The following is a 57,671-nucleotide window of genomic DNA, read 5'->3' as shown; positions in this document are numbered from 1 at the left end:
CGAGACGCTGAAGGGACATCCGCTGTTTGCGCACATGACCCTGACCCGTTCGGAGCGCAGCGCGATTGCGGCGCTCGTCACCGAAATGCTGGAGGGCAACGAGGTTCTGTAGTTCTTGAGGAGTGAGATGGTCGCCGTGGCGGCGAATCATTCGCTCCTCAGCTCAAACAATGAGGAGAAGGGATGGACCCCGGATAAAGCGCCCGGGGTCCATCCCTTCTCCTCATAACTCGACACCCCGCGAATAATCCGCAGCCGCGGCGCTGTGCCCCCCACCTCAGGGAGGGGAGGGGCAAGCGGCGGTTGCGCGGGCGGAAACGGTGCCGTCCGGGCGCAGCCGTAGTTTGCTCGTGTTGGCGGCGCGCTACTTCTTCTGCGGGGGACGCGTCATCGAGAGCACGTCGAGAGCGCTGTCCAGCTGCTCGAGCGTGAGGTCGCCGCGCTCGACGTGGCCGAGGGCGATGACCGACTCGCGCACGGTGAGGCCGTCGGCGACGGCCTTCTTGGCGACCTTGGCGGCGGCTTCGTAGCCGATGACCCGGTTGAGGGGCGTGACGATCGACGGGGACTTCTCGGCGAGGGCACGCGCGTGCTCGACGTTGGCGACGAGGCCGTCGACGGTCTTGTCGGCGAGCACGCGGGTGGCGTTGCTGAGCAGGCGGATCGACTCGAGCAGTGCGGTGCCCATCACCGGGATGGCGACGTTGAGCTCGAACGAGCCCGAGGCGCCCGACCAGGCGATGGTGGCGTCGTTGCCGATGACTCGCGAGCAGACCATGAGCACGGCCTCGGGGATGACCGGGTTGACCTTGCCGGGCATGATCGAGGAGCCCGGCTGCAGGTCGGGGATGTTGATCTCGCCGAAGCCCGTGTTCGGGCCGGAGCCCATCCAGCGCAGGTCGTTGCAGATCTTGGTGAGGCTCACGGCGATGGTGCGCAGGGCACCGGATGCGTCGACGAGGCCGTCGCGGTTGGCCTGCGCCTCGAAGTGGTCGCGGGCTTCGGTGATCGGCAGTTCGGTCTCGGTGACGAGCAGTTCGATGACGAGCTGCGGGAAACCGGCGGGCGTGTTGATGCCGGTGCCGACCGCGGTGCCGCCGAGGGGAACCTCGGAGATGCGGGGGAGCGCGGTGCGGATGCGCTCGATGCCGAGGCGCACCTGGCGGGCGTAGCCGCCGAACTCCTGGCCCAGGGTGACCGGGGTTGCGTCCATCAGGTGGGTGCGGCCGGCCTTGACGGCCTCTTTCCACAGTTCGGCCTTGGTCTCGAGGGCGACGGCGAGGTGGTCGAGCGAGGGGATGAGCTCGTCGATGAGCGCGCTCGTGACGGCGATGTGCACCGACGTGGGGAACACGTCGTTGGAGGACTGGCTCGCGTTGACGTGGTCGTTGGGGTGCACGGCGCTGCCGAGCGACCGGGTCGCGAGGGTCGCGATGACCTCGTTCATGTTCATGTTCGAGGAGGTTCCGCTGCCCGTCTGGTAGACGTCGATCGGGAACTCGGAGTCGTACTTGCCGGTGATGACCTCGTCGGCGGCCGCGGCGATCGCCTGGGCAATCGCGTTGTCGAGAACGCCGAGCTGGGCGTTGGCGAGGGCCGCGGACTTCTTGATGCGGGCGAGGGCTGCGATCTGTGCGGATTCCAGCGTGGAGCCGGAGATCGGGAAGTTTTCGACGGCGCGCTGCGTCTGGGCCCCGTAGAGGGCGGCACTCGGAACCCGCACCTCTCCCATCGTGTCGTGTTCGATCCGGTAACCGGCGTTTTCAGAGTTGTCCACCACTGTGTGCATTCCCTTTCGGTGCTGTATGAAGTCATACCTAATGAAGTCGTGCTCTATCTGCAGCGCGGAAGAATAGCCCGAAGGCCTAGATCACTCCCACGACGATGTTGGGGTCGGCCTGGCCTTGGGCCAGCCGGTAATTCGCGCCGACGATAGCCAATGTACCGTCTGCGATGGCGTCGCTGATGATCTCCGACCGCTCGAGCAGTTCGGCGACCGTGTCTCGCAGGTGTTCGCGGCCGACGGATGCCGCATCCACGGTCTCAGGAACGACGAACGCGGCATCCGCCACGCCGCTGACCCGGCGCACGGCCGGGATGATCTTGGAGATGATGTGGCCGATGTGCGGCGGCAGGGGCGTGGCATCCTCGGCCTGGGAGTCGATGGCGGCCCGCACGGCGCCGCACTCGTCGTGACCGAGCACCAGGATGAGCGGCACGTGCAGCACCGCCACGGCGTATTCGAGCGAGCCGAGCACCGAGGTGGAGATGATCTGGCCGGCGTTCCGAATCACGAAGAGGTCACCGAGGCCCTGGTCGAAGATGATCTCGGCCGCGAGCCGCGAGTCGCTGCACCCGAAGAGTGCGGCGTGGGGCGTCTGCTTGTGGGTGAGTTCGGCGCGGCGGTCGACGTCGGCCCGGTGCCGGGGCGCACCGGTCACGAAGCGGTGGTTGCCGTCGACCAGGTCCTGCCAAGCTTCGGCCGGCGTGGGCAGGTCAGCGCCCGTGGGCCCGGCGGATGCGAGGGGGGTCACGAGGCGTCGTTCGCCAGGATCGTGGGGGACGAGAGCCGGGCGAGTTCGGCGAATTCGGCGGGGTCGGCGGTGCCGAGCAGCAGGTAGGTGCTGTCACCGGCCGCGGTGACGAGGGCGTACTCGAAGTTGCCCTGGTCGCTCGTGGCGGGGTTCACGTAGACGTCCCACTGCACGCCCTCGATCATCAGGGTCTGGGAGACGGGGGTGTCGCCGACCTGCTGGGAGAGCCAGGTGGGGTTCGCGTCGAAGCCCTGGGTGAGGCCGATGAACTGGTTTTCGGGGGTCAGCAGCCCGATGTACCAGGCGGAGACGCCGTCGGTACCGCCGGAGCGGTACTCCGCCGCGTTGGCCCGCCACTCAGAGGGCAGCTCGGGACTGAGCAGCGGTTCGTCGACGGCTGTCTGCAGTTGCGCCGCCGTCGCCTGGTAGTCCACGTCGAGCAAGATCGGGTTGTCGTTGCGCGGCACGAGCAGCACGATCACCAGGACCAGCCCGAGGGTCGCCAGCAGTGAGAGCACGAGGTTGTTCAGGGTCTTGCGCGACCGATAGTTGCGCGAGCCCGTGGCGAGGCGTTCCGCCGTCTCCTCACGGGTTTCGGGTCGGCCGAGTTCGGCCACGATGCGGGGCTCGCGCTTGGAACGGCTCATTCGGCGGCGGCCTGCTGGCGGGCGCGAGCCGCGTCGAGGCGGGCCTTCGCTCCGATCAGCCATTCTTCGCAGCGTCCGGCGAGGGCTTCGCCGCGTTCCCACAATGCCAGGGAGTGCTCGAGGGTGTTGGATCCCTGCTCCAGCTCGCTGACCACGCGCACGAGTTCGTCGCGGGCCTGCTCGTAGCTGAGTGTGCTCAGGTCGGTGGCGTTCGAGGAATCGGAGGCGGAAGTCGTCATGGCATCCATTCTATTTTGAAACGGCAGGCACGACGCCCGCCGCCACGGTGATGCGCAGCTCGGTGCCCGCCGGGGCGTCCGGTGCGGTGCGCAGCACGGCGCCGCCGGGCAGCTGCACGATCGCGTAGCCTCGGTCGAGGGTGCCCTGGGGGGACAGCGCCCGCAGCTGGGAGCGAAGGTCGTCGACCACGGTGCCCGCGCGCTCCACGATGCGCTCGACGAGTTCGCTGCCGCGCGCGACATAACGCGTGAGGTCCTCGGAGCGGGAGTCGATGATCCAGGTCGGGGTGCTCAGAACCGGACGGCTGCGCAGCTGGGTCAGTCGGTCGACTTCGGTCGACAGCACGCCGGTGAGGCGGTTGCTGAGCCGGGCGCGGGCCTGCTGCACCCGGTTGAGTTCGTCGGTGACGTCGGGGACGACGCGTTTGGCGGCATCCGTCGGCGTGGACGCCCGCAGGTCGGCGACGTCGTCGAGCAGCGGGCGGTCGTTCTCGTGGCCGATCGCGCTGACCAGCGGGGTGGTGCAGGCCGCAGCGGCCCGCAGCAGGCTCTCGTCGCTGAACGCGAGCAGGTTTTGAAAGTCGCCGCCGCCGCGGGCGACGATGATGACGTCGACCTCGGGGTCGGCATCGAGGCGCTGGATGCCCGCGGTCACCTCGGCGACGGCACGGTCACCCTGCACCGCAGCGTAGGCGAGGCGAAACTCCACGGCGGGCCAGCGCAGCTGCGCGTTGCGGATCACGTCTTTCTCGGCGTCGGAGTCCTTGCCGGTGACCAGGCCGATGCAGGCCGGAAGGAACGGGAGCGCGATCTTGCGGGACCGATCGAAGAGCCCTTCCCTGGCGAGCTGGGCGCGCAGGCGTTCGAGGCGTTCGAGCAGGTCGCCGATTCCTACGTGCCGCAGGTCGAAAACCTGCATGGTGAGGGTGCCGCCCTTGACCCACCAATTGGGTTTGACGAGGGCGATGACCCGGTCGCCCTGCTTGAAATCAGCGGTGAGGCGGGACTTGACCGAGGACCAGATCGTGAAGCTGACGGTGGCGTCTTCACCTAAGTCTTTGAGCTTGCCGTAGACGTTGCCGCCGCTGCCGCCCCACTGGGTGACCTCTCCTTCAACCCAGACGGTGCCGAGTCGTTCGATGTAACCGCGGATCTTGTTCGACAACAACGCGACCGGCCACGGTGTTTCGAGTGTGGCGGGTGCATCCGTCATCTGGGTTCCTCTCGGGTCGTGCTACTCACAGGGCGTTCAGCGTTGCTCGCCTAGACTGGATCGGTGACCCTGAGTGCAGAATCATCCCGCCCCACGCCCACCACGATGCCTGCCGCCCCGACAGCCATCGGCCTCGGCATGCCTCGGATCCCGAGCGTGCGCAACAGGCTCAAGGATACCCCGGTCATCGGACACAAACGGGTGCTGCTCGCCGCCCCGCGTGGCTACTGCGCCGGCGTCGACCGAGCCGTGATCGCCGTGGAAAAGGCCCTCGACCTGTACGGGGCGCCGGTCTACGTGCGCAAGCAGATCGTGCACAACACCCACGTGGTCAGTGAGCTCGAGAAACTGGGCGCCATCTTCGTCGACGAGGTCGACGAGGTTCCCACCGGGTCGCACATCGTCTTCAGCGCGCACGGCGTCTCGCCGGCGGTGGTCAACGCCGCCGCGGCCCGTGGCCTGCAGGCCATCGATGCCACCTGCCCGCTCGTCACCAAGGTGCACCGTGAAGCCGTGCGTTTCGCCCGCGACGACTTCCAGATTTTGCTGATCGGCCACGAAGGCCACGAAGAGGTCGAGGGCACCGCCGGGGAAGCCCCCGAGCACACGACCCTCGTCGGCAGCCCCGACGAGGCCGACACCATCGAGGTGCGCGACCCCACCAAGGTCGTCTGGTTGTCGCAGACCACGCTCAGCGTCGACGAGACCATGGAGACCGTGCGCCGCCTGCGGGCCCGGTTCCCGCTGCTGCAGGACCCGCCGAGCGACGACATCTGCTACGCCACCCAGAACCGCCAAGTGGCGATCAAGAAGGTCGCCGAAGACGCCGAACTGGTCATCGTCGTCGGATCGGCGAACTCGTCCAACTCCGTGCGCCTGGTCGAGGTCGCCCTCGAATACGGCGCTACGGCCGCCTACCGGGTCGACTATGCGAGCGAGGTCAAGCAGGAGTGGCTCGACGGCGTGACGACCGTCGGCGTGACGAGTGGGGCATCCGTTCCGGAAGAACTCGTCGACGAACTGCTGCGCGATCTCGCCGACGCCGGCTTCGGCGACGTGACGCAGGTCAAGACCGCCGAGGAAGACCTGCTCTTCTCGCTCCCCAAGGAGCTGCGCAAGGACCTCGCCGGCAAGACGGATGCCCGCGCCCTCGGCGGCCGCATCGCCTCCAACGACTAGGGCTGGCCCGAGACCGACTAGGGCTGGCTGTAGAAGGACAGCACGTTGGTATCGGTCACGAGAACGACGATCATGAAGACGAAGAGCACGACACCGGCGATGACGGCGCCGATGATCGGCAGGTAGAAGGAGCGTTTGCCGCGCACCATCAGCGACACCGACAGGGCTGCGGTCGCCGCCCAGATCAGCCCCTCGAGAATGCTGCCAACGAGAAGTGTTGCCGAGACGGATGCCGCGGGCACGTACGTGCCGAGGCCCTGACCCGTGTACAGCTGTTGCATGACCGTCGGAACAGCGCTGAACGATGAGACAGCAGAGAACGTGGCAAACAGTCCGATGAACAGCAACGTGATCGTCACATAGCGGTCCCAGGCCGGCACGGCGCGCAGCAGGGTGTTGGTCGGCTGGGCCCCCGCCGGGGCCGGCTTCGCCTCGATGGGCTTGAAGGTCGCGGTCTTCGCGGCCGTCTCCGGTTTGGCGGCTTTGGTGGGTTTGTCGGCCTTGGTAAACCTGCCGGGCTTGTCGGCTTTACCGGGTGCTGCCACGTCGGTCGCCGGGCTTGCTGTCGTGCTCGCAGCCGTGGTCGCAGCGTGGGCATCCGCCCTCGGTTCCCAGACCCAGCCCTCGGGCGCGAGCTCGCCGTACTGGGGCCGAGGCCTGCGGTCGACCGGCGGGGTGCCGGAGGGCGTGGGTGCGGCGGTGTCAGACATTATTTCTGTAGCTCCTGGTTCAAAACGCAGCATGGGTCGAAGTGCGGGCTGGATACACCCGCGTCTTCGACCCATTCTGCCCGATCTGCCTGAATCCGGCCGGTCTAGCTGTTCGAGTGCCCGGCGGAACCGAGCTGGCGGGTCGCGTCGACGACGCGGGCGGCCATGGCCGACTCGGCGATCTTGCCCCAGGCGCGCGGGTCGTAGACCTTCTTGTTGCCGACTTCGCCGTCCACCTTGATGACCTTGTCGTAGTTCTTCAGCATGTAGTCCGCGATCGAACGGGTGAACGCGTACTGGGTGTCGGTGTCGATGTTCATCTTCACGACACCGTTGCGCACGGCCTCGGCGATTTCGGCGTCCGTGGAGCCGGAGCCACCGTGGAAGACGAGGTCGAGGGGTAGGTCAGCGGTGCCGAACTTCGCGGCGAGGCCGGTCTGGATGTCCTTGAGCAGTTCGGGGCGGAGCTTCACGTTGCCGGGCTTGTAGACGCCGTGCACGTTGCCGAACGTGAGGGCGGCCATGTAGCGGCCCTGCTCGCCCAGGCCGATGGCCTCGACCATCTTGACGGCATCGTCCAGGGTTGTGTACAGGTTTTCGTTCACGTCGGCCTGCACACCGTCCTCTTCTCCGCCGACAGCGCCGATCTCCACTTCGAGAATCGCGTTGATCGCGCGGGTGCGCTTGAGGACATCCGTCGCCACCGTCAGGTTCTCGCCCAGCGGGATGGCGGAGCCGTCCCACATGTGGCTCTGGAAGATGGGGTTGCGTCCGGCCTTGACCTCGTCCTCCGAGGCCGCGATGAGGGGCATCACGAAGTCGCCGAGGGCGCCCTGCGGGCAGTGGTCGGTGTGCAGGGCGACGGTGATCGGATAGTTGTCGGCGACGGCGTGCACGAAGGCCGCGAAGGCGAGGGCTCCCGAGGCGCGGTTCTTCACGGTGTGGCCGGCGAAATAGTCAGCGCCGCCGGTGGTGACCTGGATGATGCCGTCGGAGCCGGCTTCCGTGAGGCCCTGCAATACCGCGTTGATGCTCTGCGACGACGACACGTTGAACGCCGGGTAGGCGAATCCTCCGGTCTTGGCCTTGTTCAGCATTTCGGCGTACTGGTCGGGGGTGGCGATGGGCATAGCGTCTCCTGAAAGGTAAGCGGCTTAGTCGCCTCCACCCTACCGACTGTGCGGCCCGATCAGGCCGGGGCGTGCCGCACGGGAGGCGCGGGGCGGTCAAACGGAGCTACGGGCGCGCTAGGCTCCTGTGGGCGGGAGAATTCGCGCGATTCCGGCGCATCCGTCGCCACCGATGTCGAATCTACGTCCGGGAGGACCTACTGTGAACAGCCCCGAATCCGCCATCCTCTACTCCCACCCCGATCGCAACCTCGCGATGGAACTCGTGCGTGCCACCGAGGCCGCCGCGATTCGTGCCGTGCCGTTCATCGGCCGCGGCGACAAGAACGCCGCCGACAAGGCCGCCGTCGACGCCATGCGCGCGTTCCTCGGCACCGTCAATTTCGATGGCCTCATCGTCATCGGCGAGGGCGAAAAAGACGAAGCCCCGATGCTCTTCAACGGCGAGCGTGTCGGCAACGGCCGCGGCCCGGCCTGCGACATCGCCGTCGACCCGATCGACGGAACGAGCCTCACCGCCGCCGGCCGTCAGAACGCCCTCTCGGTGATCGCCGTCTCGTCCCGCGGCACCATGCTCGACGCCTCGTCGGTGTTCTACATGGACAAGATCGTCACCGGCGCCGCCGGCCGCGGCGTGGTCAGCCTCGACCAGTCCATCGGCGACAACATTCGCGCCTACTCGCAGGCGACCGGCAAGCCCGTCGACGAGATGGTGCTCGCGGTCCTCGATCGCCCGCGCCACGAGCAGCTCATCGACGAAATCCGCAGCGCCGGCGCCGGAACGCGCCTGATGCTCGACGGTGACGTCGCCGGCGGCATCAACGCCGCCCGCTACGAGACCCGCATCGACATGTGCGTCGGCATCGGCGGCAGCCCCGAGGGCATCACCACCGCGTGCGCGATCAAGGCACTCGGCGGATACATGCAGGGCCGCCTCGCCCCGGCCGAGAACGAAAAAGAGAAGGCCATCGCTGCGGGCCTCGACCTGAACAAGCTCCTCGAAGTCGAAGACATGGTCAGCGGCGATAACACCTTCTTCGTCGCCACCGGCGTGACGGATGGCGGACTCGTCGACGGTGTGCGTCGCAAGGGCCCGATGATCCGCACCGAGAGCATCGTGCTGCGCTCCCGTTCGGGCACGGCTCGCCGTGTCATCGCGGAGCACCAGGCCGCGAAGTGGCTCTAACCCCGGCCCAGCCGGTCTTGTAACACCCTGCACGTCCCGCGAGAGCGGGTGACTTCGACGGATCCTTGGATCGAGCATGTCGAGATCACCCGCTCTCGCGGCGTTAACGCATCGGTCAGCGCGACTGCTCGAGTTCGGCGACGAACTCATAAGCCGCGAGCTCCCGGGTGGGCTCGTCGATGCCAGCGAGCGGGGCGAGAACGATCGACTCGTCGAGGGCGTTGAGCTTGCGGGCCGTCGGCAGCACCTGGCGTTCCATCGAACCGACGAAGCCGTTGTAGTCCTTCACCGTGCGCTCGATCGACCGCCCCAGCTTCTCGATGTGCGTCGCCGTGACCGACAGCCGGGTGTACAACTCCCGGCTGAGGTCGAAGAGCACCTTGGCGTCGTGCGTGAGCACGTCCTGCTGCCAGCTGAACGCGACGGTCTTCAGCACCGACCACAGGGTGACCGGGGAGGCGAGCGCGACCCGCTTGCTGAACGCGAACTCCATGATCGACGGGTCTGCTTCGAGCGCCGACGACACGAGCGACTCGCTCGGGATGAACGCGATCACGATCTCGGGGGAGGCCTCGAGCCCCTGCCAGTAGGCCTTGCCGCCAAGCGCGATGATGTGGTCTCGCACGGCCTTTACGTGGGCTTTCATGAGCGTGGCCCGACGGTCACCCTCGGCTCCCGTGGCCGTCGCCGGAATCTGGCTGGCCTCGAGGAACGCGGTGAAGGGCACCTTCGCGTCGACGGCGATGTTCTTGCCGCCCGGCAGGTGCACGACCATGTCGGGCCGGCCCGCGCCGGCATCGGAGCTGATGCTCGCCTGCACGTCGAAGTCGACCCGTTCGAGCAACCCCGCGGCTTCGACTACGCTGCGCAGCTGGGTCTCACCCCAGACCCCACGGGTGCTGTTCGCCCGAAGAGCGGATGCGAGCGACTCGGCGGTGCGACTGAGTCGTTCTTCGGACTCGGTCGCGAACCGCAACTGTTCGCTGATCTCGCCGTGCTGCCGGGTGCGCTGCGCTTCGAGCTCGGACACCTTCTTCTGCATGTCCTGCAGGCTCTCTTTCACCGGCGCGAGCGCCTGCAACACCTTGCTCTCCTGCTGGTCATGTTCGGCGCGTGCCGCCTGGTCGCTGTGCCGGCGTTCGTCGAGCTCGCGGTACTGCTGCCGCACATCCACGATCTGGCCGCGCAGGCCGTCGACCGTTGCGAGGGCCGCCGACAGCTCGGCCTGCAAGGCGCCGCGAACGGATGCCTCACCCGCCCGGATCTCGGCCACTGCGACCTGGTGCCGTGCCTCGATCATCGCCGGGTCGACCGTGAGCGGTCGCCCGCCCGAGCGCCGAGCCAGCACGACGTAGGCGAGCAGCGCACCGAGCAGCGCACCGATGATGAGGCCGAGGATCAGGCTGAGAGTGTCCATGCGAATAAGTGTGACAGCAGCCTCTGACACTCCCCGCGAGGCGTGCCGTTACGAGACGGATTACGCTACTGCAGGGCCATCGGCCCATGGTTCGCGGCGTGCTCCTGTGTGGCCACCGGCCCGATGACGCCGATCTTGACGCGCAGAAAGCGGGCGAGTCCGCCGAGAGTTTTCGAGTCGTGCACCTGCGCGGCGTGGATGATGATGGCGGCGCAGGCCTCGGCATCCGCCAATGCGTTGTGGTGCGAGAACCCCTCGAAGCCCGCGGCCAGGGCGGCGCTCGGCAGCCGATACGAGTCGAGGTGGTAGGTGCGGCGGGCCACCTGCAGGCTGCAGACGTACTCAAAATCGGGCACGACCTGGCCTGTGACCGTGGATGCGGTCTTGATGACCCCGAGGTCGAAGCCGGCGTTGTGCGCCACGAGCGGGTCGCCGTCGGCGAAGGCGACCAGCTTCGGCAGCTGCTCGGCCCAGGTGTCGGCGCCCACGACATCCGCTGCCCGCAGGCCGTGGATCTTCGTGTTCCATTCCAGGAAGGTGTCGTGCCCGGGCGGGGGTTGAATCAGCCAGTACACCTTGTCGACGACCTTGCCGTCGTGCACCTTCACCAGCCCGACCGAGCAGGCTGAGGCGCCCGATGAGTTGGCGGTTTCGAAATCGATAGCGGTGAAATTCAGCACCCGTCATGGTCTCACGAGCCACCGACACGCCCGCCGACAGCGCCCCCTGTGCGAAACGGTAGACTGGATTCTCGTGGCTCTTACAATTGCAATCGTCGGACTGCCCAATGTCGGCAAGTCCACCCTCTTCAACGCGTTGACCAAAAACAACGTACTCGCGGCGAACTACCCGTTCGCCACCATCGAGCCGAACGTCGGAATCGTGAACCTTCCCGATTCCCGCCTCGCCGATCTCGCGACCATCTACGGCAGCAAGACCCTGCTGCCGGCCCCGGTGTCCTTCGTCGACATCGCCGGCATCGTGCGCGGCGCCAGTGAAGGGGAGGGGCTCGGCAACAAGTTCCTCGCCAACATTCGCGAAGCGGATGCGATCGCCCAGGTCATCCGCGGATTCGCCGACCCCGACGTGGTACACGTCGACGGCAAGGTCAACCCCGCCGGCGACATGGAGACGATCAACACCGAGCTGATCCTCGCCGACCTGCAGACCCTCGAAAAGGCCGTGCTGCGCTTCGAGAAAGAGGTTAAGGGCCGCAAGCTGCCCGCCCTCGTGCTCGAGACCGCGATCAAGGCCCAGGCCATTCTCGATGCCGGCCAGCCGCTGTCCTCGGCCACGCTCGACATCGAGCCGATCCGCGAACTCGGCCTGCTGACCGCCAAGCCCTTCATCTACGTCTTCAACGTCGACGAGGCCGTGCTGCAGGACCAGGCCAAGCTCGACACCCTCGCGGCCCTCGTCGCCCCGGCGAACGCCGTATTCCTCGATGCCAAGCTCGAGAGCGAGCTCAGCGAACTCGATGCCGAGGACGCCGCGGAGATGCTCGCGTCGACCGGTCAGGCCGAGAGCGGTCTCGACCAGCTCGCCCGCATCGGCTTCGACACCCTTGGCCTGCAGACCTACCTCACCGCCGGCCCGAAAGAGTGCCGCGCCTGGACGATCCAGAAGGGCTGGACCGCCCCGCAGGCCGCCGGCGTCATTCACACCGACTTCCAGAAGGGCTTCATCAAGGCGGAGATCTTCTCCTTCGACGACCTGATGGCCGCCGGTTCGATCAACGAGGCCCGCGCCAACGGCAAGGCCCGCATCGAGGGCAAGGAATACGTGATGCAGGACGGCGACGTCGTGGAGTTCCGCTTCAACGTCTAGTTCTGCGTGTGAACGCCCTAGCGCATCACGGTACGAGACAGGGCGAGTGCGCATCGGGCCCGATGCGGGCGCAGGGCTTTCGTCTGGTTCAGGTGTGGGTCCCGACCTGCGTTCTGAGTCGTTTGTGGCAGAAGCCCGCCTTCAGTCTGTTGCCGTCGTCCAGCCCACGTTCGATGCACTCGGCGGTCACCTCTCGATGCGCACCACCGAATAGGTCGTCTCCGGTGTCGGGGGAGTGCCGAAGCGCGCGTTCGGCAGGTAGAGCGCCTTGCGGAACTTAGCAATCGTCGTCGGTACCTCGAAAGCGGGGTCCGAAAGCTGGTCGATGAGCGTGCCGCCGGTGCCCGCTTTGTCGAGGCGGATCACCGCGACCGTGTTCAGCTGGTTCTGAACGACATACAGGGTGCGTCCGGCGACGAGCAGCCCGTCGCCATTGGTGAGCACGACGCCACCAAGATCTACGACCGTTGCGACGCCGGTCTCGGGTTCGACGCGGAAGAGGATTCCGGTGGAGGACTGGATGACGAGGAGCGCCTGTCGATCGGGGGTCTCCGCGATGCCGTTCGCGTTGAAACCCGCGCCCTGCACCCAGTCGCCCGACAGCGGAAGGACTTCGATTGCATCAGGTTCCGGGAGCGCACCGGATGGTCCGAGGGGGAGCTTGTAGAGTTGCGCCCGTTGGCTGTCCGTGAACCACGCTGCGTCGCGCGTGACGACGACGTCGTTCACGAACGTCGGGTCTTCAGAAAGGGTGTAATTCTGCAGGAGGCGGCCCGTGGTCGCATCGATGACTCGCGCTTCGCCCGTGGCCCCGCCCGCGATGAAGAGCCGACCATCATCGATCTTCAGACCGACCGAGGGAGTGCCCGGACCCTCGAGGGTCCTGATCTCCTCTCCGGAGCGCGCATCAAAGACGTAGATGTCACCGTCGGCCAACGACCCGACGTATGCCGTGCCGCGCTTGCCGATCGTGATGCCCTCGGGTTGAAAACCATTGGGAAGCCCGATCACGTTTTCGATCTCACCCCGGTGTGAGGCGTGGGCCGCGGGTATTCCCGAGACCAGCAGGAGCGCTCCCACTGCGGCGGTAGACAGCGTACGTGTGAAGGTTCGATTCGACATGGTGGTCATAGTACTTCGGCTCGGATACTCGTCAAGGCTTCCGCCAACGGATTGCCCAGAACTGGCACAGAGGCTGGCACAGAGGCTGGCACAGAGCGCATCCTGCACGATGCCGCCTCGACGCTTACGACCCCCACTGCCGGCGAAAGTCTCGTCTGCTTCGTGGCTCGCCAACGTGACGAGTTCGGGTGCGACGGCACCCACCGGTTCGTGGTGCACTATCGAGACAGCGTTGCCGAGATCGCGTTGCGCCCCGTGCCACGGCGGTGCCGTGACAGGGCCGTGGTCACGTTGTCTGGTGACGTAATCCGGTGGGGTTCAGGTTCACCGTTTAGGCTCACACTCCAGGCGCTCGTCGTCCCAGCACCATCGATTGAAGGAGACCCTCGTGCCTGTCATTGCCATCATCGGAGCCGGACCGGGACTCGGCGCAGCCGTTGCGCGCAAGTTCGGACGCGAAGGCTTCTCCATCGCCCTGATAGCCCGGACCCAGCCGAAACTCGACGCGCTGGCGGCCGAGCTCACTGCGGCCGGCTTCACCGCGCACGGCTATGCAGCGGATGTCCGCACGCCGGCATCGCTCGAGGCTGCGCTCGCGAGTGCCGCGGCCGAGCTCGGGCCCATCACGGCGCTGCAGTACAGCCCGCTCCCGTCGCGCGACTACCTGAAGCCGGTGCTGGAACTGACGCCCGAGCTGGCGCTCGAGGCGCTGCAGTTCTCGGCCCTCGGGCTCATCCACGCGGCGCGTGCGGTGCTGCCCAGGATGCGACAGGCGGGTGCCGGCAGCATCATCATGATCAACGGCGGCACCTCGGTGAAGGCTCGCGCGGGCTTTGCCGGCACTTCGGTCGCCTTCCCGGCCGAGAGCGCCTACGGCGAGATGCTGCACGATGCCCTCGAGGAGGAGGGTATTCGGGTCAACCAACTGGTGATCCCCGGCGGCATTCCGCAGCTCCAGCTCCCCAACGGCATCGACGACGTCGCTGATCGCATCTGGGACCTCCACGCCGTCGCCGGCCCGTTCCGCACCATGCTGATCCCGCTCGAAGACGGTCGGGAGTAGATCAGCAAGACCTGAAACCTGCCTGCATTGCCCGCGCGGTGACCTAGCGCACCCCACAGGGCCGCTCTATGGTCGTGGCATGGCCAACCACAACAGCACAGTTTGCGCATGACCACGGTGGAAACCGACAATGACCACCACACAGTCGTTGTTATCGGGGGAGGAAATGCGGGACTGTCCGTCGCTGGTCGGCTGCGCCGGTACGGCGTGACCAATGTGGTCGTGGTCGAGCCACGTGACCAGCATCTCTACCAGCCGATGTTCTCCCACGTGGCCGGCGGCACGGCGCCGGCCTCGATTGCGGTGCGCCCCCAGTCCTCAGTGATGCCGCGCGGTGTCGGCTTGATCAAGGACCGCGCGGTGGATGTGCTGCCGGATTCCGGAGTCGTTGAGCTGGCGTCCGGCAACCGACTCAGCTTCGACCACCTCGTGGTCTGTCCGGGCATCCAGAAGGACTGGCATCGGGTTCCGGGACTGGCCGATGCCATGGACACCCCTTTCGCCGCCTCGCACTATGAGTTCGACCTGGCCCGGAAGGCCTCGCGGCTTCTGCGGGACCTGCGTCGAGGCACCGTGATCTTCACCCAACCCGCCGGGGCCGCCACCTGCGCGGGCGCCGCCCAGAAGCCCATGTACCTCGCGTGCGATTATTGGCGTGCTACCGGGCGGTTGAAGGATATCCGTGTGGTGCTGCTCGTCCCGGACGAGGCCGTTTTCGGTATTCAGATGATCGACCAGGAACTCCGCCGCAAGATCCTGGAGTACGGCATCGAGCTGCGGACGAAAACGGAGCTGCTTGAGGTGGATTCGACAAACCAGACGGTCGTCGTGGGGCGGCCTGGCGGGGGGGCCGCGCGCCTGTCGTACGATGTGCTGCACGTTGTGCCGCCGCAGTCGGCGCCCGATTGGCTCAAGCACACCGCCTTGCCGGCGGCCGGAACCCGCGAGGGCTTCGTCGAGGTCGACCCGGAAACGCTGCGTCATGTGCGTTTCCCGAATGTATGGTCCCTCGGCGACGCCGCGGCGACCAGCAATTCCAAGTCGGGCGGCGCGCTACGCAAACAGACCACGGCGCTGGCCAAAAACCTCACAGCGGTGCTCGCCGGCAAGGAGCCCTCGAAAAAGTATGACGGTTATTCCGTTTGTCCGTTCACTGTGTCTCGATCGACCGTGGTTTTCGCTGAGTTCGACGACAGGTATCGTCAGAAGCCCACGATTCCGTTCTGGAAGGGCCTCGCCCGTGAACGCCGGTTGACCTGGGTCTTCGACCGCCACATCCTGCCCTGGGTGTATTGGCACTTGATCCTCCAGGGTCGCGCCTGAACCCATCCGGATCACGACCAGCCCATCCGGTTCAGCATCTAACTGGTTCAGCAGCTAGCGCAGGGCACGCTCGCTGTGCGGGGTCGGCCGGCAGACGAGCACCGGGCACGGCGCGGAGTGCTGCACCCGGGACGCGGTGCTGCCGAGCAGGATCGTGCGGCTGAGGCCCCGGCTGCCGGAGGCCATCGTGATGAGGTCGGCGTCGAGGTCTTCCGCAGCGCGAATGATCTCCTGGGCGGGGGAGCCGCTGCGGATCTCGGTGTGGATTCTGGGGCCCCAGCCGTCGAATTCCGCGGCAACCCGGTCAACGGTGTCCTTGGCTTCGTCGAGGAAGCTGAGGTCGGTCTGCCCGGGATTTCGTTGCGGACCGAGTTCGTTCACAAACGGCACCGCGGCATACGGGCTCACGACCGCGATGATCGTCACGTCGGTGATCTCCCGGGAATCGGCGATCCACTTGAACTGGCGGGCCCCGGCCAGGGATGCCTGAGATCCGTCGGTGGCGACAATGACGTGCATGGTCACAGCTCCATATCCGAGGGTGTCGCGCCGACGGGTTTTTCCGCTGGCGGCTTCTTCTTGCCGAAGAAGTTCTGAACGAGGTACAGCACGAGCCCCACAGCCAGGAGCCCGGCAACCCAGAACAGCGCCTCCGGGTCATCGATCAGGGTGTACGCCAGCACGGTCAGGTTGCCGAGGATCCCGATGATCAGCAACGGTGTGTTCGCCCGATAGGTGTCCGAACTCTCATCCTTCCCGCGCAGCTTCAGGCAGGCCACGATCACCAGGGCGTAGATGAAGAGCAGGAACACGACCGTGATCGTCGCGAGGCGATCGACGATATCGAGTTGCTCGTCCGCCGGCAGGCCGCCCTGGCTCGTGCGGATCGCCGCACCGATCACCAGCAGTGCACCCACGATTGCGGCGCCGAAGAGCAGCGCAACATATGGACTGCGCCGAGCGGGATGCACCCTGGCGAAGATCGCCGGAACCACGTTCTCGCGGGCCATGCCGTAGAGAATGCGGGATTGGGCGACCACGGTCACCAGAGTGGTATTGCTGATGGCGATCATCGCGATGAGCCCGAAAACGACCAGCATGACCCCGGCCGGGATGAAGAACAGGTCGGCGCGGATGACTTCGAGCAGCGTTTTTCCGGCCAGGGTCTCGATCGGCACGGCCAGCGCCGCGGCGATGGAGACCAGCACGTAGACGACCCCGGCGGTCAGCATCCCGCCGATCAGGGCTCGGGGAAAAGCGCGCGACGGGTTGATGGTCTCCTCGGCCACGTTGGCGGCGTTCTCGAACCCGGTCATGGCGAAGAAGGCCAGTGAGACGCCGGCGAGCACCGCCAAAACGGCAGAACCGCCCTCGGCATCCGCTGTGAACTGCAGCAGAACCGACGGGTCGTTGACGCCCTCGACCAGCGCAATGACACCGATGATGACGACGATGATGAGTCCGCTGACCTCGATGAAGGTCATCACCACGTTGGCGACGACCGATTCGGTGATACCGATCAGGTTGACGACGGTGATCAGGGCGACGAAGACCAGGGCCACCGCGGTGGCGCCCCAGATGGCGTTCGCGGGCAGGCCTACCAGGCCGCTGAAATAACGCACGAAACCGGATGCGAGGGACCCGACGGCCGCCATGTTGGCCGACAGCATGCAGATGGTTATGAAGAAGGTCAGCACCGGGCTGCGAAAGGCCTTATTGATATAGAGTGACGCGCCGGCCGCCTGCGGGTACTTCGTGACGAGCTCGGCGTACGCGAGGCCGGTGATGGTCGCAATGGCGACGCCGGCCAGAAAGGCCATCCAGAAGGCCCCGCCGACGGCCGCAGCGACAAGGCCGACGAGCACGTAGATGCCGGAACCGAGGACATCCCCGACCACATAGAAATAGAGCTGCTTGGTCGTGATCGACCGCTTCAACTCCCCGTGTTGCACGACGTTTCGTTCGGCTGACGTTGTCATGCCGTCACCCTACGGCGATCGAGCATTTGGCCAAGGGCCATTCTTGAGCTTTTCGCTATGCCTGACACTTTTTCTCGGGCAGGCGCAGCTTCAGTGGAGCGTTCGTCGCATCAGAATACGCGGTATTCCGCCCGCAACGGATGTCGTCTCGGCGGCCTTCGTGAAGCCAGCCCGCTCAAACATGGCGCGCGTGCCCACGAACGCCATCGTCAAGTCGACACGCTGCCCACCGTTGTCGACCGGGTAGCTCTCGACGGCTGGTGCCCCGCAGACACGGGCATACTCCACGGCACCGTCGATGAGCGCGCTCGTGATGCCCTGCTTGCGAAACCCGGGACGCACCCGCAGGCACCAGATCGACCAGACCGGCAGGTCATCGATGTGCGGGATCTTGCGCGAGGTCGCAAAGGGGTGCAGCTCGGAGCGGGGCGCCACCCCGGCCCAGCCCACCACCTCGCCGTCGCGAAAAGCGAGCACGCCCGGCGCGATCTCGCGTGTGCACAACGCGCGCACCTTCTCGGCCCGCGCGACACCGGTGAGCTGCCGGTTCTCCTGCGAACTCAACCGCCATGACAGGCACCAGCACACCGATGACTCCGGTTTCTGGGGCGCGAGCATCGTGGACAGCGCAACAAAGTCGTGCGCCGGTTGAACGTCGATGGCAATCGTGTCCTCCGTTCCCGAGGACCCCATCGTGGCACGGAGCCGGCTGCGCGGGGAAGGCACCTTGACCGGTTCGCGCAGGGCGGAGTATTTTGGGCTCCGACGAACCTCGCCAGACGGGACTTCGAATGTCCGAGCAGCAGACGCGCCCTCCGAAACTGCCACCCCGATGGTTCATCCGCGCCGCGTGGGTGTTGCACCGCGGCCTCTATCGGTTGAGCGGGGGCCGGCTGGGCCTCCGCAGTCCCATCCCCCTCGGCCGCTTCGGCATGATGCGCCTCACCACGATCGGTCGGCGCTCGGGCGAAGAACGGGTCGTCATTCTGGGCTACGTCGAGGACGGCCCGAACCTCGTCAGCCTCGCCATGAACGGCTGGGCCGACGGTGACCCGGCCTGGTGGCTGAACCTGCAGGCCCGACCGGATGCCCGGGTACAGCTGACCGACGGCAGCCGCCCGATTCGCGCGCACCGCGCCGAGGGCGCGGAACGCGAACGGCTCTGGCACCTCATCGGCCAGTACGACGGCTGGGGCGACGGAATCGACAATTTTGCCAACCTGCGCTCGACCGAAACCGCCGTCGTGGTCTTCGCTCCGAGAAGCGCGAGCGGGGGCTGACGGATGCCGCCGCCGAGCGGTGCGCGGCGGCATCCGGTGGCAGAATGGAGGGCATGATGCTGCACCTGACCGGCGATTTAGCCGCGGATACCCTGCTCTCCGACGACCCGTTCGCCTTGCTGCTGGGCATGCTGCTCGACCAGCAGATCGCCATGGAAACCGCGTTCGCCGGCCCGGCAAAAATCAAGGAGCGCCTCGGCACCCTCGACCCCGCCGCGATCGCCGAGTACGACGCCGACGCCTTCGTCGAGATCTTTCGGCTCACCCCGGCCGTTCACCGGTACCCAGGCTCGATGGCCGCCCGCACCCAGACCCTGGCCGGGGTGATCGCCGCCGACTGGGACGGCGACGCATCCGCCCTGTGGACCCGCGGGGACCCCGACGGCGCCGAGATCCTGAAGCGCCTGAAAAAGCTCCCGGGATTCGGCGAGCAGAAAGCGAAGATCTTTCTCGCCGTGCTCGGCAAGCGCCTCGGCGTCGAGGTGGCGGGCTGGCGCGAAGCCTGCGCGCCCTACGGCGAGGAGGGTTCCTACCGCTCGGTCGCCGATATTGTCGACCCCGAGTCTCTCGCCCGGGTGCGTGAGACCAAACGGGCCGTGAAAGCAGCCGCCAAGCAGGCTCCGGCTGCGACAAGCTAACCCGGTTCGCGAGTGTGCTCGGCGGGCCTAAAATTGAGGGAATGAGCACCTCGACGAGCACGCACGCCTCCGCGGGACCGCACCTCAGCGAGGCGAGCTTCGATTTTCTGGAGGAACTCGAGCACCGCAACAACCGCGAGTGGTTTCTCGAACACAAACCAACCTACGAACTCGAGCTTAAAGAGCGGATGCTGCTCATCGCCGATGCCATCAACGTGGGCCTGACCGATTTTGCTCCCGAACACGTTCGACCGCCGGCGAAAGCCGTGATGCGCATCTACCGCGACGTGCGGTTCGCCCGCGACAAGACGCCGTACAAAACCCATCTCGCCGCTTTCTGGCCGCGCCAAGGCCTGGAGAAGACCGGGGGAGCGGGCTACTTCGTGCAGATCGGGGTGCACGGCGTGATGATCGCCGCCGGCTCCTACATGCCGGCGGCGCCGCAGCTGTTCGCGATTCGCCAGTATCTGCTCGAGCATCACCAGCAGATGCGCCGGGTGCTTTCCGCCGTGGAGCGCACGGGGCTGGCCGACCCGCTCGAGGGGAACCGGCTCATCCGCTCACCGAAAGGCTTCGACGCCGAGCACCCGGCCGCCGATTTGCTGCGTAACCGGCAGTGGGCGGTGACCTCGAACCTACCCGGCGACGCGGCCCTCGGCGCGGACTTCACCGCCCTCGTGCTCGACCGCTTTCGGGCGATGACCCCGCTCGTGAACCTGCTGAACGTGCCGCTGGCCGAGGTCACCCCGATTCAGCGTGAGGCCGCCGCCGGGCGGCGGTGACCCCCGTTCGTCACAGATCGACGCAGCGAAACCCGGTGTTACCGGTCGTCGAATCCGGGCCGAGGCCCTGGCGCGCCGACACCCGGTAGCGCCGGCAGTACGACTCGTGGCAGAGGAACGAGCCGCCCTTGGCGACCCGATTCTCACCCGGCGTGAACCAGTCCGCGCACCACTCCCAGACGTTGCCGGTCATGTTGAACAGCCCGTAGGCGTTGGGCTCGAAGGAGCGCGCCGGGGCGGTGGCGTACCAGCCGTCCGCCTCGCTGTTGCTCGCCGGAAACGTGCCCTGCCACACGTTCATGCGGTGCTCGCCGCCGGGTTCCAGGTCTGGCCCCCACGGAAAATTCTGCTGTTCGAGACCGCCGCGGGCCGCGTACTCCCACTCGGCCTCGCTCGGCAGGCGCCCGCCGACCCAGGTCGCATAGGCGGTCGCGTCATTAAAGCTGACGTGCACGACCGGATGCTCCGGGCTTGCGGTCAGCCCGCCGAGCGGACCGCCGGGCCGGTTCCAGGTGGCGCCCTCGACCTGCCGCCACCACGGCGCCTGCACGGCGCCGCGGGTCGGCGGAAACTCGTCGGGAAGTTCGCCGGCGAAGACGAAGGACCAGCCGTACCGTTCGGCATCCGTCACGTACCCGGTCGCCGCGATGAAAGCGCCGAACTGGGCGTTGGTGACCGTGGTCGCCTCGATGCGGAACGGCCCAACGGTCGCGCTGCGCACCGGCCCCTCACCGTCGTCGGGGTAGGCGAGCGGATCGTCGCTGCCCATCAGAAAGGTGCCGCCGGGCAGGCTGATAGCGTCAGTCAGCGTGCCGCCCGCCGTCGCCGCGGAACGCGGATGCCCCGCCGCGGCTGCCACAGTGCCTCCCGGCTGCTGCGGCCCCTCAGCACTCGGACTGCAGCAGTGCCCGCTCACTGGTGCGCCATGACGTGGCGGGCCACGTCCTCCTCGGTGCCGGTGACGGCGTCTTCGAGCACATCGATACGCACGAAGTTGATCTCGCCGGTGAAGCCGTTGTCCATGGGCAGGTAGTCGTCGGTCACCGGGGTGCCGAGGTCGACGCCGATGTTGAGCGTCTCGTCAAAGGAGAAGTAGTACGCGGTGGTGCGGTCGACCCGGCCCGAGCCGATGACACTCTCACCGTCGAGCAGGGTGATCGTTGCGCCGCGGCCGAGGCCGCCGCCGTCGTAGTCGAACCGCATCTGCAGCTCGTGGGCGCCGGCGGCGAGGGTCGTCTCACCGCGCACCGTGAACTTATATGTGCCATAGGTGTTGTACGAGTAGGTCAGCACGCCGTCCAGGCAGTACAGCGACCAGCCGCCGAACCGGCCGCCCTGGGCGATGAGCACCCCGGACACGGTGTCGGCCTGGGGCTCGGGCACGACGACACTCGCGGTCAGGGTGTGGGACCGGTTCTTGGTGTTCATCGTGGTCTCTTCGGTGAACCGGCCCATTCCGGCCGAGTACGTCATCGACTCCTTACCCGCGAGCAGGTCGATGCGGCCGGCCAGGAACGGGTTCTCCCGCTCGGTGACTCGGTCATCGAGTGGGAACACCTTGTACTTGGTGGCCTCGGTCACGAAGACGGCCTTGAGCTCTTCGAGCTTCTCGGGCAGGTCGGCCGCGAGATCGTGGGCTTGGGTCCAGTCGACGGAGGTGTCGTACAGCTCCCAGACGTCGTCTTCGAACGCGGGCAGCCCATCGGGCAGCATCAGCCACGGGGTACCGTGCCGGGTGACGGCCATCCAGCCCTCGTGGTAGATGCCGCGGTTGCCGCACATCTCGAAGTACTGGGTGGTGCGCTGGTCGGGGGCCTCGGCATCGGTGAAGGTGTACATCATCGAGGTGCCCTCGATCGGGCTCTGCTCGACGCCGTTGACGCTCGTGGGCTGCGGCAGCCCGGTCGCCTCGAGGATGGTCGGCAGAATGTCGATGACGTGGTGGAACTGATGGCGCACGGTGCCCGCGGCCGAACCCGTGATCTGGTCGCCCCAGCGCAGGATCATGCCGTCGCGGGTGCCGCCGAAGTGGCTCGCGACCTGCTTGGTCCACTGGTAGGGCGCGTTCATCGCCAGGGCCCAGCCGACCGGGTAGATCGAGTAGGTCGTGGCGTCGCCGAAGGAGTCGATCTTCTCGGCCATGTCGCTCGTGCTGTCGGGGATGCCGTGGCCGACGAGGTGCTCGTGCAGGGTGCCTTCGATTCCGCCCTCACCGGAGGCGCCGTTGTCGCCGAGCAGGTACACGATGAGGGTGTTGTCGAGCTGGCCGAGCCGCTCGAGTTCGTCGATGAGGCGGCTGACCTGGGCATCGGTGTGCTCGGCGAAGCCGGCGTAGGTCTCCATGAACCGGGCCGCGACGGCCTTGGCCTCGTCATCGAGTTCGTCCCAGGCGGGAACCCCCTCGGCCCAGGGGCCGAGCTCGGCGTCGTCGGGTACCAGGCCGAGGCGCTTCTGACGTGCGAGGGTCTGCTCACGCTGCACGTCCCATCCGCCGTCGAACTGGCCGCGGTACTTGTCGATCCACTCCGGGGCCACGTGGTGCGGGGCGTGCGTCGCACCGAAAGCGAGGTAGGTATAGAAGGGCTTGTCGGGGGTGAGTGCGTTCTGGGTGCGAATCCAGGTGATGGCGTGATCGGTGAGGTCTTCGGAGAGGTGGTAGCCGTCTTCGGGGCGCTGCTCGGGCACGACCGGGGTGGTGCCGTGGAACAGCTGCGGGTACCAGTGGTTCATCTCGGCGCCCATGAAGCCGTAGAACTCGTCGAAGCCCTCGCCGGTGGGCCAGCGGTCGAAGGGTCCCGACAGGCTCACCTCGCGCGCGGGCGTCTGGTGCCACTTACCGAAGGCGGCGGTGCTATATCCGTTGCCGCCGAGGATCTGCGCGGTCGTCGCCGCGCTCGAGGGCCGGTAGCCGTTGTAGCCGGGGGAGGAAGTCGCCATCTCGGTGGTGCCGCCCATGCCGACGGAGTGGTGGTTGCGGCCGGTGAGCAGCGCCTGCCGGGTCGGCGAGCACAGGGCGGTGACGTGGAAGCGGCTGTAACGCAGGCCCTCGTCGGCGAGGCGCTGGGCGGTGGGCATCAGGCACGGTCCGCCGAACGGGGAGGACGCTCCGAAGCCCATGTCGTCGATCACGACGACGACTACGTTCGGGGCGCCGGCGGGTGGCAGTAATGCCTCGACCGGCACGCCGTTCTCGCGAATCGGGTCGGGGATGGGCAAGACGTTGCGAGATTCGGGGGGTCGCTTCATGGGTGGCTCACAATCTGTAACGGAAGGCGGCGGCACTGGCTCGCACGAGGGGCCAGCAGAATCGGTCGGCGACTCGCGCAGGGCGGTGCCGATCGTGTGGGGGGCCGCGGCCGATTCCGGTTGAACTCCGGATGCCCAGCTCGAACAGAAGGTGTCCGGCGGCAAGAAGCCCCACTTTCTGCAGAATACCCCACGGTACGGGTTTGGCAGAATTGCGGATCTGGCTAAATCGCGGGTCTGGCAGAATTGACGGATGAGCGCAACCCTCGTGGCCCGTGGCCTCGCCGGTGGCTACGGCCACCGCACCCTCTTTGACAACCTCGACCTGAGCGTGGCCCCCGGCGACGTCGTGGGGGTCGTCGGGGTGAACGGATCGGGCAAGTCGACGCTGCTGAACCTGCTCGCCGGCGTGACCGAACCGCAGGCCGGCACGGTGACGATCTCGCCGACGGATGCCTTCATCGGCTCGCTCCCGCAGGAACACGACCGCCGGCCCGGTGAAACGATCGCCGCGTACATCGGGCGGCGCACCGGCTGCACCGCCGCCACCGTCGACATGGATGCCGCCGCCGCGGCCCTCGGCGACCCGAACCCGCCGGCCCGCGCCGACGGGCAGGACCCGGCAGATGTCTATTCGACCGCCCTCGATCGCTGGCTGGCCAGTGGCGCCGCCGACCTCGACGATCGGCTGCCGCAGGTGCTCGCCGATCTCGGCCTCGCGCTCGCCGAGTCGCCGACAGTGGGCGCGGGGCTCTCGGCCGACACCCTGATGACCGCGCTCTCCGGCGGGCAGGCCGCGCGGGTCGGCCTCGCCGCGCTGTTGCTGTCCCGTTTCGACGTGGTGCTGCTCGATGAACCGACCAACGACCTTGACCTCGATGGCCTGGAACGCCTCGAAGCCTTCGTGCAGGGGCTCCGCGGCGGGGTCGTGCTCGTCAGCCACGACCGCGAATTTCTGGCCCGCTGCGTGACCCGGGTGCTCGAACTCGACCTGATCCAGGGCGCCAACCGGCTCTTCGGCGGCGGCTACGACTCCTATTTGGAGGAGCGCGCCACCGCCCGCCGCCACAAGCGGGAAGAGTTCGACGAGTTCGCCGCGAAGAAGGCGGATCTGGTCGGGCGGGCCCGCACCCAGCGTGAATGGTCCAGCCAGGGTGTGCGCAACGCGATCAAGAAAGCGCCGGACAATGACAAGATCCGGCGCAAGGCATCCGTCGAATCGAGCGAGAAGCAGGCGCAGAAGGTGCGCCAGATGGAGAGCCGCATCGCCCGCCTCGACGAGGTCGACGAGCCCCGCAAGGAATGGCAACTGGAGTTCACGATCGGCGCCGCGCCCCGGTCGAGCACCGTCGTCTCGACGCTGAACGGTGCCGTTTTTCGGCAGGGCGATTTCACGCTCGGGCCGGTGTCGCTGCAGGTCAACGTGGGCGACCGTATCGGCATCACCGGCCCGAACGGCGCCGGCAAGACTACGCTGCTGCGCGCACTGCTCGGGCGCCAGGCAGTGGATGCCGGATCGGCCCACCTCGGCACGAACGTCACGATCGGCGAGATCGATCAGGCCCGCAGCCTGATCGACGGCGACGAGCCCCTCGCTCTGAGCCTCGAAGCGCTGCTGCCGAGCCTGTCACCGGCCGAGGTGCGCACCCTGCTCGCGAAGTTCGGGCTGAAGGCAGACCACGTCAACCGGCCGTCGAGCGAACTGTCACCGGGCGAGCGCACCCGGGCCGGACTCGCCCTGCTGCAGGCGCAGGGCGTGAACCTGCTGGTGCTTGATGAACCGACCAACCACCTCGACCTCGCCGCGATCGAGCAGCTCGAGCAGGCCCTCGATCACTATGAGGGAACCCTGCTGCTCGTCACGCACGACCGGCGGATGCTCACCACCGTGCGCACCGAGCGGCACTGGCGCGTCGCCGGCGGTCAGGTCACAGAGGACTGACCGCCGGCGCCGCCGCTGGGAGCTCAGCCGGTGGTGAAGACCGCGTCTACCCAGTAGTTCGTCGACCGGTAGGTGCTCGTCGGGAACCCGCCGCCGACGCCGTAGCGGTAGACGTTGTTCGGCGCGTTCGCCGCGCTCGCCGGGGCCCGCAGGGGTGCCCGGACGATACCCGTGCCGGCGAAGTAATTCTCGTCGGCCGCATAGCGTCCGACCGGCGCGTAATACGAGGCGATATAGGTGGTGCCGGCGGTGACCGCGACCGGCGTCGTGAACGTCACCTGCTGCCAGCCGCTCGCGGTCTCCCCGGTGAACGTCGCCGTGGCCAGCCGCACGCCGGCGGTGGTCCAGAGGCGGCCGAGGTGGGTGCCGGTGTTGCCGGCGCCCTTGTAGAAGCGCACCCCGGTGATGAAACCGCTGACGTCGGAGCTGAACCGCACCCCGAGTTCGACGGCCGCCGTGTCGGTACTGGTGCTCGCGGTGGGCACGGTGGTTGCCGGCCACAGGCTGCACGGGCAGGCACTCGGCGTGGGCGTGGGCGTGGGCGTGGGCGTGGGTGTCGGTGTGGGAGTGGGTGTCGGAGTGGGCGTGGGCGTCGTGGTGCCCGGCTCGAAGACCGGTTCCACGTAGTACGCCGTGCCCTGGTAGGTGGAGGTCGGAAATTGGCCGGCGGCTCCGTACCGGTACACGCCGTTGGCCCCGGACTCTCCGTCGCGCGGCGCGTAGAGCGGCCCGCGGGTCAGCCCGGCCGCCGTGAACAGGTTGGTGGCCTGCGCGTACCGGCCGACCGGCGCGTGGTACGAGACCACGTAGTACGTGCCGGCGGTGAGGTTCACCGGGGTGGAGAAGCTCGCCTGCTGCCAGCCGGTCGCCGTTTCCCCCGTGAAAGTGGCCGTGGCCAGCAGCGCGCCGGTCGCCGTCCACAGCCGCCCGGTGTGGGTGCCGGTGTTGCCGGACCCCTTGTAGAACCGCACGCCCGTGACCGCCCCGCTCGTGTCGGCGCGAAAACGCGTGCCGAGTTCGACGGCGGATGCATCGGTGTCGGCCGGTGTGACCGGTACCGTTGCCGGGTCCCACAGCGTGCACGGGCAGGTGACGGGTGTGGGGGGCGGGGGAGTGCCCCCAACGGTCACGGTGACCCCGGCGCCGAATGTTTCGAGGCGGCTGCTGTCATCCACCGCCCGGGTCTGGATCGTCGCCGAACCCGATGCGGGGGTGCGCCAGCTGTAACTCCACGACGTGGTGCCGGTCGCGCGGTGCCAGGTACGGGCACCGTCGGTGGAGACCTCGACGGCCCCGACGACCCCGCCGCCGGCATCCGTCGCCGTGCCGGTGATCGTCACGTTCGTATTCGCCGTGATTCCGCCGGCCGCCGGCGAGGTGATCACCGAGGTCGGTGCCGTCGTGTCCGTCGAAGCGGATGCCGCAGTCAGCCCGGCCCGAATCGTCGCCGGCTGGCTGCCCATATCCGCGAAGAGGTTGACCGTGGCCTGCGCCATAGCTGTATCAGGCGTACTGCTGCCACGATCGTGGGTGCCGTCGAGCCCCCAGGACCACTGCACGGTGCCGGCGCCGAAGACGAGTGCGCCGCTGGCCGCCCGGTACTGCACGAGCGAATGGGTGGCGGAGCCGCTCGCATAGCTCGAGCCGTAGTCCTGCAGCACGTCCATGCCGCCGACGGTGGTGGTCGACATCGGCAGCAGGCCGGCGGGCCGGAATCCGTTGTCGGGGTCTTCGTCCCACTCATAGCCGAGGGTATTCGTGCCGAGCTGGGTGGAGGCGCCGGCCGCGAGAGCCGCCACTCGGGTATTGCGCCAGAGCCTCAGATCCTTGAACGCCCCGGTCGTGCGCATCTGGGTCTGGCAGCAGTTCACTCGGAACGAGGTTCCGGTGAGCGCGTTCTCGGGCCGACCGCCATCCGCCGGTGGGCTGAAACGCGGGTCCCGCCAGGTGCCCGTCCAGGTGCCGGTCGGGTCGATGCGGGCGTTGGCCTGGGTTTCCTTGTAGCTGACGAGGGTGCGGAAGGCGGTGCCGGAGCCGTCGATCGAGTTCTCCCAGCGGGTCTTCCAGAACACCTCGTTGCCGCTGAAGAAGGCGAGGTTGACCCCGGCGTCGCGGGCCGCTTCCACCTGGCTGCGCTGGTTTGCCGACCAGTACTCGTCGTGGCCGACCGAGAGGAACGCCTTGTGGTTGCGAATCAGCGCCCCGCGGCGGTCGCTGTCGACCCCGCTCGAGTAGCTGACGTCGTAGCCGTTGGCTTCGAGCCAGCGAATCATCGGGTATTCGGCGTTGAAGACCGAGTCTTCGGGCGTCGTTCCGCGGGTCGTGACGGGGCGGTTGTAGCTGACCTTGTAGGCGCGGCCGACCGGGGCTCCCGTGTAGAGGCTGTTGCCGCCGTACTGGTTGTAGGCCTGCCAGGTGGTGTCGGAGGTCTGGAAGACCAGGTCGGAGCGGCTGGCGTCGTCGCGCACGACGAAGATCACGTGGCTGGCCCCGGCAGTGCCGGACGTGCGCACGAGCCGGGCGATGTACACGCCCGAGACGGCGTCCGCCGGCACGGTCCAGGAGGCGGATTCGCTCCAGTTGCCGCAGTCCACGAGCCCGGTGCCCGAATTGGTCACGCAGTTCGGCTGGTCGTGGGCGGTCGTGGCGGTGACCGCGGTGATAGCCCGTGCCCCCGAACCGCCGTAGAAGCCCATGCGGTAGATGTCGATGCGAAAGGAGGTGGCGGTGGTGTCGACCTTGAAGCCGATGCGGCCGCCGAGGTTGACGCTCATGTCGGTGGCGAAGCCCTGGATGGTGGAGCTGCCGGCGCCGGAGACGTCCCACTGCGAGGCTGGCGACCCGGCCTTGGTGTTCTCGCAGGCGACGGCGTTGACGATCGGCACGTCGCAGGGCCCGGCGGCCCGGGCGGCAGGCACGAAGAGCGGGCCGAACAGGCTGCAGACCAGGGTCAGGGCGAGGGCGGATGCCCAGACGATTCGTGGGTTGCCGTGGGGGCGGGTGACTCCTGTGGGCATCGGCTCATCCTCTGTTGAAGGGGCTCTGGTCGAAGGGCGATGACGGCCGAATGGAACCGGTCTCACCGGTGTCGCGCCGATCATGGCTTGGGGCTCGGAGCCCGTCAACGGTGCGGGCCGTTTTCGATCCAGAAAGGTTGGACGGGGGTCGACGCCCTAACGGCGAAAACGTGCGTGAAGACCTGCTTGAGGCTCGGATTACGGCGTCAGATCGCGAAAATTGCCGTTCGATGCCAAAACGTTATGCCCCATTCAAGGGAGGCAACGCGCCGGAAACATCAGGCAACATAGCCTCGAACCATGCCGATTTCGCCCGGAGGGCGGTGGCACGTACTTTGCACTGTCGCAAATACCGCGACATTCCATCATCGGACAGGAGAATTCCCGTGTTCAGAGTGAAATCCCGGGGGCGCGGCATGACAGCCGCGGCCATCGTTGTTGCTGGTGTCGTACTCCTCACCGGATGCGTACAGAGCGACCGTGATGGCGCCGCAACCGACACGGGCGACGTCGACAGCACCTTCGTGTTCGCCGCGTCGAGTGACCCGGCCAGCCTCGACCCCGCATTTGCGAGCGACGGCGAATCGTTCCGCGTCTCCCGCCAGATCTTCGAGGGCCTCGTCGGCGTCGAGCCCGGCACGGCCGACCCGGCCCCGCTGCTCGCCGAATCCTGGGACCAGTCCGAGGATGGGCTCTCCTACACGTTCACGCTCAAGGAAGACGTGACGTTCCACGACGGCACCGACTTCAATGCCGAAGCGGTGTGTTTCAACTTCGACCGCTGGTTCAACTTCACGGGGATCGCCCAGGCCCCCAACCAGGCGTATTACTACGGCAGCCTGTTCCGGGCCTTCGCCGATAATCCTGACGGTGCCGTCTACGACAGCTGCACCGTCGGCGACAGCGCGAGCGAGGTCACCGTCAGCCTGGCCCTGCCCTTCGCCGGTTTCATCGCGGCCCTGTCGCTGCCGGCCTTTGCCATGCAGAGCCCGGCCGCGCTCGAAGAGTATGCCGCCGATGACCTCGGTGGTACCGCTGAAGCGGCGGTCCAGACCGATTACGGTCAGGGCCACCCGACCGGAACCGGTCCGTTCGTCTTCGACTCGTGGGACATCGGCTCGCAGCTCGAACTGAGTGCCAACCCCGACTACTGGGGCGAGCAGGGTGACGTGCAGTCGATCATCTTCCGAGTGATCGATGACCCGCAGGCGCGCCGCCAGTCCCTCGAGGCCGGCAGCATCGACGGCTACGACCTCGTCGCCCCCGCCGACACCGTTGCGCTGGAGGCCGATGGCTTCCAGATCATGCCGCGCGACCCGTTCACCATCCTCTACCTCGGCATCAACCAGGCCGTCCCGGAGCTGCAGGACGTGCGCGTGCGCCAGGCGCTGACCATGGCCATCGATAAGCAGCAGCTGATCGACCAGACCCTACCCGAGGGCACGCAGCTGGCCACCCAGTTCATCCCGCCCGTCGTCGCCGGCTACAACGAGGACGTCACGACGTTCGACTACGACCCCGAGGCCGCCAAGGCCCTGCTGGCCGAGGCCGGCTACCCCGACGGTTTCGCCCTCGATTTCAACTATCCGACCGGGGTCTCGCGGCCGTACATGCCGACGCCGGAAGAGGTCTTCACCAACCTCAGCGCCCAGCTCGGTGAAATCGGAATCACGATCAACCCGCAGCCGAACGCCTGGAGCCCCGACTACCTGGACCGCATCCAAGGCTCGACGGACCACGGAATCCACCTGCTCGGCTGGACCGGCGACTACAACGACACCGACAACTTCGTCGGCGTCTTCTTCGGTGACGAGAAGCTCGAGTACGGCTTCAACAACCCGGAGCTGTTCGCCGCTCTCGACGAGGCCCGTGGCATCAGCAGCCTCGAAGAACAGATCCCGCTCTACGAGGACATCAACGAGACCATTGCGGAGTTCATCCCGGCGATCCCGCTCGCGCACCCGGCTCCGTCGCTGGCGTTCGCCGAACGGGTCACGAGCTACCCCGTGAGCCCGGTCAACGATGAGACGTTCAACCTCATCGAACTGAGCGAATAGCACCACAGCACCACAAGTAAGTTCGTCCACCGCCCGGGGGAAGATCGCCACTCGCGATCTTCCCCCGGGTCATCGAAAGGCCCGAGTGCTCCGCGTCATAGCTAAACGAATCCTGCTGGTGATTCCGACCCTGTTCGGGCTGTCCCTTCTGCTCTTTCTCTGGGTGCGCAGCCTGCCGGGCGGACCAGCCACGGCGCTGCTCGGCGAGCGGGCGACCCCCGAGGCCATCGCCCAGATCAATGAGTTGTACGGCTTTGACAAACCCATCGTCGAACAATATTTCACCTACATGCAGCGGCTGCTCACCGGTGACTTCGGTGCCTCCATCGAGACCGGCCGCCCTGTGCTCGAGGAATTCGCCCTGCGCTTTCCCGCCACGATCGAACTGACGATCGTCGCCCTCATCTTCGCCATCGGCATCGGGCTTCCGCTCGGTTATGTGGCTGCCAAGTATTACGGCAAAGCCGCCGACCATGTCTCCGTCGTCGTCAGCCTGATCGGCATCACGATTCCGGTGTTCTTCCTCGCGTTCATCCTGAAGTGGGTGTTTGCGGTCGAGCTCGGCTGGTTCCCGCCCGACGGGCGCCAGGACTCGCGCATCGACGCCACCCACTTCACCGGTTTCTGGGTGCTCGACGGCCTGCTCACCGGCGAGTACGACGCCGCCTGGGATGCCTTCACGCACCTGATCCTGCCCGCGATCGCGCTCGGCACGATTCCGCTGGCCATCATCGTGCGCATCACCCGGGCATCCGTTCTCGAAGTCACCAGCGCCGACTACGTGCGAACCGCGCGGGCCAAGGGAATCCACGAACGCACCATTCGTGACCGTTTTGTGCTGCGCAACGCCATGCTGCCCGTCGTGACCACGATCGGACTGCAGCTCGGCCTGCTGATCTCGGGAGCCGTGCTCACCGAGACGGTCTTCGCCTTCAGCGGGATTGGGCGGTTTCTCGCCGACGCCATCTTCGCCCGCGACTTTCCCGTGCTGCAGGGCTTCATCCTCTTCATCGCTGTGCTGTACGCGATCATCAACCTGATCGTCGACCTCAGTTACAGCCTCATCGACCCCAGGGTGCGTGTGCAATGAGTTCGGTTTCTGTTCCTCCCGCCGGCACTGCCCCCGCCGCCGGATCCCCGAAGAAGCCCGCGGGCGGTGCGGCCGATCACGGTTCGAGCCTCTGGGGGGACGCCTTCGCGCGGCTGCGCCGCAACCCGCAGGCGGTCGCCGGCACGATCATCGTCTTCCTGTTCGTGCTGGTCGCCCTACTGGCGCCGTGGCTCGCCCCCTTCGGCGGGGAAGAGCTGCCGGGGCAACGCGAGATCCGCCCCACGGTCATCCCGGGCATCGGTGAGATCGCCGCCTACCCGCTCGGCCTCGACCGCTTCGGCGGCGACGTGCTCTCCAAACTGATCTGGGGTGCCCGCGCCTCACTCGTGATCGGCCTGGTCTCCACCGCCCTCGGGCTGGCCGGCGGCATGCTGATCGGCATCATCGCCGGCGCCTTCGGCGGCTGGGTCGACAACGTGCTCATGCGCCTCGTCGACATTCTGCTGTCGGTGCCGAACCTGCTGCTCGCCGTGAGCATCGCCGCGATCCTCGGCCAGGGCCCGCTCGCGATCATGATCGCCATCGGCGCCAGCCAGGTGCCGATCTTCGCGCGCCTGCTGCGCTCCTCGATGCTGCAGCAGCGCACCGCGGACTACGTGCTCGCCGCGCAGACCCTCGGCCTCAGTCGCCGCACCGTCACCATGAGCCACGTGCTGCCCAACAGCCTCGGCCCGGTCGTCGTGCAGGGCACCCTGAGCCTCGCGACCGCGGTCATCGACGCGGCAGCGCTGTCGTTTCTGGGACTCGGCGGCGGGCGCCCCGAAACCGCGGAATGGGGGCGGATGCTCACCTACGCCCAGGCAGACCTGGCCATCGCGCCGCAACTCGCGTTTTTGCCCGGTATCTGCATCGCCATCACCGCCCTCGGCTTCACCCTGTTCGGGGAGGCCCTGCGCGAGTCCCTCGACCCCCGCAGCCGCCGCTAGGGTCCGTCGCTGTCCCGTTCGACGGTGGTCAGCCCGGTTGAGGCCCGTTTCGGGCCGAAACCGGGCTGTTCGGCGTCAAACACCGTCGAACGGTACGCGGGCACGGGCAACGGCGACGGATGCGCCGGGTCGGCCCCTCGGCATCCGCTACCGGTGCGTGCGTGGCGGCGACGCACGTCGTGACCGCGCCCGGAACGGGTGGCCGCTGCGGCCGTTACCGTAGCGCGCACCCGCCCTGGGCGCGCCGATGGCTCAGCGCCGCGGCGGGCGGGGTAACCTAGGCGATCTGCAGCTCGTTGCCGGGGATCGAGGCGAGAAGCTGTCGGGTGTACGGGTGCTCGGGGTTGCTGAAGAGCTGCTCCGACGGCGCCGACTCGACGATGGCACCGTTCTGCATCACGCAGACGCGGTCGCTGATCAGCCGCACGACCGCGAGGTCGTGGGAGATGAAGAGGTAGCTGAGGCCGAGGCGGTCCTGCAGCTCGGTGAGCAGGTCGAGGATCTGCGCCTGCACGAGCACGTCGAGCGCCGAGACGGGCTCGTCGCAGATGATCAGGTCGGGGTTCAGCGCGAGCGCGCGCGCGATGGCGACGCGTTGGCGCTGGCCGCCGCTGAGCTCGCTCGGGTAGCGGCGCAGCATGGTCGTCGGCAGCGCGACCTGGTCGAGCAGCGCCCGCACCCGGGTGCGGCGTTCGGTCTGCGAGCCGCGCTTGTAGGCGACGAGCGGTTCCTCGATGATGCGTCCGATCGTGAACGACGGGTTCAGCGAGGAGTACGGGTCCTGGAAGATCGGCTGCACGCGCTCGCGAAAGTCGCGCAGCTGCTTTTTGTCGAGCTTCGCGACGTCGCGGCCGTTGAAGTTGATCGAGCCCGAGGTGGGATCGAAGACCCGCAGCATCATGCGGGCGGTCGTGGTCTTGCCTGAACCGCTCTCGCCGACGATCGCGACCGTCTGCCCGCGCGGGATGTCGAAGGAGACATTGTCGACGGCGACGAACGGCGTCTTCTGGCCGCGCACCGGGTAGTGCTTGGTGAGTCCGCGCACCTCGACGATGTTGTCGGCCGGTGCGGCCGGTGCGGCGACATCGGGCCGGTCGGCGAGGTGGATCACGGGCCGGGCCGGAATTGACCGCGCGCGAATCGCGGCGACGCTCGGGGCGGCGTTCACGAGCGCCTTCGTGTAGTCGTGCTTCGGTGTCGCCAGCAGTGCGGCGGCGGGGCCGGTCTCCACGACGAGACCGCGGTGCATGACGACGAGTTGGGAGGCCCGTTCGGCGGCGAGGCCGAGGTCGTGGGTGATCAGGAGCACGCCCGAGTGCAGTTCGTCGGTCATCCGGTCGATCTGGTCGAGGATCGTGCGCTGCACGGTCACGTCGAGCGCGCTCGTCGGTTCGTCGGCGATGAGCAGCTTCGGGGAGCAGGCGAGGGCGATCGCGATCAGGGCCCGCTGGCGCATGCCGCCGGAGAATTCGTGGGGGTATTGGCGCGCGCGTTCGGCGGCGTTCGGCAGGCCGGCCGCGGTGAGGGCTTCGATGACCTTCGCGGCGACGTTCTTGCGGGTCGCTTTGCCGTGCGCGAGCAGGGTTTCGGCGACCTGGGTGCCGATGCGGGACACCGGGTTGAGGTTCGACATCGGGTCCTGCGGCACGAGACCGATCGATGCGCCGCGGATGCCGCGCATCTCGGATTCGGGCAGCCCGACCAGTTCTCGCCCGTTGAACTCGATGCTGCCGCCGGTGATGCGCCCGTTGGCGGGCAGCAGGCCGATGATCGCCATGGCGGTCGTGGACTTGCCCGAGCCGGACTCGCCGACAATGGCGAGGGTCTCACCCTGCGGGATGTCGAAGGACACGCCCCGCACGGCATCCACGTCGCCGCCGGTCGTCTTGAAGGAGACGGCGAGGTCACGCACACGCAGCAGGGGCACCGATGATGAGTCCATCTGTCCATCCTGCCCCACGGCCGACACCGCACAGGTGTTTTCTGCACAGCTGTTACCTGCCTGAAACCTTGCCGGCCCGCGGGTGTCCCGCGAAAACTAGCGGGACTGGCGCTTCTTGCCGGGGCGCGGCTGGCCCTTCACGGCGGGCGCGCGGCCCTGACCCTTCGAGGCCTTCGCCTTGCCACCGGTGTTCGGGGCGGTGCGTTTGGCGAGGGCGACGGATGCTGCCAGCTCGAGGCGGGCATCCTTCAATAGGGCAGTGCCCGCCTCGGTGAGGGTGGTGGCGGGGGCGTCCCGGTCGAAAAGGGGAAAGCCGACCTGCTTTTCGAGGGTGCGGATTGAGGCGCTGAGCTTCTGGCGGGTGACGCCGAGCAGGGTCGCGGCGCGCACGAAGTCGGGTTCCTCGGCCGCGGCGATGAACTGCCGAAGCAGGGTGATATCCAAGAGTGAAGCCTTTCGTGGCGGGCGGGTGTGCGCGAGACTTCTAGGCTACGCGACGGGGGTCTTGGCCGCAGGGCCGCGGCGTGGAACGCTGGGAACATGACGACCCTGCCGATGTTCCCGCTCGGAACCGTGCTCTTCCCGTACATGCCCCTGCAGTTGCGGGTGTTCGAGGAGCGCTACCTCGTGATGCTCGCCAAGGTGCTCGATGCCGACTCGCCGGAATTCGGCGTGGTCCTGATCGAGCGCGGGCAGGAGGTCGGCGGCGGCGAACACCGCTTCGGGGTGGGCACCGTGGCCCGGGTCACGCAGGTCTCCGCCCCCGAGGGCTACCTCGGGGTGATCGCCCAGGGCGAACGGCGCATCGAGGTGGTCGAGTGGATGCCCGAGGACCCGCATCCGCAGGCCGTCGTGCGGCAACTCGCCGACCTCGACTGGGACGACTCGCTGCTGCCGCTGCGGGAACGGGCTGAGGCCAGCGTTCGCCGCGGACTGGCACTCGCGAGCGAGTTCACCGACCAGGAATGGTCGCCCGAGGTGGAGCTGTCCCAGGACCCGGTCGCGGCGGCGTGGCAGCTCGCCGCCGTAGCCCCGCTCGGGCCGCTCGACCAGATCACCCTGCTGCGCTCGGAGACGATGGAAGCGTTGTTGACCGCGGTGCTCGAGCTGGCGACGATGGCCACCAACACGCTCGGCGAATCCTGGCCCGACCAGGCGCCGGGCGGGCCCGAATAACCCGCGACGCAGCTCCTGCGATGAACGGGACTCCGGCGCAATACGCACGCGTTAGGCTGGTCGCACCAACGGGGTTCACCTGACCCTCGCTGACCCACGGCTCCGGCCGGCGACACCCGGAGAACTGATGACCGACACGGACACCACCGCCCAGCGTTTCTCACCCCTGCACCAGGCGCACATCGACGCCGGTGCGAGTTTCACCGACTTCGCCGGCTGGCAGATGCCGGTGCGCTACTCGAGTGACCTCGCCGAGCACCACGCCGTGCGCACGACGGCGGGCCTGTTCGACCTCTCGCACATGGCCGAGATCCGGGTCAGCGGACCGGATGCCGGCGCCTACCTCGACTACGCGCTCGCCGGCAAACTGTCGGCGATCACGCTGCTGCAGGCGAAGTACAGCCTGCTGCTGGCCGAAAACGGCGGCATCATCGACGACGTCGTCGTGTACCGCACCGCCGACGCCGAGTTTCTCGTGGTCGCCAACGCCGGCAACCGGTTTCCCGCCGTCGAAGCCCTGCAGGCCCGGGCCGCCCGGTTCGACGTGACCGTCGTCGACGAGAGTGATGACACCGCCCTGATCGCCGTGCAGGGGCCGGCCGCACTCGCGATCCTGGCTCAGACGGCCGGTTTCGCGGCATCCGCTGAGCTGAAAGACCTGGGCTACTACCGCGCCGTGACCGGCAGTTTCGACGGCGTGCCGGTGTTCATCGCCCGCACCGGCTACACCGGCGAGGACGGCTTCGAACTGTACCTTCCGAACGAGAACGCCGCCGCCCTCTGGGACGCTCTGCTGGCCGCGGGTACCGACGCCGGCCTGGTTCCCGCCGGGCTCGCGAGCCGCGACACGCTGCGCCTCGAGGCGGGCATGCCGCTCTACGGTCACGAACTGACCCGCAACACCTTTCCCGCGCAGGCCGGACTCGGCCGCGTCGTGAACCTCGCCAAGGACACCGATTTCATCGGCCGCGCCGCGAGCGAAGAGGGCCCGAGCGCCGAGGCTCCCGTGCTGGTCGGCCTGATCAGCACCGGCAAGCGCGCGGGACGTGCCGACTACCGCATCTTCCGCACCCTCGACGCGTCCGAGCCGGAGGGCATCATCACGAGTGGCGCCCTGTCGCCGACCCTCGGCTACCCGATCGCAATGGCCTACGTGCCCGCGCCGCTCGCCCGCCTCGGCACCGAGGTCTACGTCGACGTGCGCGGCACTCGCATTCCCGCGACGGTCACGTCGCTCCCCTTCTACAAGCGCCAGAAATAGCACCGCCACCAGCTTTCACAGTTTCATACCGGTTCACCTGAGAGGAATTCCCATGGCAGACACGTCTGAACTTCAGTACACCAGTGAGCACGAGTGGGTGCTGGTCGACGGCACCATCGCGACCGTCGGCATCACCGCCTACGCCGCCGAGAAGCTCGGCGACGTCGTCTTCGTCGAACTGCCCGAGGTGGGCAGCGCCGTCGCGAGCGGCACCGTCGTCGGCGAGATCGAGAGCACCAAATCGGTCGGCGAGCTCTTCGCCCCCGTCAACGGAACCGTCACCGCCACCAACGCGGCCGTCGTCGACAGCCCCGAACTCGTCAACAGCGACCCCTTCGGTGAGGGCTGGCTGATCAAGGTCGAATTCACCGAGCTGCCGGCGCTGCTCAGCTTCGCCGAGTACACCGCCCTCACCGGCGAATAGTCGCCGATATGACCTCGTCGACCACCCCGGCCGTGCGCACCAGCCCCGCGCCCGCCGCGCTTCCCTTCGTCGAACGCCACATCGGTACGGATGCTGCCGCCCAGCAGCACATGCTGGCCACCCTCGGCTACGACTCGCTTGACGCCCTCGTCGACGCCGCGATCCCCGCGAACATCCACGCCGACTCCTTCCGCACCGCCGGCGACAGCACCCTGCCGCCGGCCGCGACCGAGCGGGAGGCCATCGCCGAACTGCGCGTGATGGCCGAGTGGAACACCGTCAAGCGCTCGATGATCGGCCTCGGCTACTACGACACCATCACGCCCGCCGTGATCCAGCGGGGCGTCTTCGAGAACCCGAGCTGGTACACCGCGTACACGCCGTACCAGCCCGAGATCTCCCAGGGCCGACTCGAAGCCCTCATCAACTTTCAAACCATGATCGCCGACCTCACCGGACTGTCGACTGCGAACGCGTCGATGCTCGACGAGTCCACCGCCGTGGTCGAGGGCATGCTGCTGGCCCGCCGCGCCTCCAAGGTCGCCGCCCGCCGGTTCATCGTCGATGCGGATGCCTTTCCGCAGACCCACGCGCTGCTCGCGAACCGCGCGGCCGCCCTCGGCATCGAGCTGGCGATCGTCGACCTGAACGAGCAGACCACCGCCGCCGACCTCGGCGAGTACTTCGGTGTCTTCGTGCAGTACCCCTCGAAGAGCGGACGGGTGTGGAATCCGGCATCCGTCATCGCCCTCGCACACGAACAGAAGGCCCTCGCGGTCGTGGCCGCCGACCTGCTCGCCCTCACCCTCATCACCTCGCCGGGCGAGCTCGGCGCCGACGTCGCCGTGGGCACCAGCCAGCGCTTCGGAGTGCCGATGGGCTTCGGCGGACCGCACGCCGGCTACATGGCCGTGCGCGGCGGCCTCGAACGCCAGCTGCCCGGCCGCCTCGTCGGCGTGAGCGTCGACGCCGCCGGCCACCCCGCCTACCGCCTCGCCCTGCAGGTGCGTGAGCAGCACATCCGCCGCGACAAGGCGACCTCGAACATCTGCACCGCGCAGGTGCTGCTCGCCGTGATGGCCGGCATGTACGCCGTCTACCACGGGCCCGACGGGCTCCGCCAGATCGCCGGCCAGGTGCACGAGAAGGCCGGCCAGCTCGCCGCCGCCTTGACCGCCGCCGGTGCCGAGGTACTCTCGACGAGCTTCTTCGACACCCTGCTCGTGTCGGTGCCCGGCCGCGCCGAGGAGATCCTCGCCCGCGCCGCCGAAAACGACGTGAACCTGCGCCTGGTCGACGGCGACACCCTCGGCCTCTCGGTCGACGAGACCACGACGCTCGCCGATCTGTCCTGGGTCGTGCAGGCCTTCGGCGGATCCGACGCCTTCGGACACGTCGACTTCGGCACCGCGGTCGTGGGACTTCCCGCCGAACTCGCGCGCACGAGCGAGTTCCTCACCCACCCGGTCTTCAACACGCACCGCTCCGAGACAAGCATGATGCGCTACCTGAAGCGCCTCGCCGACGCCGACTACGCGCTGGACCGCGGCATGATACCGCTCGGCAGCTGCACCATGAAGCTCAACGCGGCGAGCGAGATGGCGGCCGTCAGCTGGCCCGAATTCGCCGGGCTCCACCCCTTCGCGCCCCGAGCGGATGTCGAGGGCTACCTCGGCCTGGTGCGCCAGCTCGAAACGTGGCTGACCGACGTCACCGGCTACGACTCCGTGTCCCTGCAGCCGAACGCCGGCAGCCAGGGCGAACTCGCCGGGCTGCTCGCGATTGCGGGGTACCACCGGTCCCGCGGGGACACTGCCCGCACCGTGTGCCTGATTCCGTCGAGCGCACACGGGACGAATGCGGCATCCGCTGCCCTCGCCGGCATGCGCGTCGTCGTCGTCGCCTGCGACGAGCTCGGCAACGTCGACCTCGACGACCTGACGGCCAAGATCGTCGAGCACACCGCCGACCTGGCCGCGCTCATGATCACCTACCCCTCGACCCACGGGGTCTACGAGCACGAGGTCGCCACGATCTGCCGCGCGGTGCACGACGCCGGCGGCCAGGTCTACGTCGACGGCGCCAACCTCAACGCCCTGCTCGGCTTCGCCCGCTACGGCGACTTCGGCGGCGACGTGTCGCACCTCAACCTGCACAAGACGTTCTGCATCCCGCACGGCGGTGGAGGCCCCGGTGTCGGACCGGTCGCGGCCAAGGCCCACCTCGCGGCGTTCCTGCCGGGGCATCCGCTCGCCCAGAGCGACGAGCACTACCTGCTCACGCCCCCCGACGAGCCGACCGCGACCGTGGTGCACGGCGGCGGCCCGGTGTCGGCCGCACCGTACGGCAGCCCGAGCATCCTACCCATCTCCTGGGCCTACGTGCGCATGATGGGCGCCGACGGCCTGCGCGCCGCGACCGGAGCCGCGGTGCTGGCCGCGAACTACGTCGCTCGCCGGCTCGAGGGCGCCTACCCGCTGCTCTATTCGGGCGAGAACTCGCTGGTCGCGCACGAGTGCATCCTCGACCTGCGGCCGTTGACCGCTGCGACCGGGGTCACCGTCGACGACGTCGCCAAGCGCCTGATCGACTACGGGTTCCACTCGCCGACGATGAGCTTTCCGGTCGCCGGCACCCTCATGGTCGAACCGACCGAGAGCGAAGACCTCGCCGAGATTGACCGCTTCATCGAGGCCATGCTCGCCATCAAGGCCGAAGCGGATGCCGTGGCCGCCGGCACCTGGCCGGCCGACGACAACCCGCTGCACAATGCGCCGCACACGGCGCAGGCCGTGATCGCGGGGGAGTGGGAGCATCCGTATGACCGCGAGACGGCGGTCTACCCGCTCGCCTCGCTCGTGCGCGGCAAGTACTGGCCGCCGGTGCGCCGCATCGACAACGCCTTCGGAGACCGCAACCTGGCCTGCTCCTGCCCGCCGCCGGAGGCCTTCGAGTAGATCTCCGACCGCCCTGCCGCTCGGCGGGGCGGGGTGGCGCCGCGAGTGGGCGCAAATCGCCCCATGGATGCCCGACGGTCGCCGCGAGTGGGCGCAACTGGCCCCTTGAACGCGCGGCAAGGGGCAGTTCGCGCCCACTCGTGAGCACCATGGGGCCATTTGCGCCCACTCGTGCGCAAATGCCCCATGGCACAGATTTTGATTCGTGAGGTGGCGAAGACCGCCCCATCATCACGATCCTGGCCCGCGAGGTGGCGAAGACCGCCCCATGAACGCTCGCGAAGGGGGCATCTCTGACGCTTCGCGAGCAGCATGGGGCCACCTCTGACACTTCGTGCGCGAGGTGTCAGAGAACGTCCTTTGGCCTACCCCGGGCCATCGTCGCGCTGATGGGTTCGCACCAGCAGTCACGGGTCGCCTGAAACACTCCGTGAGCGTCGGCTTGGACGCGCCACGGTCGCAGACGGACTCCCTCGGTGAAGCGTGGTCGAGAAGATTCAGTGCGAACAGGGTCGGACGGTCTCGCTGCTCTGGCTTAGGAGGCGGGGGCGAGCAGCCCCGGAAACCAGGCGAGCGCGAGGGGGTAGCCGACGAACGAGAGAATGTCGAGCAGCCAGTGCGTCACGACGAGCGGCATCGTGCGCCCCCAGCGCTCGTAACACCAGCCGAACACCACCCCCATCACCACGTTGCCGAAGAACGGCCCGATGCCCTGGTACAGGTGGTAGCTGCCGCGCAGGGTCGCCGAGGAGAGGATGATCGCCCACCGTGACCAGCCGAGCTCGCGCAGCCGGGTGAACAGATAGCCCACGACGATGATCTCCTCGAGCAGAGCGGCCCGCAGTGCCGCGAGCACGAGAATCGGGATCGTCCACCAGAAGGCGTCGATCGGCGAGGGCACCACGGCCACGGTGAAACCGAACGCGCGCCCGGCCAGGTAGAGCCCGAGCCCGGGAATGCCGATGAGCAGCAGCAGCCCGACGCCGCCGAGCACGTCCTTACCCGGTCGGGTGAAGTCGAAGCCGATGCGCCGAAACGCGCTCTGCCCCGGCCGCCACAGCAGAAACAAGACGAGCGCAACCGCGAACACCCCGAAGACGATCCCCAGAAACTGGTACGTGAAGTCGAGCCACTCGCGCGGCGATTGCGACCCGTTCAGGGTGGCCGACTGATCGGCGAGCGGCGTGACATCCGTCAGCCGGGCAATGATCGACACGATCGAATAGACAGCGGATGCCCCGAGCGACAGCCCGAGCACGATCCCGACCTCCCAGTACAGCCGCGTGCGCTCGGGCCGGGAGAGGGCCGGCGTCGCGAGTGCACGGTCGAAACGCCGGACGGACGGAGTCTCGGAGCTCGGGGCCGCGGAACCTGGGGCTAAGGAACTGGGAGGTCCTGCGTCCTCGGGCACGAGCGGTTCAGGCACGCGCGGGCATCTTGCAGGCCGGCGTGCCGCCGGGAAGCTTGTGGCGGTAGCGGGCAACGAGTCGGTAGCCCAGCTCGGCGATCCAGGACCAGGGCGGTACGGTGCCGAGCCAGCCGGCGAACCGGAAGGCGGCGATCGGCTGGCGGCGCAGGATGGCGGCGATCGCGGCCGCGCCACCGTAGCGGCGGCCGTCGGCCACGAACCAGACCCGGCGGGTGGCTTCAGCCCGGGTCACGCCGTACGGCGCGAGATCGGTCCACTGGAACGGCGAGGCGTGCGGCATGGCGGGCAGCAGGCGGGTCGCCCACGTGACGGCGGTCGTGCAGAAGGCGCAGTCGCCGTCGAAGATGAGCAGGGCAGTGAGCGGAACCGTCGCGGGGGCCATGTCCTCATTGTGTCATTGCGGCAGGTTCGCCGCGCTGACAGGCAGCACCGAGACTTGCGCCGACATCTCACGCGGCCCGGCACATCCCCCACGCCCGCCGAGCCCCTAACAGCCCCCTCTTCGGGGGCGCAAATCTGCACGATTGTCTACGTTGCTGCATATTCTAGAAGTCGAATGTTTCGTCTCGGTAACATTTCTTCCCCCAATTGGGGGGATGCCCTACCCCCTATCTAGGGTACATAGAACTGGTACGACGGCGTGGCCAAGAGCCTGCCCGGGTACCCCTGTGCACTGGAGGACAATTGAAAATCAGGAGAATGGGCACCACTGCCATCGCTCTCGCCGCCGTCGGAGCCCTCGCGCTCAGCGGATGCTCATCCGAACCGGAATCAACGGGCGACGGGAGCGCGATCGTCACCACGAACGGCTCCGAACCGCAGAACCCACTGATCCCCACCAACACCACCGAAGCCGGTGGCGGCAAGATCGTCACCTCCGTCTTCGCCGGTCTCGTGTCCTATTCCGCGACCGGCGAGGAAGAGCTCGAGGTCGCCGAGTCCATCGAGTCTGACGATGCCACCACGTGGACGGTCACCCTCAACGATGGCTGGACCTTCACCAACGATGAACCCGTCACCTCGGAGTCCTTCATCGACGCCTGGAACTACGGCGCGCTCTACGACAACGCCCAAGGCTCCTCCTACTTCTTTGACAACATCGTCGGCTACTCCGACGTGCAGAACACCATGGATGACCCGTCCGGCGCGGTCGACGAAGACGGCGCCCCGCTCCAGGTCGGCGATCCGCTTGCCGAAACCATGAGCGGCCTGACCGTCGTGGATGACACCACCTTCACCGTGGAACTCGCGGCCGCCGAGGCCGACTGGCCGCTGCGCCTGGGCTACACCGCCTACTCGCCGCTGCCCCAGGTCGCCTTCGACGACATGGATGCCTTCGGCGAGAACCCGATCGGCAACGGTCCCTACGAACTTGCCGCCGAGGGAGCGTGGGAGCACGACGTGCAGATCGCCCTCGTCACCAACCCCGACTACGCCGGCGTGCGCGTGCCCAAGAACGGCGGGCTCGACATCGTCTTCTACGGCACCCAGGAGGGTGCCTACGCGGCCGTGCAGGGTGGCGACCTCGACGTGCTCGACGCGCTGCCGTCATCCGCTTTCGCGAGCTACCAGTCCGACTTTCCGGACACCTTCGTGAACCAGCCGGCCGCCGTCTTCCAGGCGTTCAACATGCCCTACTATCTCGAGCACTGGAGCGGCGAGGAAGGCGAACTGCGCCGCGCCGCCATCTCGATGTCGATCAACCGCGAAGAGATCACCGACGTCATCTTCCAGGGCACTCGTACCCCGGCGACCGACTTCACCTCGCCCGTCATCGACGGCTACTCCGACTCCCTCGAGGGCTCCGATGTACTGGAGTACAACCCCGACGAGGCCGTCGCCAAGTGGGCCGAAGCGGATGCGATCTCGCCCTACGAGGACACCTTCGACATCGCCTACAACTCTGACGGCGGCCACTCCGCCTGGGTTGATGCCGTGGTCAACAGCATCAAGAACACCCTCGACATCGAAGCCGTCGGCAAGCCGTACCCGACCTTCGCAGCCGCCCTCGACGACCGGTCCGCCGCAACGCTGACCGGTGCGACGCGCGCCGGCTGGCAGGCGGACTACCCGTCGATGTACAACTTCCTCGCCCCGCTGTACCAGACCGGTGCAGGCTCGAACTATGAGGGCTACAGCAGTGAAGAGTTCGACACCTTACTTGACGAGGGTGCTTCGGCCTCGAGCGTCGAAGACGCCACCGCCAAGTACGTGGAAGCGCAGGAGGTGCTGCTGAAGGACCTGCCGACGATTCCGCTCTGGTACGCCAACGTCACGGGGGTCTGGGCCGACACGGTTCAGAACGTTGAATTCGGCTGGGACTCCGTGCCGCTCTACTCCGACATCACCAAGGAATAGCTGACCGGCACCACCAGCACCACACCGTTCGGCCGTGCGCTGTTCGGGGCCTCGCGCACCGAACAGCGCACACCCCAGATTGATTCGACTTCTCGGCTGCCGCGAGTTGCGCGCAGCACCGAAAGTTCCTTCACCGATTGCGATTTTCATGCCTATCTGTTTCACCGTGGGCACCTGATGCTCTGGTATACCGGCAAGCGCCTGCTCCAGATGATCCCCGTGTTCTTTGGCGCCACCTTCCTCATCTACTTCATGGTGTTCTCCCTCCCCGGAGACCCCATCGCGGCCCTGTACGGCGACCGCCCGGTTTCCCCGGGCGTGATCGCGCAGATCCGCGCCGAGTACAACCTCGACAAACCCCTGATCGAGCAGTACCTGCTCTACATCGGCGGTTTCTTCCAGGGTGATCTCGGCACCACGTTCTCCGGCCGAGCGGTCTCCGACGTGATGGCCTCGGCCTTCCCGATCACCGCCCGCCTCGCGATGCTGGCCCTGTTCTTCGAAGCCGTCGCCGGCATCCTCGTCGGCCTCGTCGCGGGCCTCCGCAAGGGCAAGTTGTTCGACGCGAGCGCCCTCGTGGTGAGCCTGCTGCTGATCAGCGTGCCCACCTTCGTGATCGGCTTCGTGCTGCAGTACGTCTTCGGCGTGCAACTCGGACTGTTCCGCACGACGGTGAGCGGGTCAGCGCCCCTGGACGAACTGATCATGCCCGCGCTGGTACTGGCATCCGTCTCGTTCGCCTACATCGTGCGCCTCACCCGCGCCAGCGTCTCCGACAACCTCGGTGCCGACTTCGTGCGCACCGCCACGGCCAAGGGCCTGTCCCGGCCCCGCGTGGTGACCGTGCACGTGCTGCGCAATTCGCTCGTGCCCGTCGTCACCTTCCTGGGCGTCGACATCGGCTCGCTCATGGTCGGCGCCATCGTCACCGAGGGCATCTTCAACATCAACGGCGTCGGCGGCACCGTCTACGACGCCATCCAGCTCGGCGAGGGACCCACCGTGGTGTCCTTCATCGCCGTGATGGTCGTCATCTTCGTCGTCGCCAACCTGTTCGTGGACCTGCTCTATGCGGCCCTGGACCCGAGGATCCGTTATGCCAAGTAACACCACGCCCGGCGCACGTCCCGACCAGGGCCATTTCGTCGCCGCACTCGAAGACACCCCGATCGCGCCGCTCGACAAGCTCGACGAGAGCCAGAAAGCGCGCAGCACCTGGGCGGATGCCTGGCAGTCGATGCGTCGACGGCCCACTTTCTGGATCTCCTCGGCCCTGATCCTGCTCGTCGCCGCCGTGGCCCTGTTTCCCGGGCTGTTCGCGAGCGCCCAGCCCAACGACGGCTGTGAGCTCGGCAACAGCAACGGCGGCCCCGAGGCCGGACACCCCCTCGGCTTCACGTTCCAGGGCTGCGATATCTACGCCCGCGTGATCTTCGGCACCCAGGCATCCGTCACCGTTGGCATTCTCGCCACCGTGCTCGTCACGGTCGTCGGCATCGTCGTCGGCGCTCTCGCCGGCTATTACGGCGGCCTGCTCGACGCGATCGTCTCCCGCATCGGTGACATCTTCTTCGCCGTACCCACCGTGCTCGGTGCCATCGTGCTGCTCTCGGTGCTGCCCGACCGCACCCCGGTGACGATCGCGCTCGTGATGTCGATCTTCGCCTGGCCCCAGATCGCCCGCATCATGCGCGGCGCGGTGCTGTCGGCCAGCAATTCCGACTATGTGACGGCATCCGTCGCCCTCGGAGTGTCGAAGTTCACGATTCTCGTGCGCCACGTGCTGCCGAACGCGATCGCGCCCGTCATCGTCATCGCGACGGTGTCGCTTGGCACGTTCATCGTGGCCGAAGCCACGCTGTCCTTCCTCGGCATCGGCCTGGGCGAGGGCATCATGAGCTGGGGCAACGATATCGGCGACGCCCAGAGCACCATTCGCACGGCCCCGCAGGTGCTGCTCTACCCCGCAGCCGCCCTCTCGATCACCGTGCTCTCCTTTCTCATGCTCGGCGACGTCGTGCGCGACGCCCTCGACCCCCAAGCGAGGGCACGCCGATGACCCAGTTAGTGACCCAGACCGTGCCCGTGCTCGACCCGAACGACACCCGTCCGCTGCTTCAGATTCGTGACCTCGAGGTGGGCTTCAAGACCCAGTACGGAGTGGTTCCCGCCGTGCGCGGTGTCAGCCTCACCCTCTACGCCGGGCAGACCCTCGCCATCGTGGGGGAGTCCGGCTCGGGCAAGACCACCACGGCGCAGGCGGTCATCAATCTGCTCGCCGGTACCGGCCAGGTGACGGCCGGGCAGATCCTGTTCGAAGGCCGCGACCTGACCGCGCTCACACCGAAGGAAATGGAGAATGTGCGCGGCAGCCAGATCGGCTACGTGCCCCAGGACCCGATGTCGAACCTCAACCCGGTGTGGAATATCGGCTTCCAGGTCGAGGAGGCCATCAAGGCCAACAGCGACCTGCGCGGCAAGGACCTGCGGGCCCGCACGATCGAGGTGCTCAAAGAGGCCGGGCTGAGCGACGCGCAGGACCGCCTCAAGCAGTTTCCGCACCAGTTCTCCGGCGGCATGCGCCAGCGCGTGCTGATCGGCATCGGGCTCTCAAGTCGCCCGAAGCTGCTGATCGCCGACGAGCCCACGAGCGCCCTCGACGTGACCGTGCAGCGTCAGATCCTCGACCACCTCGGCACCCTCACCCGCGACTACGGCACGAGCGTGCTGTTCATCACCCACGATCTCGGCCTCGCGGCTGAGCGCGCCGAACAGCTCGTGGTCATGTACAAGGGAAAAATCGTGGAATCGGGACCCTCGAAGGAGATTCTGGCCAACCCGCAGCATCCGTATACGCAGCGGCTGGTGGCAGCGGCCCCGAGCCTGGCGTCCAAGCGCATCCAGGCCAAGAAACACGACGAGGCAGCGGAGATCTACTCCGCCGGGGGTACGGACACCGCACTGATCGACCGGGCCGCGATCCGCGAGGAGCAGGCGCCCACCCGCGACCTGATCACGGTCGAGGGCGTCAGCAAGCTCTACCGCATTCGCACCAAGGGCCTGAAGTACACCGAGCTGCTCGCCGTGAACGATGTCTCGTTCGGCATCAAGAAGGGCACCACCTCGGCGATCGTCGGTGAGTCCGGCTCGGGCAAGTCCACGGTGGCCAAACTGATTCTGCAGCTCGAGACGCTCACGAGCGGCCGCATCGAGTTCGACGGACGCGACGTGGCCGGCCTCACGGGCAAGGAACTGCTGAAGTTTCGTCGACGGGTGCAGCCGGTGTTCCAGGACCCGTACGGATCGCTCGACCCGCAGTACAACGTGGGCAACACCATCGCGGAACCGCTGCTCGCGCACAAGATCGGCACGAGCAGGGAGCGACAGGCCCGCGTGCTCGAGCTGCTCGATCAGGTGTCGCTGCCGGCGGCGACGCAGTTCCGCTATCCGAGCGAGCTCTCGGGCGGGCAACGGCAGCGCATCGCAATTGCCCGGGCGCTGGCGCTCAAGCCCGACGTGCTCGTGCTCGACGAGGCCGTGTCGGCCCTCGACGTGCTGGTTCAGGGGCAGATCCTGAACCTGCTGACCGAGCTGCAGACCGAGCTGGAACTGACGTACCTCTTTATTACTCACGACCTCGCGGTCGTGCGCCTCGTTGCCGACAACGTCTGCGTCATGCAGAAGGGCCGCATCGTCGAGGCGGCATCGACGGACGACGTCTTCGACAACCCCCAGCAGGCGTACACGCAGGAGCTGCTCGCGGCCATCCCGGGCGGGGACTTCGAGTTCGGTGGTAAATGATTCGAGGCACCACATTCAAGAAAGTTGAGAAAACCGGCGGCTCGGCGAACGTTCTTAATCAGTTGAAGCGCTTACATCGATGAATTTGTGCATTCCAGCCAATATTTCGCAATTATTAGTTACCAACGTGTAACGTTTCGGCACTTCGTTAGGTGCCGGTGTCTACCCTCCCTAGGGTCAAAGGTACCCAGCACGGAAGTGATGCCACATTGGGTCGCTCTCACTGGTCCACCCTGCACAGGAGGAAATCTGAGAATCAGACGCATCGGGGCAACTGTTGCCACCGTTGGCGCCGCCGCGCTCGTGCTGTCCGGCTGTTCGGCCCCCGTGGCCGACTCCGGACTCGACACAGGAACGTCGGTCAACGTTGCATGGGGGCAGCCGTTCTACTCGTATAACGGGAACACGACTTTTGGTAACGCAACCGCCAACAACAACATCACCTACATGACGAACGACTGGTTCAACTACTACGACAACACCCCGGAGCTGGTGACGAACGAGTCCTTCGGCAGCATCGAAGTCGTCTCCGAAGACCCGCTCACGGTGAAGTACACCATCGCCGACGGCGTGAAGTGGTCGGACGGAACCGACGTCGACGCAGCCGACCTGCTCCTCGACTGGGCCGCCAACTCGCGCTCTCTCGACACCCCCGACTTCGACCCCGCCGACTTCACCGACGCGGACACGGGTGAATTCACCGACGCCTTCCCCACCGACGTGGTCTACTTCGACTCCGGGGCCCAGCCCGACACCGGCCTCGGCCTCGTGCGCGACACCCCAACCCTCAGCGACGACGGCAAATCCATGACGATGGTCTACAGCTCCCCGTTCGTGGACTGGGACCGGGCCCTGCCCGAGGCCCTGCCGGCACACGTCGTGGGCAAAAACGCCCTCGAACTCACCGACAACGCCGAAGCGAAGGATGCCGTGGTCGCGGCCATCGAGGACGGCGACGAAGCCGCTCTCGCGCCGATCTCCTCGTTCTGGAACGGCGGCTTCAACTTCAGCGAACTGCCCGAGGACCCCGAGCTGTACATCGGCACCGGGCCGTACACGATCTCCGCCTTCGAGGCCGAGCAGTTCATCACCCTCACGGCGAACCCTGACTACACCGGTGAGAACACCCCGTCGATCGAAGAGATCACGATTCGGTTTATCGACGACCCGCTGGCTGCCGCGCAGGCGCTGGAAAACGGCGACGTCGACGTCATCTCGCCCCAAGCGACGTCTGACCTCGTCACCGCGCTCGAAGCCGTCGAGGGCATCACCCTCGTCACCGGCGTTGAAGGCACCTACGAGCACGTCGACCTGCAGTTCGACCAGTCCAAGAGCGGTCACTTCAACGACCCGCTGGTGCGCGAAGCGTTCCTCAAGGTCATTCCGCGCCAGGAGATCCTGGACAAGCTGATCAAGCCGATCGCCGGTGACGACGCCGAGCTCCGCGGCTCTCAGCTGCTCGTTCCGGGCGCTGAAGGCTACGACGACTCGGTCGCCGAGAACGGCTCGACCGCCTACACCGACGTCGACATCGAGGGTGCCACGGAGCTCCTGGCCGAGGCCGGCGTGACGAGCCCCGAGGTCTGCATTCTGTACGCCTCGAACAACCCGCGCCGGGTGCAGGAGTTCCAGCTGATCCAGACCTCCGCGGCCCTGGCCGGCTTCAACGTGACCGACTGCGGCAGCACCGAGTGGGGCGGCCTGCTCGGAACCCCGGGCGCCTACGACGCCTCGCTGTTCGGCTGGCAGTCCACGAGCCTCGGAGTGACGGAATCTGGACCGACGTTTGAAACCGGCGGCATCAACAACCTGAACTTCTTCTCCAACGAAGAGGTTGACTCGCTCATTCAGGAGTTGAGCGGCGAGTTCGAGCTCGAGGCACAGATCGCGCTTCAGCAGGAGATCGACAAGCAGCTCTACGACAACTATTACGGGGTCACGATCTTCCAGTTCCCCGGAGTCACCGCGTTCAGCGACAACATCGAGGGCATCGAGCCGTCGATCCTTGCGCCGACCATCTTCTGGAACGTCTGGGATTGGACACTCGCAGCCGAGTAGTGGGGCCTCAGCTCGATTAACGAGTGACAGCTCGACTAACGATTGACATGCAGTGCGGGCGCTGGGACCAACTGGTCCCAGCGCCTTCCCCCGACTACAGGTAGGTTGCCACCACTCATGGCTTCATTTGTCATCCGGCGTCTGATCGCCGCTTTTTTTGTTCTTTTGGCCGCAACGTTCCTCATGTACATGCTCGTCGCCCTGTCCGGCGATCCGCTCGAGGAACTGCGGCAGGGCAATGCCCCGAACAAGGAACAGCTCATGGACTCGCTCAGCGCGAGGCTCAACCTTGACGTTCCCCCCTATCTTCGGTATTTCCTCTGGCTCGGCGGGGTCTCCCAGTGTTTCGTCGGCCAGTGCGACTTCGGCGTCAACGTGCAGGGCCTCCCCGTGCTCACGCTGCTGGAGCAGGCGATGGGATCAACACTGCAGTTGGTCACCAGCGCCCAGATCATCGCCATCATCGTCGGCCTCATAGTGGGCATCACCACCGCGCTCCGCCAATACAGCGGATACGACTACACGATCACGTTCGCATCCTTCCTGTTCTTCTCCCTCCCGGTCTTCTGGGTGGCCGTGCTGCTCAAGCAGTACATCGCCATCGGCTTCAACAACTGGCTCGCCGATCCCGTCATCGGGATCCCGGTCATCATCGTCATCTCCGTCGTGTCCGGCCTGCTGTGGATGTCCTTCCTCGGCGGAGCGGCCAAACGACGGTTGATCACCCTCGGGGTGGCCACCGCGTCAACCGCGGTCATGCTCACCTATTTCGAACTGACGAACTGGTTCAGCACCCCGAACGTCGGCATCGTGGGAGTCGTCGTGACGGCGATCGCCGCGGCGCTCGGCATCACGGCGATCTCGGTCGGCCTCGCGAACAAGCACGCCGTTCGGGGTGCCCTGGTCACCGCCGCCGTGGGCATCGCGCTCTACTACCCGATGATCTACTTCGTCTTCCCCGGCATGGGGATGCCGCTGTTTCTCGCGCTCGCCCTCGGCGCCGTCGTCGGCGGCGGAGCCATTGGTTACTTCTTCGGCGGCCGGGACCGCTGGCAGTCGGCCCGTACCTCGGCCATCGGCGCCGTGATCGCCCTCGAGGGGTTTCTCATGTACTGGGACGCGTACTTCAACTCGTCGCGCATCACGGGCCGTCCGATCGCCACGATCGGGTCGTCCACGCCCAACCTCGGCGGCAACTTCTGGATCCAGGGGATCGATACCTTCACCCACCTCCTGCTGCCGACGATCGCGATCATCCTGATCTCCTTTGCCAGCCTCACCCGGTATACCCGGGCGAGCATGCTCGAAGTGATGAACCAGGATTACATCCGTACCGCACGGTCGAAGGGTCTCACGCAGCGCACCGTCGTGGTGCGCCACGCCCTGCGCAACGCGCTCATCCCGATCTCCACGGTGATCGCCCTCGATATCGGTGCCCTGATCGGAGGCGCGGTCATCACCGAGACCGTCTTCGGCTGGAGCGGCATGGGCCAACTCTTCCTCGGCGGGCTGCATGACATCGACCCGAACCCGGTGATGGCCTTCTTCGTCGTCACCGGCCTGCTCGCCGTTGTCTTCAACCTGGTCGCCGACCTTCTCTACGCGTCCCTCGACCCCAGAATTCGGGTGTCCTAATGTCTGAGCTCAACTCCGCCCTGCAGGACCCGCCCCAGGGCGGTGGCCCCAGCGACGAAACCACGATTGAGCAGCGGCAGACCGTCGGCCTCAGCCAGGGCCAGATCGTGCGCAAGCGCTTCTTCCACCATAAGGGCGCCGTCGTCTCCATGGTCGTTCTGACCTTCGTGGTACTGCTGGCCTACACCTCGGTCGGCCTGCACATGTTCGGCATCAGCATTCCCGGCTGGTGGCAATGGCACTGGAATGCCACGCCGCCCCTGGTCAACAGCGGTGTTCCCACGATGAGCCTGATCCCCGGTCCGGGCTTCGGCTTCGGGCCGCACCCCTTCGGGCAGGACCAGATCGGCAAGGACATCTTCGCCCTCGTCATGCGCGGTGCCCAGCAGTCCATCATGATCATGGTTCTCGTCGGACTGGTCGGCACCGGCCTCGGCGTGCTGATCGGTGCCCTCGCCGGTTTCTATCGCGGCATCGGAGATGCGCTGCTGATGCGTTTCACCGACGTCATCATCACGATCCCGTTCCTCGTGATCGGTGCGGTTGTCGGTCGTGCCGTCGGCGGCTTCGGAGCGCCGGTGCTCGGTATGTTCCTCGGGCTGTTTGCCTGGACCGGCCTCGCCCGACTCGTGCGCGGCGAATTCCTGTCGCTTCGGGAACGTGAATTCGTCGATGCGGCGCGGGTCTCCGGTGCCAGCGACAAGCGCATCATCTTCAAGCATATTTTGCCGAACTCGGTCGGCGTCATCATCGTGAGCGCGACCCTGCTCATGGCCGGCGCGATCCTCGCCGAGACGGCGCTGAGCTTCCTCAACCTCGGAGTGCAGAGCCCGGACACCTCCCTCGGCGTGATCGTCTCGCAGAACCAGGCCGCGTTCGCGACCCGCCCGTGGTTGTTCTGGTGGCCCGGTGTGTTCATCATCGTCATCGCGCTCACCGTCAACTTCATCGGTGACGGCCTGCGGGATGCCTTCGACCCGCGCCAGAAGAAGATGCCGTCACCGAAGGCGCTCGCCAAGGCGCTGGCACGTCGGGCCCGTGACGCCCGCGCGTCGAAGTAGTTCCTGATCGTGGATCTACGCCGAGTCGGGTCAGGGCAGCAGCACGCTGAGCGCGAACCCGATCAACAGAACGCCGATCGCGGCAATCGTGCCGCGATGGATGGTCAATCTCAGCGCAGCGGATGCATCCGGTTGCGCGGTGAGGGCGCCGTCGCCCTGCAGCTCCTCCCAACGCTGACGCAGCACGAAGGCCACCTGGCCGGAGGGCGTACTGACCGAATCGCCGGGCCGCACGCTGTTGCCGGCGCCGTAGGCAGATGCATTGAGGTTGCGAACGTCGCCGCGTTCGATGCTGATGGCGCCGCGCACACCGGGGCTCGGCGCCGCCCACACCGACACGCGACGCGTGGGGGTATGCAGGGTCACGCTGTACTTGGTGTCGATGCGCTCGATGAGGGGCCACGGCACGGCGACCGTGTGGAACACATTGGTGACCGTGACCTCGTCGTCGTCGATCACGATCTTCGGGCGCCAGAACAGGGCGAAGGCCGAAAAGGCCAGCAATGCCGGCAGCCAGATCGTGCGCAGCAGGCTCGACACGTCGCCGGCGAGTCCCAGGCCGATCACACCGGCGAGGCAGACCGCGGCGACGACACAGGCCAGGACACGCCCGAAGACCGGACGATATTCGAACGACGGATGTTCATCACGGGGCTCTGTGGGCATTCGGCCATTTTCGCATCACCCATTCGCACTACCAAACAGGATCGTGAGCAATGACTAACGCAGCAGCCCGTGAAACCTCCGGCTCGGCCGCCTCCGACGGAACAGACCCCGACGGTCTTCCCGAGGTTGTGCTCGAGGTTACCGACCTCGACGTGGACTTCTGGGTCGAAGGCGAACTGTTTCCGGCCAGCATCGGCATGAACTACCAGGTGCGTCGCGGCGAGGTGCTCGCCATCGTCGGCGAATCCGGCTCCGGCAAGAGCACCGGCACCATGGCCCTCCTCGGCCTGTTGCCGCAGAACGCGCGCATCCAGGGCTCGATCAAGCTCCTCGGTAAGGAGATCAACGGTATCCCCGAGGCGGAACTGCGCAAGGTGCGCGGTAACACCGTGGCCACGATCTTCCAGGAGCCGATGACGGCGCTGAACCCCGTCTACACCGTCGGGTTCCAGATCTCCGAAGCGCTACGCTCGCACTTCGACATGTCGCCGGCCGAAGCGAAGACGCGGGCCATCGAACTGCTGACGATGGTCGAGATGCCGACCCCGGAACTGACCTACAACAAATTCCCGCACCAGCTCTCGGGCGGCCAGCGCCAGCGGGCCATGATCGCGCAGTCCATCTCGTGCGACCCGGTGCTGCTCGTCGCCGACGAGCCCACCACGGCACTGGACGTGACCGTGCAGGCCGAGATCCTCGACCTGCTGCGCAACCTGCACACCCGACTGGATAGCGCCATCATCCTGATCACCCACGACATGGGAGTCGTGGCCGACCTGGCCGACCGGGTTCTCGTGATGAAGAACGGCTTAACGGTGGAAACGGGCACGATCGACGACATCTACAACAACGCGCAGCATCCGTATACACAGCAGCTGCTCGCCGCGGTGCCGCACCTCGGGCGGGGCATCGAGACGATTGAGCGCGAACAGGTCGTGCGCGAGGCCGGTGTCGCCCCCGTGCTCGACTTTCAGAACGTCGCCATCGATTACCCCAAACGCGGACGCATTCCCGCCTTCCGCGCCGCGAAGGAGATCACCTTCCAGGTCTTCCCGCGTGAGATCGTTGGGCTGGTAGGGGAGTCCGGCTCGGGAAAGACGACCCTCGGGCGCGCAGCGGTCGGACTGCTGCCAATCGCCGACGGCACGCTCATCTCGTGCGGCCTGGACATTTCGAAGGCGAGCCTGCGTGACCTTCGTCCGCTGCGCCGCAAGGCCGGCATCGTGTTCCAGGACCCAGCATCCTCGCTGAACCCGCGGATGCCGATCGGCGAGTCCATCGGTGAGCCCCTCTACCTCTCAGGTGAGGCTCGGGGCGACGAGCTCGACAGGCGAGTGCAGACGCTGCTCGAACAGGTGGAGCTGCCCACGAGCTACCGCAACCGGTTTCCGCACGAGCTGTCCGGCGGGCAGAAGCAGCGCGTCGGCATCGCCCGGGCGCTCGCGCTGCACCCAGACCTGCTCATCGCCGACGAGCCCACGAGTGCGCTCGACGTGTCGGTGCAAGCACGGTTTCTCGACCTGCTGCAGGAACTGCAGGCCAGCCTTGGTTTCGCCTGCCTGTTCATCAGCCATGACCTTGCCGTGGTCGATGCCCTCGCGCACCGGATCGCCGTGATGCACAAGGGCAAGCTGATCGAGCAGGGCACGAGCGCGCAGATCCTGCGGGCGCCCAGGGAGGCCTACACGCAGCGGCTGATCAGCGCGGTGCCCGTGCCGGACCCGGCCGAACAGCGCTTGCGCCGGGAGGCGCGCCAGGCCGCCAAGCTGTCCGGCGCCGCGTAGGGCCGCCTCATCGGGCCGCCGGGCGGGGCATCCGTCGCCTCGGATAGCGTTCTCAGCCGCGCAGTCGTGAGCATGCAGTAGGATAGTACTTTGGGTCAGCCTATGACCCCTTGTTTCCATTCTTCGTCGCCAGCGGTACTCTGCGGCATTCATTCTTCGTAAGGATCTATTTTTATGGCGATTGCTACGCGCAATAACCTCCGAAATGTTGCCATCGTCGCTCACGTTGACCACGGTAAGACGACGCTGGTCGACGCGATGCTCCAGCAGACCGACTCGTTCGCCGACCACTCCAAGGTCGAAGAACGTGCCATGGACTCCAACGAGCTGGAGCGCGAAAAGGGCATCACAATTCTCGCCAAGAACACGGCGGTCTCGTACAAGGGCATCCACGCGAAGGATGGCCCCATCACCATCAACGTGATCGACACCCCCGGCCACGCCGACTTCGGTGGCGAGGTCGAGCGCGGCCTGTCCATGGTCGACGGTGTCGTCCTGCTCGTCGACGCATCCGAGGGCCCGCTGCCGCAGACCCGTTTCGTGCTGCGCAAGGCGCTCGAAGCCAAGCTTCCCGTCATCCTGCTGGTCAACAAGACCGACCGTCCCGACGCGCGCATCGATGAGGTCGTGGCCGAGAGCCAGGACCTGCTCATCGGTCTCGCGAGCGACATGGCCGACGACTTCCCCGACCTCGACCTCGACGCCGTCCTCGACGTGCCCGTCGTCTACGCCTCGGGCCGTAACGGTGCCGCCAGCTGGAACAAGCCCGAAGACGGCACCCTGCCCGACAACGATGACCTCGAGCCGCTCTTCGACGCGATCCTCAAGCACATCCCGGCACCGACCTACGATGACACGCACCCCCTTCAGGCGCACGTCACCAACCTCGACGCCTCGCCGTTCCTCGGCCGCCTCGCGCTGCTGCGTATCTTCCAGGGCACCATCAAGAAGGGCCAGACCGTGGCCTGGGTGCAGCAGGACGGCACCGTCAGCAACGTGAAGATCACCGAGCTGCTCATCACCAAGGCGCTGGACCGCTACCCGACCGAGAGCGCCGGCCCCGGCGACATCGTCGCCGTTGCCGGTATCGAGAACATCACCATCGGTGAGACCCTCGCCGACCCCGACGACGTGCGCCCGCTCCCGACCATCACGGTTGACGACCCGGCCATCTCGATGACCATCGGAACCAACACCTCGCCGCTCATGGGCAAGGTCAAGGGCCACAAGCTCACCGCCCGCATGGTCAAGGACCGCCTCGACCGCGAACTGGTCGGTAACGTCTCGCTCAAGGTCGTCGACATCGGACGCCCGGACGCCTGGGAGGTGCAGGGCCGTGGAGAACTGGCCCTCGCCATCCTCGTCGAGCAGATGCGTCGCGAAGGCTTCGAGCTCACCGTCGGCAAGCCGCAGGTGGTCGTCAAGCGCATCGACGGCAAGGTTCACGAGCCCTTCGAGCACCTCACCATCGACGCTCCCGAAGAGTACCTCGGCGCCATCACGCAGCTCCTCGCCGCCCGCAAGGGTCGCATGGAGAACATGGCCAACCACGGCACCGGCTGGGTTCGCATGGAGTTCATCGTTCCCTCGCGCGGCCTGATCGGCTTCCGCACGCAGTTCCTCACCGACACGCGCGGTACCGGTATCGCCAACGCGATCCTGCACGGCTACGAGCCCTGGGCCGGCACCATCAGCACCCGTACCAACGGCTCCATCGTGGCCGACCGTCAGGGTGCGGTGACGCCGTTCGCGATCATCAACCTGCAGGAGCGCATGTCGTTCTTCGTGCAGCCGACCTCCGAGGTGTACGAAGGCATGGTCATCGGCGAGAACTCGCGCGCCGACGACATGGACGTCAACATCACCAAGGAAAAGAAACTGACCAACATGCGTCAGTCGAGCTCGGATTCGTTCGAGTCGATGACCCCGCCGAAGGTGCTCTCCCTCGAACAGTGCCTCGAGTTCGCCCGTGAAGACGAGTGCGTCGAGGTCACCCCCGCCGCCGTGCGTATTCGCAAGGTGGAGCTCACGGCCGGCGCTCGCTCGCGCCTGGTCTCCCGCGTGAAGAAGATGGACGCGTAGTCTTCTTGTGAAATAGAGAACCCCCGCAGCTTCGGCTGCGGGGGTTTTCTTGTTAAGGCTGCCGAGTGAATCCGGGATGCGGCGCCGGTGTGAAAAATACTGAAAAGTTTTTTTTCTTGTTTCGCTGGTTGAGGCCCGAGTGGGGCGCTGGTCGGGGCTGGAATGTCGGTGGTTCGGTATTGACTAATGCTCATGAAGACTACTGGGAGTGAGGAAAGTCTCCCGCCCGATGACCCGGGCGGGTACGGCGGTGCCGTGGATGGCTGGGCTGGCTCAGATGACTGGGCTGGCCCGGACGGGGTCAGCCTGGATGACTGGGCTGGCCTGGACGACTGGGTCGGTCTCGATGACCGGGTCGACGTGCAGATTGTGGCCGACTACGAACTGCAGCGGTGGGCTGACATCGAGCATGAGGAGCCCGCGGATCCGGAGGCGGTTCCGGTTCCGCCGGATCGGTTCGCCACCGAGC

General features: G+C 66.9%; 48 protein-coding genes (1 of these 48 running past the window's edge). 27 read left to right on the top strand and 21 right to left on the bottom strand.

What is annotated here, in order from left to right; all coding sequences use genetic code 11:
• Positions 1-112, top strand: the 3' portion of a protein-coding gene (locus D6T64_RS17110) for a PhoH family protein (protein ID WP_233551315.1). 1,238 nt of this gene lie to the left of the window's left edge; only the last 112 of its 1,350 coding nucleotides appear in the window; the start codon falls outside the window, past its left edge; its stop codon occupies positions 110-112.
• Positions 113-364: 252 nt separating this feature from the next.
• Here the strand turns inward: D6T64_RS17110 and D6T64_RS17105 are convergent, their stop codons facing one another.
• The 5 genes from D6T64_RS17105 to xseA all read right to left on the bottom strand — a co-directional run bounded on the left by D6T64_RS17105 (position 365) and on the right by xseA (position 4,633).
• Positions 365-1,777 carry a class II fumarate hydratase gene (locus tag D6T64_RS17105; RefSeq protein WP_377011027.1) on the bottom strand — a complete coding sequence of 471 codons (1,413 nt, stop codon included), beginning with the start codon at positions 1,775-1,777 and terminating at the stop codon, positions 365-367.
• Positions 1,778-1,865: 88 nt separating this feature from the next.
• Positions 1,866-2,534 carry a carbonic anhydrase gene (locus D6T64_RS17100; RefSeq protein WP_325049809.1) on the bottom strand — a complete coding sequence of 223 codons (669 nt, stop codon included), beginning with the start codon at positions 2,532-2,534 and terminating at the stop codon, positions 1,866-1,868.
• Positions 2,531-3,181: a DUF4245 domain-containing protein gene (locus tag D6T64_RS17095; protein WP_119975895.1), complete on the bottom strand. Its 651-nt coding sequence runs from the start codon at positions 3,179-3,181 to the stop codon at positions 2,531-2,533. Before D6T64_RS17095 ends, D6T64_RS17100 begins: the two co-directional genes overlap by 4 nt.
• Positions 3,178-3,429, bottom strand: coding sequence for an exodeoxyribonuclease VII small subunit (locus tag D6T64_RS17090; RefSeq protein WP_119975894.1), 252 nt, complete (start codon positions 3,427-3,429; stop codon positions 3,178-3,180). Before D6T64_RS17090 ends, D6T64_RS17095 begins: the two co-directional genes overlap by 4 nt.
• 1 nt (position 3,430) lies before the next feature.
• Positions 3,431-4,633 carry an exodeoxyribonuclease VII large subunit gene (xseA, locus tag D6T64_RS17085; protein WP_119975893.1) on the bottom strand — a complete coding sequence of 401 codons (1,203 nt, stop codon included), beginning with the start codon at positions 4,631-4,633 and terminating at the stop codon, positions 3,431-3,433.
• A gap of 138 nt (positions 4,634-4,771) precedes the next feature.
• Here xseA and D6T64_RS17080 point away from each other — a divergent pair, with 138 nt between their 5' ends.
• The gene (locus D6T64_RS17080; protein WP_119975976.1) at positions 4,772-5,812 is read left to right on the top strand and encodes a 4-hydroxy-3-methylbut-2-enyl diphosphate reductase; all 1,041 of its coding nucleotides are present in this window, start codon (positions 4,772-4,774) and stop codon (positions 5,810-5,812) included.
• 17 nt (positions 5,813-5,829) lie between these two features.
• On the opposite strand, the gene D6T64_RS17075 is transcribed toward D6T64_RS17080, so the two are convergent.
• Together D6T64_RS17075 and fbaA are read right to left on the bottom strand one after the other, a co-directional pair.
• The gene (locus D6T64_RS17075) at positions 5,830-6,522 is read right to left on the bottom strand and encodes a DUF6264 family protein (RefSeq protein ID WP_119975892.1); all 693 of its coding nucleotides are present in this window, start codon (positions 6,520-6,522) and stop codon (positions 5,830-5,832) included.
• 104 nt (positions 6,523-6,626) lie between these two features.
• A complete protein-coding gene (fbaA, locus tag D6T64_RS17070; RefSeq protein WP_119975891.1) occupies positions 6,627-7,652 on the bottom strand; it encodes a class II fructose-bisphosphate aldolase in 1,026 nt (341 codons plus the stop codon).
• A gap of 256 nt (positions 7,653-7,908) precedes the next feature.
• On the opposite strand from fbaA, the gene glpX reads away from it, so the two are divergent.
• Complete coding sequence (glpX, locus tag D6T64_RS17065; RefSeq protein ID WP_233551347.1) at positions 7,909-8,838, top strand: class II fructose-bisphosphatase; 930 nt, start codon at positions 7,909-7,911, stop codon at positions 8,836-8,838.
• Positions 8,839-8,953: 115 nt separating this feature from the next.
• On the opposite strand, the gene rmuC is transcribed toward glpX, so the two are convergent.
• Entirely contained in the window at positions 8,954-10,255 is a 1,302-nt protein-coding gene (gene rmuC / locus D6T64_RS17060; protein WP_119975889.1) for a DNA recombination protein RmuC, read from the bottom strand.
• A gap of 65 nt (positions 10,256-10,320) precedes the next feature.
• Positions 10,321-10,935 carry an exonuclease domain-containing protein gene (locus tag D6T64_RS17055; protein ID WP_119975888.1) on the bottom strand — a complete coding sequence of 205 codons (615 nt, stop codon included), beginning with the start codon at positions 10,933-10,935 and terminating at the stop codon, positions 10,321-10,323.
• A gap of 73 nt (positions 10,936-11,008) precedes the next feature.
• On the opposite strand from D6T64_RS17055, the gene ychF reads away from it, so the two are divergent.
• The gene (gene ychF, locus D6T64_RS17050) at positions 11,009-12,082 is read left to right on the top strand and encodes a redox-regulated ATPase YchF (RefSeq protein WP_119975887.1); all 1,074 of its coding nucleotides are present in this window, start codon (positions 11,009-11,011) and stop codon (positions 12,080-12,082) included.
• Between the two features lie 186 nt (positions 12,083-12,268).
• Here the strand turns inward: ychF and D6T64_RS17045 are convergent, their stop codons facing one another.
• Complete coding sequence (locus tag D6T64_RS17045) at positions 12,269-13,204, bottom strand: SMP-30/gluconolactonase/LRE family protein (RefSeq protein WP_199719208.1); 936 nt, start codon at positions 13,202-13,204, stop codon at positions 12,269-12,271.
• A 388-nt stretch (positions 13,205-13,592) separates the two neighbouring features.
• Here D6T64_RS17045 and D6T64_RS17040 point away from each other — a divergent pair, with 388 nt between their 5' ends.
• Positions 13,593-14,267, top strand: a complete 675-nt coding sequence (locus D6T64_RS17040; protein WP_119975885.1) for an SDR family NAD(P)-dependent oxidoreductase — start codon at positions 13,593-13,595, stop codon at positions 14,265-14,267.
• Positions 14,268-14,375: 108 nt separating this feature from the next.
• The gene (locus D6T64_RS17035; RefSeq protein ID WP_119975884.1) at positions 14,376-15,590 is read left to right on the top strand and encodes an NAD(P)/FAD-dependent oxidoreductase; all 1,215 of its coding nucleotides are present in this window, start codon (positions 14,376-14,378) and stop codon (positions 15,588-15,590) included.
• Between the two features lie 54 nt (positions 15,591-15,644).
• Here the strand turns inward: D6T64_RS17035 and D6T64_RS17030 are convergent, their stop codons facing one another.
• From D6T64_RS17030 to D6T64_RS17020, 3 genes are all read right to left on the bottom strand, one after another.
• Complete coding sequence (locus tag D6T64_RS17030) at positions 15,645-16,109, bottom strand: universal stress protein (RefSeq protein ID WP_119975883.1); 465 nt, start codon at positions 16,107-16,109, stop codon at positions 15,645-15,647.
• 2 nt (positions 16,110-16,111) lie between these two features.
• Positions 16,112-17,569, bottom strand: a complete 1,458-nt coding sequence (locus D6T64_RS17025) for an APC family permease (RefSeq protein WP_119975882.1) — start codon at positions 17,567-17,569, stop codon at positions 16,112-16,114.
• 90 nt (positions 17,570-17,659) lie between these two features.
• Positions 17,660-18,262: a GNAT family N-acetyltransferase gene (locus tag D6T64_RS17020; protein WP_119975881.1), complete on the bottom strand. Its 603-nt coding sequence runs from the start codon at positions 18,260-18,262 to the stop codon at positions 17,660-17,662.
• A 98-nt stretch (positions 18,263-18,360) separates the two neighbouring features.
• Here D6T64_RS17020 and D6T64_RS17015 point away from each other — a divergent pair, with 98 nt between their 5' ends.
• The 3 genes from D6T64_RS17015 to D6T64_RS17005 are packed head-to-tail and all read left to right on the top strand — an operon-like array spanning position 18,361 to position 20,269.
• A complete protein-coding gene (locus D6T64_RS17015) occupies positions 18,361-18,849 on the top strand; it encodes a nitroreductase/quinone reductase family protein (protein WP_119975880.1) in 489 nt (162 codons plus the stop codon).
• 53 nt (positions 18,850-18,902) lie between these two features.
• Positions 18,903-19,487 carry an HhH-GPD-type base excision DNA repair protein gene (locus D6T64_RS17010; RefSeq protein ID WP_199719207.1) on the top strand — a complete coding sequence of 195 codons (585 nt, stop codon included), beginning with the start codon at positions 18,903-18,905 and terminating at the stop codon, positions 19,485-19,487.
• 41 nt (positions 19,488-19,528) lie between these two features.
• Positions 19,529-20,269: a DUF2461 domain-containing protein gene (locus D6T64_RS17005; protein ID WP_119975878.1), complete on the top strand. Its 741-nt coding sequence runs from the start codon at positions 19,529-19,531 to the stop codon at positions 20,267-20,269.
• Positions 20,270-20,279: 10 nt separating this feature from the next.
• On the opposite strand, the gene D6T64_RS17000 is transcribed toward D6T64_RS17005, so the two are convergent.
• Together D6T64_RS17000 and D6T64_RS16995 are read right to left on the bottom strand one after the other, a co-directional pair.
• Positions 20,280-21,128, bottom strand: coding sequence for a formylglycine-generating enzyme family protein (locus D6T64_RS17000; protein WP_199719206.1), 849 nt, complete (start codon positions 21,126-21,128; stop codon positions 20,280-20,282).
• Between the two features lie 53 nt (positions 21,129-21,181).
• Complete coding sequence (locus D6T64_RS16995; protein WP_119975876.1) at positions 21,182-23,515, bottom strand: arylsulfatase; 2,334 nt, start codon at positions 23,513-23,515, stop codon at positions 21,182-21,184.
• A gap of 253 nt (positions 23,516-23,768) precedes the next feature.
• Between D6T64_RS16995 and D6T64_RS16990 the strand changes: the two genes are divergently transcribed.
• Entirely contained in the window at positions 23,769-25,457 is a 1,689-nt protein-coding gene (locus tag D6T64_RS16990) for an ABC-F family ATP-binding cassette domain-containing protein (RefSeq protein WP_119975875.1), read from the top strand.
• A 23-nt stretch (positions 25,458-25,480) separates the two neighbouring features.
• On the opposite strand, the gene D6T64_RS16985 is transcribed toward D6T64_RS16990, so the two are convergent.
• Positions 25,481-28,474, bottom strand: a complete 2,994-nt coding sequence (locus D6T64_RS16985; protein WP_119975874.1) for a DUF4082 domain-containing protein — start codon at positions 28,472-28,474, stop codon at positions 25,481-25,483.
• 416 nt (positions 28,475-28,890) lie between these two features.
• Here D6T64_RS16985 and D6T64_RS16980 point away from each other — a divergent pair, with 416 nt between their 5' ends.
• The 3 genes from D6T64_RS16980 to D6T64_RS16970 all read left to right on the top strand — a co-directional run bounded on the left by D6T64_RS16980 (position 28,891) and on the right by D6T64_RS16970 (position 32,568).
• On the top strand, positions 28,891-30,531 hold the full coding sequence (locus D6T64_RS16980; protein ID WP_119975873.1) for an ABC transporter substrate-binding protein: 1,641 nt from the start codon (positions 28,891-28,893) through the stop codon (positions 30,529-30,531).
• 85 nt (positions 30,532-30,616) lie between these two features.
• The gene (locus D6T64_RS16975) at positions 30,617-31,621 is read left to right on the top strand and encodes an ABC transporter permease (RefSeq protein WP_119975872.1); all 1,005 of its coding nucleotides are present in this window, start codon (positions 30,617-30,619) and stop codon (positions 31,619-31,621) included.
• On the top strand, positions 31,618-32,568 hold the full coding sequence (locus tag D6T64_RS16970) for an ABC transporter permease (protein WP_119975871.1): 951 nt from the start codon (positions 31,618-31,620) through the stop codon (positions 32,566-32,568). The genes D6T64_RS16975 and D6T64_RS16970 overlap by 4 nt, the downstream gene beginning before the upstream one ends.
• A gap of 277 nt (positions 32,569-32,845) precedes the next feature.
• Here D6T64_RS16970 and D6T64_RS16965 read toward each other — a convergent pair whose 3' ends face one another.
• Together D6T64_RS16965 and D6T64_RS16960 are read right to left on the bottom strand one after the other, a co-directional pair.
• Positions 32,846-34,510, bottom strand: a complete 1,665-nt coding sequence (locus D6T64_RS16965; protein ID WP_119975870.1) for an ABC transporter ATP-binding protein — start codon at positions 34,508-34,510, stop codon at positions 32,846-32,848.
• Positions 34,511-34,606: 96 nt separating this feature from the next.
• A complete protein-coding gene (locus D6T64_RS16960) occupies positions 34,607-34,954 on the bottom strand; it encodes a LysR family transcriptional regulator (RefSeq protein WP_119975869.1) in 348 nt (115 codons plus the stop codon).
• Positions 34,955-35,050: 96 nt separating this feature from the next.
• Between D6T64_RS16960 and D6T64_RS16955 the strand changes: the two genes are divergently transcribed.
• The 4 genes from D6T64_RS16955 (at position 35,051) to gcvP (ending at position 40,328) form a co-directional block, all read left to right on the top strand.
• Positions 35,051-35,686 carry an LON peptidase substrate-binding domain-containing protein gene (locus D6T64_RS16955; RefSeq protein ID WP_119975868.1) on the top strand — a complete coding sequence of 212 codons (636 nt, stop codon included), beginning with the start codon at positions 35,051-35,053 and terminating at the stop codon, positions 35,684-35,686.
• 127 nt (positions 35,687-35,813) lie between these two features.
• Entirely contained in the window at positions 35,814-36,947 is a 1,134-nt protein-coding gene (gene gcvT / locus D6T64_RS16950) for a glycine cleavage system aminomethyltransferase GcvT (RefSeq protein WP_119975867.1), read from the top strand.
• Between the two features lie 52 nt (positions 36,948-36,999).
• A complete protein-coding gene (gene gcvH / locus D6T64_RS16945; RefSeq protein WP_119975866.1) occupies positions 37,000-37,371 on the top strand; it encodes a glycine cleavage system protein GcvH in 372 nt (123 codons plus the stop codon).
• An 8-nt stretch (positions 37,372-37,379) separates the two neighbouring features.
• Positions 37,380-40,328 carry an aminomethyl-transferring glycine dehydrogenase gene (gcvP, locus tag D6T64_RS16940; RefSeq protein WP_119975865.1) on the top strand — a complete coding sequence of 983 codons (2,949 nt, stop codon included), beginning with the start codon at positions 37,380-37,382 and terminating at the stop codon, positions 40,326-40,328.
• Positions 40,329-40,863: 535 nt separating this feature from the next.
• Here the strand turns inward: gcvP and D6T64_RS16935 are convergent.
• Together D6T64_RS16935 and D6T64_RS16930 are read right to left on the bottom strand one after the other, a co-directional pair.
• On the bottom strand, positions 40,864-41,607 hold the full coding sequence (locus D6T64_RS16935) for a CPBP family intramembrane glutamic endopeptidase (protein ID WP_233551338.1): 744 nt from the start codon (positions 41,605-41,607) through the stop codon (positions 40,864-40,866).
• 139 nt (positions 41,608-41,746) lie between these two features.
• Positions 41,747-42,139, bottom strand: a complete 393-nt coding sequence (locus D6T64_RS16930; protein ID WP_119975864.1) for a thiol-disulfide oxidoreductase DCC family protein — start codon at positions 42,137-42,139, stop codon at positions 41,747-41,749.
• Positions 42,140-42,456: 317 nt separating this feature from the next.
• Here D6T64_RS16930 and D6T64_RS16925 point away from each other — a divergent pair, with 317 nt between their 5' ends.
• The 7 genes from D6T64_RS16925 (at position 42,457) to D6T64_RS16895 (ending at position 52,670) form a co-directional block, all read left to right on the top strand.
• Positions 42,457-44,115: a peptide ABC transporter substrate-binding protein gene (locus D6T64_RS16925; protein WP_119975863.1), complete on the top strand. Its 1,659-nt coding sequence runs from the start codon at positions 42,457-42,459 to the stop codon at positions 44,113-44,115.
• 177 nt (positions 44,116-44,292) lie between these two features.
• The gene (locus D6T64_RS16920; protein WP_119975862.1) at positions 44,293-45,222 is read left to right on the top strand and encodes an ABC transporter permease; all 930 of its coding nucleotides are present in this window, start codon (positions 44,293-44,295) and stop codon (positions 45,220-45,222) included.
• On the top strand, positions 45,212-46,174 hold the full coding sequence (locus tag D6T64_RS16915; RefSeq protein WP_119975861.1) for an ABC transporter permease: 963 nt from the start codon (positions 45,212-45,214) through the stop codon (positions 46,172-46,174). The genes D6T64_RS16920 and D6T64_RS16915 overlap by 11 nt, the downstream gene beginning before the upstream one ends.
• On the top strand, positions 46,171-47,916 hold the full coding sequence (locus D6T64_RS16910; protein ID WP_119975860.1) for a dipeptide ABC transporter ATP-binding protein: 1,746 nt from the start codon (positions 46,171-46,173) through the stop codon (positions 47,914-47,916). The genes D6T64_RS16915 and D6T64_RS16910 overlap by 4 nt, the downstream gene beginning before the upstream one ends.
• Positions 47,917-48,363: 447 nt before the next feature.
• Positions 48,364-49,974, top strand: coding sequence for an ABC transporter family substrate-binding protein (locus D6T64_RS16905; RefSeq protein ID WP_233551312.1), 1,611 nt, complete (start codon positions 48,364-48,366; stop codon positions 49,972-49,974).
• A 117-nt stretch (positions 49,975-50,091) separates the two neighbouring features.
• Positions 50,092-51,609 carry an ABC transporter permease gene (locus tag D6T64_RS16900; RefSeq protein WP_119975859.1) on the top strand — a complete coding sequence of 506 codons (1,518 nt, stop codon included), beginning with the start codon at positions 50,092-50,094 and terminating at the stop codon, positions 51,607-51,609.
• Positions 51,609-52,670: an ABC transporter permease gene (locus D6T64_RS16895; protein WP_119975858.1), complete on the top strand. Its 1,062-nt coding sequence runs from the start codon at positions 51,609-51,611 to the stop codon at positions 52,668-52,670. Before D6T64_RS16900 ends, D6T64_RS16895 begins: the two co-directional genes overlap by 1 nt.
• A gap of 30 nt (positions 52,671-52,700) precedes the next feature.
• Here the strand turns inward: D6T64_RS16895 and D6T64_RS16890 are convergent, their stop codons facing one another.
• A complete protein-coding gene (locus D6T64_RS16890) occupies positions 52,701-53,336 on the bottom strand; it encodes a PH domain-containing protein (RefSeq protein WP_119975857.1) in 636 nt (211 codons plus the stop codon).
• Between the two features lie 50 nt (positions 53,337-53,386).
• On the opposite strand from D6T64_RS16890, the gene D6T64_RS16885 reads away from it, so the two are divergent.
• The 3 genes from D6T64_RS16885 to D6T64_RS16875 form a co-directional block, all read left to right on the top strand.
• Complete coding sequence (locus D6T64_RS16885; protein WP_119975856.1) at positions 53,387-55,120, top strand: dipeptide ABC transporter ATP-binding protein; 1,734 nt, start codon at positions 53,387-53,389, stop codon at positions 55,118-55,120.
• Between the two features lie 174 nt (positions 55,121-55,294).
• Positions 55,295-57,202, top strand: a complete 1,908-nt coding sequence (typA, locus tag D6T64_RS16880) for a translational GTPase TypA (RefSeq protein ID WP_119975855.1) — start codon at positions 55,295-55,297, stop codon at positions 57,200-57,202.
• Positions 57,203-57,394: 192 nt separating this feature from the next.
• Positions 57,395-57,671 (top strand): hypothetical protein (locus D6T64_RS16875; protein WP_147364605.1); only part of this gene is annotated, 277 nt, incomplete at its 3' end.

It is taken from the genome of Cryobacterium melibiosiphilum, assembly GCF_003602235.1.
Classification (GTDB): domain Bacteria; phylum Actinomycetota; class Actinomycetes; order Actinomycetales; family Microbacteriaceae; genus Cryobacterium; species Cryobacterium melibiosiphilum.
The sequence above is the reverse complement of the archived record's forward strand: the minus strand, read 5'-3'. Positions and strand labels throughout refer to the sequence as shown.

Excerpts from the sequence above, each read along its gene's own strand:
- D6T64_RS17095 (WP_119975895.1), bottom strand. The coding sequence starts at position 3,181 with ATGAGCCGTTCCAAGCGCGAGCCCCGCATCGTGGCCGAACTCGGCCGA.
- D6T64_RS17090 (WP_119975894.1), bottom strand. The coding sequence starts at position 3,429 with ATGGATGCCATGACGACTTCCGCCTCCGATTCCTCGAACGCCACCGAC.
- xseA (WP_119975893.1), bottom strand. The coding sequence starts at position 4,633 with ATGACGGATGCACCCGCCACACTCGAAACACCGTGGCCGGTCGCGTTG.
- D6T64_RS17080 (WP_119975976.1), top strand. The coding sequence starts at position 4,772 with ATGCCTCGGATCCCGAGCGTGCGCAACAGGCTCAAGGATACCCCGGTC.
- D6T64_RS17075 (WP_119975892.1), bottom strand. The coding sequence starts at position 6,522 with ATGTCTGACACCGCCGCACCCACGCCCTCCGGCACCCCGCCGGTCGAC.
- fbaA (WP_119975891.1), bottom strand. The coding sequence starts at position 7,652 with ATGCCCATCGCCACCCCCGACCAGTACGCCGAAATGCTGAACAAGGCC.
- glpX (WP_233551347.1), top strand. The coding sequence starts at position 7,909 with ATGGAACTCGTGCGTGCCACCGAGGCCGCCGCGATTCGTGCCGTGCCG.
- rmuC (WP_119975889.1), bottom strand. The coding sequence starts at position 10,255 with ATGGACACTCTCAGCCTGATCCTCGGCCTCATCATCGGTGCGCTGCTC.
- D6T64_RS17045 (WP_199719208.1), bottom strand. The coding sequence starts at position 13,204 with ATGTCGAATCGAACCTTCACACGTACGCTGTCTACCGCCGCAGTGGGA.
- D6T64_RS17035 (WP_119975884.1), top strand. The coding sequence starts at position 14,376 with ATGACCACGGTGGAAACCGACAATGACCACCACACAGTCGTTGTTATC.
- D6T64_RS17030 (WP_119975883.1), bottom strand. The coding sequence starts at position 16,109 with ATGCACGTCATTGTCGCCACCGACGGATCTCAGGCATCCCTGGCCGGG.
- D6T64_RS17025 (WP_119975882.1), bottom strand. The coding sequence starts at position 17,569 with ATGACAACGTCAGCCGAACGAAACGTCGTGCAACACGGGGAGTTGAAG.
- D6T64_RS17020 (WP_119975881.1), bottom strand. The coding sequence starts at position 18,262 with ATGGGGTCCTCGGGAACGGAGGACACGATTGCCATCGACGTTCAACCG.
- D6T64_RS17015 (WP_119975880.1), top strand. The coding sequence starts at position 18,361 with ATGTCCGAGCAGCAGACGCGCCCTCCGAAACTGCCACCCCGATGGTTC.
- D6T64_RS17010 (WP_199719207.1), top strand. The coding sequence starts at position 18,903 with ATGATGCTGCACCTGACCGGCGATTTAGCCGCGGATACCCTGCTCTCC.
- D6T64_RS17005 (WP_119975878.1), top strand. The coding sequence starts at position 19,529 with ATGAGCACCTCGACGAGCACGCACGCCTCCGCGGGACCGCACCTCAGC.
- D6T64_RS16995 (WP_119975876.1), bottom strand. The coding sequence starts at position 23,515 with ATGAAGCGACCCCCCGAATCTCGCAACGTCTTGCCCATCCCCGACCCG.
- D6T64_RS16990 (WP_119975875.1), top strand. The coding sequence starts at position 23,769 with ATGAGCGCAACCCTCGTGGCCCGTGGCCTCGCCGGTGGCTACGGCCAC.
- D6T64_RS16985 (WP_119975874.1), bottom strand. The coding sequence starts at position 28,474 with ATGCCCACAGGAGTCACCCGCCCCCACGGCAACCCACGAATCGTCTGG.
- D6T64_RS16980 (WP_119975873.1), top strand. The coding sequence starts at position 28,891 with ATGACAGCCGCGGCCATCGTTGTTGCTGGTGTCGTACTCCTCACCGGA.
- D6T64_RS16970 (WP_119975871.1), top strand. The coding sequence starts at position 31,618 with ATGAGTTCGGTTTCTGTTCCTCCCGCCGGCACTGCCCCCGCCGCCGGA.
- D6T64_RS16965 (WP_119975870.1), bottom strand. The coding sequence starts at position 34,510 with ATGGACTCATCATCGGTGCCCCTGCTGCGTGTGCGTGACCTCGCCGTC.
- D6T64_RS16955 (WP_119975868.1), top strand. The coding sequence starts at position 35,051 with ATGACGACCCTGCCGATGTTCCCGCTCGGAACCGTGCTCTTCCCGTAC.
- gcvT (WP_119975867.1), top strand. The coding sequence starts at position 35,814 with ATGACCGACACGGACACCACCGCCCAGCGTTTCTCACCCCTGCACCAG.
- gcvH (WP_119975866.1), top strand. The coding sequence starts at position 37,000 with ATGGCAGACACGTCTGAACTTCAGTACACCAGTGAGCACGAGTGGGTG.
- gcvP (WP_119975865.1), top strand. The coding sequence starts at position 37,380 with ATGACCTCGTCGACCACCCCGGCCGTGCGCACCAGCCCCGCGCCCGCC.
- D6T64_RS16930 (WP_119975864.1), bottom strand. The coding sequence starts at position 42,139 with ATGGCCCCCGCGACGGTTCCGCTCACTGCCCTGCTCATCTTCGACGGC.
- D6T64_RS16925 (WP_119975863.1), top strand. The coding sequence starts at position 42,457 with ATGGGCACCACTGCCATCGCTCTCGCCGCCGTCGGAGCCCTCGCGCTC.
- D6T64_RS16920 (WP_119975862.1), top strand. The coding sequence starts at position 44,293 with ATGCTCTGGTATACCGGCAAGCGCCTGCTCCAGATGATCCCCGTGTTC.
- D6T64_RS16915 (WP_119975861.1), top strand. The coding sequence starts at position 45,212 with ATGCCAAGTAACACCACGCCCGGCGCACGTCCCGACCAGGGCCATTTC.
- D6T64_RS16910 (WP_119975860.1), top strand. The coding sequence starts at position 46,171 with ATGACCCAGTTAGTGACCCAGACCGTGCCCGTGCTCGACCCGAACGAC.
- D6T64_RS16905 (WP_233551312.1), top strand. The coding sequence starts at position 48,364 with ATGACGAACGACTGGTTCAACTACTACGACAACACCCCGGAGCTGGTG.
- D6T64_RS16900 (WP_119975859.1), top strand. The coding sequence starts at position 50,092 with ATGGCTTCATTTGTCATCCGGCGTCTGATCGCCGCTTTTTTTGTTCTT.
- D6T64_RS16895 (WP_119975858.1), top strand. The coding sequence starts at position 51,609 with ATGTCTGAGCTCAACTCCGCCCTGCAGGACCCGCCCCAGGGCGGTGGC.
- D6T64_RS16890 (WP_119975857.1), bottom strand. The coding sequence starts at position 53,336 with ATGCCCACAGAGCCCCGTGATGAACATCCGTCGTTCGAATATCGTCCG.
- D6T64_RS16885 (WP_119975856.1), top strand. The coding sequence starts at position 53,387 with ATGACTAACGCAGCAGCCCGTGAAACCTCCGGCTCGGCCGCCTCCGAC.
- typA (WP_119975855.1), top strand. The coding sequence starts at position 55,295 with ATGGCGATTGCTACGCGCAATAACCTCCGAAATGTTGCCATCGTCGCT.